This is a genomic window from Acidobacteriota bacterium (genome assembly GCA_040754075.1).
In the GTDB taxonomy this organism is placed as follows: domain Bacteria; phylum Acidobacteriota; class Blastocatellia; order UBA7656; family UBA7656; genus JBFMDH01.
The window spans coordinates 1-57,671 of sequence record JBFMDH010000013.1; the positions used below are offsets into that span (position 1 = coordinate 1).

Here is a 57,671-nt window from a genome sequence, read left to right on the forward strand (position 1 = left end):
CAAGCGAATTGGCAAAAGTGTTATGATGCATCGAGACCTTCCTCCGGTTCTGTGTGGTTTTGCAACTAACAGAGTAACCGAGGGAGGTCCTTTTTTTAATTGTCAACCGACTTTGTTACAGCCCTGTTATTTCCGAGGTTCGCTTTTTAAATTGGCTTAATTGATGGCAATTAAGCAACCCGCTCAGCTTGTTGTTGACTGATGGATTGTGCCTGTTTAACCGCTTCCTGATAGCTTGAAAGATAACTGGAAAAATCCTGTTCATTGGTGGGAAACATGCCATACCAGAAATAATCGAATCGGTCGGTTAAATAATTCATTGCCGGCAGCAGCGTAGAAAATCGCGCTACCTTCGTCAGATATTCATGATTGGTGGCATGGGCGTCCAATTCAATCAGGTTACGCTCGGAAAGCTCATATAACAACGCAATGTAAAGTTTACGGATGCCGGTGCGGAAATCTCCGGCTTTAGCGGCAGCAACAGCAGCATCAGCAAAATCTTTCGGCGTCATATGTTCATCAATCTCTTCACCAAGAACCGTCTTCTTTTTCGGTCTCTTTTTCGCCCACTTGAATTGCATCGCCATGCGAAACACGAAATATCCGACAACTCCTAATAAAACGATGAACAATCCGCGAATTGCCCACCCTCCTTGAGAACTTGCGCCAAACAACGCATTCCAGAGTTTCAACATGAGTTCGGAAAACATCTCCAATACGCGACGGCGAATCTCTTTGATTTTGGCAGTCAACCAGTTGTCTTTTTTTTCGCGGTATTTGTCATCGGCGAGAATTTTTTTGACCTGTGCATTCAACTCCTGCTTGTTGAGTTGCTCTTTTGAGATGTCTTCGGCTTCAATCAGGTGTTGATTGAGAGCTGATAATTTATTCTTCAAATTCTCCAAAATTTCATCGGTGTTATCGTTAGCCAGCCTGACCGATTCAAAAACCTTTAATTCATCATACAACCACTTATTATCAACATCGACCGTGCGATTATCTATGGTCACCTTTTCCCCGGCGGGGATTAAACTTTTGATGGCGCTGATGCCTTCCTCTGTATAAGCCTCATCCTTTTTAATCCGCTCCACCTGTTCGACGGCGCGATGAATCCGCGACTGGTAATTCAACAAAGTAGATTGGCAATAGCCTTCACCAGCCAGGAAAAATATGAACAAAATTGGCAGAATCGTTTTTTTCATCGAATCCCCGTTGCGTTTCCACAACGAATACAAAACCGCGCATTCGGTTCTAACGCCGAACCGCAATGATGACATATTTGATTTGTGACGCCAACATTTTCAATAGATGGCTTTTCCGGCGGGCGCGCAGATTCATTTGAATGGATTGGGGGTTCCGATTGCCCCCATCTTTCAGTGAATTGATTTGCAGCAGGTTGAGCCATTGGATTTGGGATTGATTGAACCACACAGTCAGGAACCGATACCGGTGGCGGTTGCGTTCGCGGGGGTTGCCATCCGGCAAGCCCCAACGGACTGGTTTGCACCGGAACGCGACCAAAATTGGTTTGATAAGGCATTTGATAGCCCATCACCGGCGCAGGTGCCATCTGCGGTTGCCAATAAAACCCGGGATTGACCTCTCTTGCCAGGAGTTCAATATCATACGCCTCTTTACGAACCCGGCTATCGAAATACAGCAGGGTGAACGCCACCATTTGAATCGGCAGCGATAATAAATTGATCAATTGACTGAATGAGGTATAGATCAAATTCCAGGTTGTACCTGCAATGAATTCGGCAGATAAAATATCGGCAAAATATAAAACCAACATTACCGGCAAAGTAATCGCGGTCAACAATGAAAGCGAGATAAAATAATTAAACAGTAAAATGGCTCCGACTTTATACCAGTTGCCTTTTCCGAGTTGCATGGCTCTCGATATAGCCTGTCCCGGCGATTGCCCTTCAATCATCACAATCTGCGGTAGAAATACCACTCGTGAAAGCACCACCAACATCGCGCCGATTCCCAAGCCAATCACCACCAAAGCCACGATTCCGGCAAATAACCCGGCAAGCCAGGCGGGAATCCCTGAAGATGCGGTTGCCAAAACCAGCACACTGACAACCAATACAACAACGATGGCAATGCCGTAAAAAATCATGCCGACAACCATGCCGATAACAATGACCAATAACGCCATCAAAAAAATATCGCCGAGTCGTTTGCGAACCGCTGAGAAACATTTTTTAAAGGTAATCGGTTCATTCAACATGATGTTGTCGCCAATGACTCGCGATAACCCTGAGATGGTTGCAAGGAACGCAAAAAGCCAGACCGGATAAAGCACCAACCCCAGAATCAGCATCAGAATTGCCAGCGGCGAAGGGTCTGGAGTTAAGACGCCGTCCTCACTGATTTGTCCGATCAAGAGTTTGGTGTACCCATAAAGCAACATGGTTTGCGCCAGGTATCCGGTTAGACTCGGCAACGCAACGATTGAAAGCAAGGGCGCAAAGTTGCGGCGATAAAGTCGCAAAGCGCGATCAATCACATCGCCGGTTGACATGGGTTCGAGAATGGTGAAATTTGCCATCAGTCGTTTCTATTCTTCGTTTCGTTTACCCATTAACCATAAAAGAAATTTTAATAAATAGAAACCGGGAATCCTTCATTCTTTGGGATTTGCTTTAATTTCCGGCGGTTTTTGCAACAGCAGAGGTAAGACGGGTTTCGTATGCTTCTCGCTCAAATAGCGTTCAAACATTCCGATTAATAAATTCACCCGCTCATCGGTTTCAGCAATAATGTTGGGAAATGACGAGACATTGTTCAGGGCGTGTTCCTGTAGGGCAGACATTTTTTCCATGATGTTGACCATCTTGGTCAATAAATCTTCGATATTCGCCATGCGTTCTTCGAGTTTGGCGATTCTTTCAACCTCACCCACTGCCCCTCGCTTGACGGCTTCCAACTCAGCCGCAAACTGTGCCTGTTGTTCGAGAATAAATTCCAAGGTTTTATTTTGTATTCCATTCGTCATAGGGATTCTCCGGGTGAACTGAAAGAACAGGGGCGAGTGTCGAGAGCCGTTCCAGCCCTCGACACTTTGATATTAACGAGAAACGGTTGCTGCCATCGCGCCGCGTCGTAAAACTTTGGTTGAGGTGAGGTGTTTCAACAATCCGGGTTTATCCAAAAAGTAACTTGGCGCAGCTTTGCTCCTGCTGAACAGCTTTTCCGCCTGATCATCCCAGTGTCCGCTTTCCTGGTGGTCGCTTTGACCGAGCGGAATAATCGCGTAGGATTTGGGCGGATTGCTCAGCACTACCACCTGCGTAGAAGTTTGCCCGGTATGCCCGACCATTTCGTTGCCTTTCTGTGAAAAGCTGATGGCACGCGGCGTTGCCATGCCGACGGCTTGCAAAGAACCGCCACCCACCGGGTAGGTTTTATTTCCCCCCTGACGCCCGACACGAAAATAACGACCATAGGAAACGCTGAGCGAGGCGAAGCTTGAATTTAACCACTCTGCCCCTTTAACCAGGGCATCAATAATTTGCTGGTTGGTTAACTCTTTCGGCGGATCAATCTCTCTTGCCAGTTTATCGCCAAGTCCGCGTTTAAAGGCATAGAAAGCCAGTGCGCCTTCCGAATCGGGGTCGCTACGGCGATTCCATTTTTGAATCAAGGCATAAACTTCACTGGCATTTTTCGGGATGCTTCTGCCTGCCCCACTCATTCGCTTCTCATCGAATTCTACTTCCCAGGCTTCTTTCATCTTCGCTTGCCAGAGTTCGGCATGGTAAACGCCCGGATAAAACGCCAGGTCAATGGCTTTCTCCAAATCCACCTGGTTCGCCTCATCCATCATTTGCGTAGCCATCTCGCCGCGCTGATGACGTGGAGCCGTGCGACTGGCGTTATAAAGATACGGTCTTTCGCTGTAGGTATCCGGCAACAATTCTTTCGGCGCATCTTTAATCATCGCAAACGGCGTGACATTGCAATTGTGCATATAACCGCTCGCAGGATTTTTTATCTGCACCAGGTCTTCGAGTTTATGAATCCCCTGCCATTCATTCGCCGAGGTGTTTCCCGGAATCGGTTTACTCGGATCAACGCCTTTCGGACGAATCGGCACGCGACCATTACGAACATAATAAATATCGCCTTGAACGGTGCCAATCATCACGTTCTGCTGCATGAGTTGGAATTGACTGATGGCTTTTTTCATCTCTTCGAGATTTTTTGCCTTGAGCATTTCATAAATCTGGTCTGACAAGCCGACCTCTTCGACGTAAGGAACGGCGAAGCTATAGGCTTTTCCGCCTTTGTGCGCAACGACCGGCCCGTGATGCGTATATTCGACTTCGACCTCTTTGACATCAAAACCTTTTTCAGTCTTCACGCCGATTTTCATCTTGCGCACCAGCATATCGCGCCACTTTCCATCATATTTATATTGTCGCGGATTTTGTGGATTGAGTTCTTCTTCGTAAACGTCCGACGTATCTGGTCCACCTGTGGTCATAGCAATCGAACAATAGCGGCTGTGTCCGAGACTGGGAATCGGCACGCCGAGAATCGACACCCCCGAAACACTGAAATCCCCCGCGTAAATCCGCACCTGATAAAAACGAAACTGTCCGTACCAGCTTAAGTGCGGGTCAATAATCGCCACCGGCGCGCCAAGCGTCGTGCGATTCGCCGCTATCAACATTTGATTGGAACCGCGATAGGCAGATGGGTCGGGTTGGATGCCTGCGCGTTGTAATTCCCCCGCGCATTCGCCGAGAGGCCAGCCGTAGATGATATAACGCGATAAGGAAATCACATCCCAGGGGCGAATCTCCTGTGCCCATCCGGGAACCTGTTCCGGATGTTCACGCATGAATTGTTTAATGCCTTCTTGATACGATTCAATCACGGCACGCATTTTCGGGCTAACCTGGTTATAACGCTCGCGACTGATTTCTTCGTGTCGCCACATCCGTTGCATCAAATCGTCCCGAAAATTTTCGGGTCCGAAAACTTCGGACATGGTGCCGTTGGCGCGACGATAATTTTTCAACAACTCTTCCAAACGGTCTTCCGCCTGGGCATAACCGATGGCATAAGCAGCGTCTTCAAGCGTGTTGGCAAACACATGCGGAATGCCGAAATCATCGCGATACAGCGTTGCCTGACCATTTGATTTAAAGATTTTTTGTTGAGCGGCTGAAAAATCAGCAAAAGGCACAAAAAAAGAAACTGAAATCAGTACCAGCAACAACCTCTTCATGGCATTCACTCCTTGATTTTTTATGATGGCAATGTCCGGGGAAAAGGAAGATTGGTATTTTTGATTAATGGTTTTCAACCCTCAACATTTCGCCCAGGTTCAATTAGAAAGCGCACGGATAATAAGCCAACTCTTAAAGTATTGTCCATCGCATCCGTGACAATTCATTAAATCCGCCGCTTAATTATTGTTGAAATTCCGTTTGAAATAAAAACCACTTGTTCGCTCAAGGGAAAATGTATATTCTTCCTCAGGCACACCAAATTCCTAATCATTTAAAAGCGTGATATGAAGAAACGACCGGGCAATCTCATTACCAGACGACAAGCTTTATTTTCTCTATCGGCATTGACCGCGAGTGCCTTTATAAATCCGTCTATCCTGCTTGCTGATGTCGCGCCACATCCCAGACACACCTTTGCGGTGATTGGCGATTGGGGAAGCGGCGACAAGGAAGAATTTGAACTCGCAAAAAAGATGTTCGAGGTCTATCAGAAAACTCCTTATGAGTGTGTATTGACAGTTGGCGATAACATTTACCCGGACGGCAATCCCAATTTAATCACCAAAAAATTTGAGCAACCTTTTGCAGACTTATTAAGCGCCAGTGTTCCTTTTTATGCGGCATTAGGTAACCACGATGTTGAAAAAGGGCGTGAAGCACAGACCAATTATCCGCTTTTCAATATGGGCGGAAAAAATTATTACGTGATTAACAAATGCGACGGGCTGGTCGATTTTTTCATGCTTGATTCAACCACATTCGATGAACGGCAAAAAGATTGGTTAGAGAAAAATCTTTCCGAATCACAAGCCAAATGGAAGATGGCATTTTTCCATCATCCGCTCTATTCATCCGGTAAAAAACATGGTCCGCAGGAAGAACTGCGCAAGATTTTAGAACCCATCTTTGTTAAATATGGCGTCAAGGTCGTGTTTCAAGGTCACGATCATTTTTACGAGAGATTGAACATTCAAAATGGCATTCAGTATTTTGTAACCGGCGGCGGCGGAAAACTGCGCAAAGGTGGTCTGGATTTGAAAAGCGGAATGCGGGCTGCCAGTTTCGATTTGGATAACCATTTCATGTTTATCGAAATCAATGAGAAAGAATTTACTTTCAAAGCCATCAGCCGCACCGGCAGCATTGTTGATGAAGGGGTGGTTAAAAAAGTCCTCAATGCGCAGGCGCAAACCGCCGGGACATCACTTTAATTTTTCAACAGTATTTACAGCGTCTTGGGCTTTACGGGGTGAGAGATTTTCAAAAAATTACTCACCCGCAATCTGGGCTTTTCGTCGCAAATTCAAAATCGCGCGACTATCAATTATTTTCGCGCCTGCGGCAATCATCTCGTTAAACGCCTTTTCACTGTCACCCGGCTGAACCTCGACGGCGCGAACCGCATCTGTAAAGACATAGACTTCATACCCCAGTTTCAAGCCATCCAGCGCCGTGGCTTTCACGCAATAATCCGTGGCAAGCCCTGCAATATAAATTTTACGCGCGCCATTTGCTTTCAAATACTCATTCAATGAACGCTCCTGGCTATCGATTCCTTCAAAACTTGAATAGGCATCTTTCTCTTTCGCAGATGCTTTGCGAAAAATATTCCTGATGCGCTGTTGATTGAGTTCGGAATGAAAGGCTGCCCCAAAGGTGTTCTGCATACAATGCGGAGGCCAGGGTCCGCCCTGCTCCTGAAATGAAATATGCCCGGCGGGGTGCCAATCCTGTGTAGCCACAACCAGCGGAAAAATCTTTTGCAATTGATTGATCACTGGAATAATTTCATCGCCTCGATTTACTCCAAGCGCCCCGCCCGGACAAAAATCGTTTTGCAGATCTACGATTAAAAATGCTGCATCTGTTAAAGCTTCCATCATTAACCTCCTGTCCAAAACTTATGAGCTAATATTAGCGATTATTGAGGTCTTTCAAAATATCAAATGAAAAACCATCAATCAGTAACCTGAGTTTTTGAAATGAACCGGCTTCCGATTGATGGTTGAAAAGTTATATCAATTCTCTTCTAAAAACCCAAGAATAGCTTGATAACTGCTCTCCGGTTTATCGGTGACAAAGATATGGCTGGCATCAGGAATCATCACCAGCCTGGCATTGGGAATTAAATCGGCAAGCATTTGCCCATTTTCCGGCGGCACCAGTTCGTCGGTTTCACCATGAATGACCAGTGTCGGGACGTTAATCTGTGACAAACGCTCACGCGATTCCCAGGTAAAAATCGCGCCGATTTGCCCAAGGTAGCCTTCCAGAGTCGGGTTCCATTGCAACCGGATGGCGAGGTCTTCTTCAATGAGTTCACGCGGCGTCGATTTATCATAAATATATGGAGCCATCGCCCAGGCGGCTTCCGCAGGGGGCATCATTGCACGGGATTTCAAAATATCCAACACTTGAGGGGATGCGGGCTTGATCTGTCTTCCACCAAAATTGGTGCACCCTAAAACCAGTGATTGAACGCGCTCGGGATAATTTAAAGTAAATTCCTGAGCAATCATTCCGCCCATCGAGATTCCGAAAATTCTCGCGCATTCAATCTCAGCCGCATCCATCACTCTGGCGACGTCGTCTGCCATATGGGCAATTGAATAGGGAAACATCGGAACATCGCTTCGCCCGACGCCACGATTATCAATCAGAATCGTCCGGTATTTTTCTTTCATCACCGGCAAGGTGCGATGCCACATATCCAGAGTCGATGCCAATCCCATGATTAACACCAATGGCTCGCCTTCGCCGTGTTCTTCCCAGTAAATTTTTAGCCCTTGATTTTCAATGAATGGCACAATTGCTCCTTAACGTTTGATTTGCTCTCCCCACTTGGTTTCCTGACGGATTTTGGCTTTTAAAATTTTCCCATTCGGGTTGCGCGGCAAAGGCGTTTGGCTGATTGCCACAAATTGCGGGACTTTAAAATCGGCAATCAATTCGCGAGTGAATCCGACCAGTTCCCTCGCATCAACCGTCTGTCCGGGTTTCGGAAAGACCACTGCGCCAACCTTTTCACCCATCACATCGTCGGGAACGCCAAGCACTGCCACTTCAAAAACCGCAGGGTGAGCCGAGATGGCATTTTCGACCTCGACACAATAAACATTTTCACCGCCGCGACAAATCATGTCTTTTTTGCGATCCACGATTTGCACAAACCCATCGGCATCGATTTTCGATAAGTCACCGGAATGCAACCAGCCGTCAATGAACGTATTCGCCGTCGCTTCGGGTTTATTCCAATAGCCTTTCACCACATTCTGCCCGCGAATGAGCAATTCGCCGACGCCGGTTTCGCTATCGACTTCAAACAATTCCACATCAACCACTGGGGCGGCAAAGCCTACGGTTTCCGGGCGCAGCTTCGCATATTCGTGCGGCAGGAAAGTTGAAACCGAAGAGGTTTCCGTAAGTCCAAAACCATTACCTAAACGCGCATTCGGGTAGGCATTGAGCAGTTGCGAAACCAGTTCGGGGGCAATCGGCGCACCGCCATAGGTCACCCAGCGAACGTGCGAGACATCCAAAGTTTTAAATTGCGGTTGATTGATTGCCAGCCAGTGAATTGCCGGAACCGAGGTGACGATGTCGGTCTTTTCTTCAACAATCGCTTTTAGAAAGTCCTGCACATTAAACGCAGGCATGATCACCACCGCGCCGCGCCCTTCAATGGTCGGCAACAATTGGCTGTTGCAACCGGTGACGTGAAAGAGCGGAACCGAGATTAAATTTTTGAGCGACCCGTCGCGTTCCATTCCAAGGTTGATGCGAAAACAGGTTTCGACATTCGACAGGAAATTTTCATGCGTGGTCATCGCGCCTTTGGGAAAACCGGTGGTGCCACTGGTATAAAAAATCGCCGATACTTCATCACGGGTTATGTCTTCAACGACGAACGGGTCACCGGTTGGTAACGATGCGCCCGGTTGAAACATATATTTCGAGCCGGAATCATTGACGACATATTCAACTTCGGATTCACTGAAGCGCGTATTGACCGGCACGGCTATCGCGCCGCACATCTGTACACCGTAAAATGCCAGGCACCAATCGACGCCATTCTGTAAACGAACCGCAACCCGGTCGCCACGTTCAATACCAAGTTTTTTCAAGCCACCGGCAACGCGCGCGGCTTCGTCCCAAAACTCACGATAGGTCAATCGTCTGCCGCCGAGTTCGATTAACGCTTCGTTACCGGGCATCTCATCAACCGAGGCGCGAAGCATCTCAACAATCGAATTTTTTAAATCCGTATAACGAGCAATTCCCTGCTCATCACGTTCTACGCCTGCTCTATCAAATGGATAATTCATAGCTGCCTTTCTGGAATTCAGAATGCCGGAAACGATGAACGATGAACGATGAACAGATATTAAATCTTTTTGTTCATCCTTCATCATTCATACTTCATACTTTCTTCAATCTGACTCCCGACTCCTGAATTCTTCAAATTTAATACGTCCCTTGCACTTCAAAAATTTTTCGCGGGTTATCGACCAGCATGGTGTGAATCTGTTCGGCAGTCACGCCCTGTTCTTTAAGCGCCGGAATGACATCGTTATGAATGTGCAGGAAATGCCATTTCGGGAGAATGACCGGCAGCGCCTCTTCCGGCAGCCAGTCATTAAAACAGGCGGCGTCCTGTGAAAGTACCATTTTATCGGCAAACCCGCGTTTGCAAAGTTCGGCTACGGTGGTCACACGATCTTCAAATGGCAACAGCGTATCGATGCCAAACCTGTCCATACCGATGTAAGAACCCGATGCCATCAACTTTTCGAGATAATCTAAATCCGTGGTGTCGCCCGAATGACCGATGATGACGCGGGACAGGTTTACACCTTCTTCTTCAAAGATGCGCTGTTGTTCAAGCCCGCGTTCAGTATGCGCGTGGGTATGCGTAGAAATCGGCACGCCGGTTTTGCGATGGGCTTGGGCGACAGCGCGCAACACACGTTCTACGCCTTCGGTGACGCCTTGCCGGTCGGTAGCGCATTTCAAAATCGCGGCTTTGACACTGGTTCCGGCGATGCCTTCTTCGATGTCGCGCACGAACATATCAACCATCAGTTCCGGACCTTCGAGAATCGTGCCGGGTCCACGAAAATGAAAATACATCGGGATGTCGTTGTAGGTGTAAACGCCTGTAGCGACGATGATATTGATGTCGGTTTCCTCGGCGATGCGTTGAATGCGCGGTATGTAGCGACCAAGACCGATAACCGTGAGATCAACCACCGAATCGACGCCTCGCGCTTTGAGTTCATTCATTCGCGCGATGGCATCACTGACGCGCTTTTCTTCATCGCCCCAGATTTCCGGGTAGTTTTGATTGATTTCCGACGAGAGCACGAAGATATGTTCGTGCATCAACGTCTGCCCAAGATTGTCAGTACCAATCGCGCCTTTAACGGTATTAATTTGTGGCATAGACCCTTCCCATCTTAGTTAATTTATTTCCTTCTTATTTTTTTCATATCCAATTTTAATTTGTTCAAAGTTATTCTCAACTTCACGATGGTAATAAATAAAATCAAGAATTTCATTTACTTCATCTTTTCTTACAATATTTAACCGTTTTGCAAGAACATAAACTGCACCGGAAAACCTAAAAATGCGATGCCGTATGTCTTTATATTCAGGATTGAAGAGATCATCTTTATAATTGGCGGGAAGATTTTGTTCCGCTATTTTTAGAAACTCCTGGTCTTCCCGAATAATATTTATAATCTCATTTTCCAGTTCTGCACTTTCAAATCTTTCAATTCTCCTAAAGATATAAAATGCATTATCCATTCTGTCCAAATCGTTAATTATTCGCTTAATACCTGGAATCGCTGCTTTTTTACAACCAAATAGAGCACTTATGACAAATAAGTTGACTTCACGAACATTCGTTTTAGAAATGGATTCCAAAGTACTCGCTCGTTTTATTAAATCCTCCGTTTCCATTGCCCGGTCGAAAATTTCTTTAGCTCCAACCACCTCCAAAATATTCTTTCTTAGAAATTCATTAACCTTCCCCTCTACTGAATCTGCAAACGATTTTACTGAAATTAAATTCGCCATTGAATGCTCGATATTTAAAAAGAAATAAGCATCATCATTTTCAAACCAAATCACAGGTAGGTAGTAATGATTAACCTTTTCAAATGGTTCCCACTCTTTAACATTCGGGTTGGTATTTTCTAAAATTGAAGATTCCTGATTAAATTTTGTTTGTAAAGGCTTCTCCGTTAAAAAGAGAACCATCTTTTTCCCTAATACAAGGTTCAATCCCGAAACATTATCACCGAAATCTTTAATTATTCTCAGGTTCATATCTTTGAAAGGTTTTAATTCAGGGAAAAATAATTCCTCCCCAGGTTTCAAATCTCCTTTAAGAGATTCAATGACCGTTACCCTGCCATCTATGTCTGTCCCTTCGGTCACAATAACAATATGTGTTGAAAACCATGCATAGCTATACGGGTCAAAAGGTGCAGGGGTACTGGCGTTTACAATAAATGGGATAAATAGGAAAAAAGTCAGAGAAACAAATTTTACTACTCTCAAGAATTTCTCCTTCCCTAAAATTTTTTATACATTCAACGCAGTCAAACAATCATGGTTCCATCATCGACGACAATGCCTTGACTGGTGATTTATGGGAAAAATCTTTTCGCCAATGCTTCAACCTATTGCCAGAGGCTTTGCACCAAGTCTCGCATTACTACGGTCAACCCTCGCCATTCTTTTTCTGAAAACTGGTTTACTGCCTGTATGATTCGTGTATGAATCTTCAGTTCATTTGGTTGACGAAGGCGAATGATTAAAATGCCAAAGTGTGATTCTTCCCGACGATGAAGAAAACCCTTATCTGTGGTGATTAGTAATCGCTCTTCGGCTTGAACCTTTTCCCATAAAAGGTTGTCTTCCATTCCCTCTTCTTGTGTGCCACGAATATCGAGTACATCGTGACCAAGGTTTTGCAACTCGGTAACCGTGCTTTTCGGAATGTTTTCATCCACGAAAATTTTCATGCATTATGCAACCCCTTCAAGTGGCGTTACCTGTTCTTCAGCCAGCGCGGCTGCATACTCTAAACAAGCCAGGATGTCTGCACGCTCGATTGAAGGGTAAGCTTTGAGCAAATCATCAATTGTATCGCCATTCGCCATCATTCCGATGATTTGATAAACCGGAATGCGTGTGCCTTTTATGCAAGCCTGTCCGTGACAAACTTTAGGATTGATTGAAATTCTTTCGTGCATAATTTAGGACTCCTATTTCTTTTGAGTCATTATCGCGCTCTATCAATTTCTAAACAATCGTGGTTCCGCCATCGACGACGATGCCTTGCCCGGTGATGTAATTTGAAGCGTCGGCGGCGAGGAACACGGCTACGCCTTTGAGTTCGCCGGGGCTGCCGATGCGTCCCATCGGCGAGGAACTCTTTATCGCTTCGGTGGCATTCTCGATAATTTTGTCAGCCATTCGCGAAGAGAAAAAGCCCGGACAGATGGCATTCACGCGAATGTTATGTTGCGCCCATTCGGCGGCAAGCGCCCGCGTCAGTGATAACAATCCGCCTTTTGCCGCATTGTATGCGGAGGTCTGTTGAATATCGGGCGTCGAAGCGATGATTCCGGCAATCGATGCGACATTAATAATCCGCCCATATTTGCGTTTAATCATCTCGCGTCCGGCAGCCTGTGAAAACAGAAACGCGCCGGTCAAATCAATGTCAATTACCATCTTCCATTTTTCAACCGGCAAATCTTCGGCGGCTTGCCCCCACGCAACGCCCGCGTTATTTACCAGAATATCGACCTGCCCGAAAGTCTCTACAGTCTTACTGACTGCCGCTTGCACGTCTTCGGGATTCGAGACATCGCAAATCACCCCTTCGCATTTCACGCCGTGGGCTTTGAAGGCTTCAACAGTCGGCGTCAACCATTGTTCGCGACGAGCGACCAACATCAATGATGCGCCGGCTTCGGCTAAGCCTTCTGCCATCTCAGCGCCAAGCCCGCGCGACCCGCCGGTAACCAGTGCGACTTTTCCGCTCAAATCAAATAACTCTTTCAGCTTTTTCATGATGATTCCTTGTGGTGTTGGATTTTAAATAAAAATTGCCGAGTAAATTTACAGCAAAGTTTTTCAACGCGCCAAGCGCAGGGCGACTTTATCAAATTAAAGCCAAATGCAATTTCGCTTACGATGTCATAAAAATAAATTAATTGACCGTGTTAGTTTCCTATGTTATCAAGGTAAGGAATTATTTGGGCAATGCTCGGCAATCGTATGCAATTTCAATCAAACAAATTGAAAAACAACCGAATGAATATCGCTTTGTCCGCAAACAGCCTCTTCTCTAAAGCCATAATCAACAACATCGCCGTCATTATTATTATCGCCATTATTAGCATTATTGTACGCACCTGACGGCACGCGAAAACGCAAACATAAGTTTTAGCGAAAGCCGTCATCCACAAAAAAAGGATGACGGCTTTTGAATTTTACGAGGAGAAAATGACAGCTTTACACAAACAATATCCACTCTCACTGGTCAAAGCGGCACTGCACGACAGAACGGTCGCAAAATCAGAACCGGTTGAAATGCGCGGCGCGAAAATTTTATGTGAAGCCTTGCTGCGCGAAGGCGTTGATACAATTTTCGGTTATCCGGGCGGCGCAGTCCTGCACATCTACGACGAGCTGTTTAATTATCAAGACCGTTTGCATCACGTTCTGGTGCGCCACGAACAGGGCGCTGTGCATATGGCAGAAGGTTATGCGAAAGCCACAGGAAAAGTCGGCGTCGCGCTCGTCACCTCCGGTCCCGGCGCAACCAATGCCGTAACCGGAATCGCTGACGCCATGCTCGACTCCGTGCCGCTTGTGGTTATCTCCGGCAACGTGCCAAGTAAACTCATCGGTTCGGATGCCTTTCAGGAAGTCGATACCGTAGGCATCACACGTCAATGTACAAAATATAATTATCTGGTTACCGATGTTCGCGATTTGGCTGGGGTCATCAAAGAGGCATTTCACGTCGCCAGCAGCGGGCGTCCAGGTCCCGTCTTGATTGATATTCCCAAAGACATTTCGGGCGAAAAGACTTTGTTTGAATACCCCGAAGAATTACACCTGACGAGTTATCATTCACAGCATTTCGGTGATGCGGCGCTGGTGAAAGCAGCGGTCGAAATGATGTGCGAAGCCCGACAACCGATTTTGTATGTCGGGGGTGGCGTGGTGCATTCGGCGGGAGTGGATGAACTGCTGGAACTCGCAGAAAAATTATCCCTGCCGGTTACGCCAACGCTTATGGGACTCGGTTGTTTCCCGTCGGGTCATCCGCTTTGTCTGGGAATGCTCGGCATGCATGGAACTTACTGGGCGAATATGGCGATTTCCGATGCCGATTTAATTGTCGCTATCGGGGTTCGCTTCGATGACCGCGTCACCGGCGCATTAAACAAATTCGCACCCGACGCAAAAATCGTCCACGTCGATATAGACCCGACTTCAATCAACAAAAACCGCCGCGTCGAAGTCGGCATCGAAGGCGATGCCAAAACCGTGATGCAACAGATGCTCGATATGCTTTCAGATGAAGCAGGCGAAACGAGCAACTCCCGTCTTGAAAATTGGTGGGCGCAAATCAATGGATGGAAAAATCATGCGCCACTCACCTATGTGAAATCCGAATCCGTCATCAAGCCGCAACAACTCATTGAAGAACTTTACCGATTGACCGATGGGGATGCCATCGTTGCAACCGATGTCGGACAGCACCAGATGTGGGTGGCGCAATACTATCCGTTCAACAGTTCGCGCCAATGGTTGACTTCGGGCGGACTCGGCACTATGGGCTTTGGACTTCCGGCAGCCATCGGCGCACAGGTCGCTTTTCCTGACCGCCAGGTTATCGCCTTTGTCGGTGACGGCGGATTTCAAATGACCGCGCAGGAACTTGCGGCGGCTGTGCAATATCAAGCCAATGTCAAAGTCGTGGTGATGAATAACGGCTATCTGGGAATGGTTCGCCAATGGCAGGAGATGTTTTACAACCGTCAATATTCGCACGTCGGCATGCAATGCCAACCGGATTTCGTGGCGCTTGCCAAAGCCTATGGCGCGACCGGTCTCAGAGCCAATTCACCCGATGAATTGCGAAGTGTCCTGCAAGAAGGACTCAGCACACCCGGCGTAGTGGTAATCGATGTTGTAGTGTCCGAAGAAGAAAACGTTTTTCCGATGGTTCCCGCGGGAGCCGGACTGAAAGAAATGGTTCTGGGTTAATCAATATGACTAAAAGGAGCGGTATGTCTTTCGATAAAACCAAATGGGTCTGGATGAATGGTGAAATGGTTGAATGGCACCAAGCCAATTTCCACGTTTCATCACACGCTTTACATTACGGCACCGGCGTATTTGAAGGAATGCGCTGTTATGAAACCGATGAGGGCGCAGCGGTCTTCCGCATGGATGCGCATCTTGATCGACTTTATACCTCGGCGAGCGTGTATGGTTTAGACCTTCCGTATTCACAAGTTGAATTGGCGAATGCTGTTTGTGAAGTCATTGAACGCAACGGCTTCAACAGTTGTTATATTCGCCCCATCTGTTTTTTTGGCAGCAATGTGCTCGGCTTGGTGCCAAGAAATTGCCCGGTTGAAGTGGTGGTTTTCGCCTGGGAATGGGCACCGCTGCTTGGTCAGGAATCGCTGGAAAAAGGGGTTCGCATCACGGTTTCGCCGTGGACGAAATTTCATTCGCGAATGATGCCAACCACTGCAAAAGCCAGCGGTCAATATCTGAACTCGATACTTGCAGTGCGCGATGCGCAGGCGCGAGGTTTTGATGAAGCGATTTTGCTTGATGAAAAAGGCAACCTCGCAGAAGGTCCCGGCGAAAACCTGTTTATTGTTAGTGACAATAAAATTTTTACCAACGATGAAAGCTCATCCATTTTAATGGGCATCACTCGCGATGCGGCTATCGAACTGGCAGAAGATTTAGGCTACAGGGTCAAGGTTTGTAAATTGACTTTGAACGATCTGATGGCTGCCGATGAAGCGTTTTTTACGGGAACGGCTGCCGAAATTACGCCGATTCGCGAAGTTGATTTTAACCCGATAGGCGATGGCACACGCGGCAAGGTGACTCACGAGTTGCAACAGGCATTTTTTGCTGCGGTACAGGGAAAATCCGCCGCCCACAGAAAATGGCTTCATTTTGTTGCGCGTCCGAATCAGCCATTTCTTTCAGAGCCTTTAACGTCAGAAGCTTTTGTGAGCGTCGGAGATTGAACAAGAGGGGTAAATTATGGAGTTCATGCAACTGGAAATGTTTGTGACTGTGGTTGAAGAAGCGAGTGTTCGCAAGGCTGCCGAACGTGTCCACCGCACCCAACCTGCGGTCAGTATCGCGCTTCGTAAACTCGAAGATGAGGTCGGCTCACCTTTATTTGACCGAACCAATCGTCAGGATACCAAGCTCACACCGACCGGTGAACTGCTTTATGAATACGCCATGCGATTATTGACGATTCGTCGTGAAGCGTTCAGTTCAATTGAAGATTTGAACAGTTTGCGTTCCGGGAAACTGAGAATCGGCGCCAATGAAAGCATCAGTTTTTATCTGCTGCCCAATCTCACTTCCCAATTCCAGCAAAATTACCCGAATGTAAAACTCGAAATCCGTTGCGAAAATTCCAATTCTCTCCTGAACGATTTGCACCAGCGCAAACTGGATGTTGCCTTACTCTCCCATCTTCCTGATGGCGAGGCGTTCGATGCGTTGCCGTTGATGCGTGATGAACTGGTGTTAATCACCAGTCCACACCATCGACTCGCCAAGAAAGAGTTTGTCTCGATAAAAGAACTCGCCAATGAATCGTTTATTGCCGAAGATGTTTTTTCTCCGTGGAGGAAAAAATTTTTAGATGCTTTTGAAAATTCAAACACCGAACTCAACATCATCGTCGATAATGCGCCGATTGAAACGATTAAAAAAATGGTGCAGATGAATCTCGGCATCGGATTCGTTCCCCTGATGTGTGTTGGTGAAGAAATCATCAGCGGAAAACTCGCCCTGCTGCGTTTGAAAGATTTCCAACAGGAACGCACCATCTGGGCAGTTCAACGCAAATTTGCGCCCCATTCTTACGCCGCTAAAGCTTTTATGCGCGTCGTCCAAACTTTGAGCGACGATTCGTTAGAAAAAGCTGAAATGTCCCAACAAAAATTAAAATCACTGAAAAGTAATACAAAATAATTGGAACTCTTATGATGACAGCCACAACTTTGAATTCACCTGAATCTGAACTAATCACCCTTGAAGACGTAGAGCGAGCCGCAGTACGCATCGCACCGTTCGTCCGCCACCCGGCAACCTGTCGCAATCAAACCCTGAGCGAACGATTAAATACCAATGTCTATTTAAAGCCTGAACTCTTTCAAAAGACCGGCGCTTTCAAACTGCGCGGCGCTTTCAATAAAGCGTTGACATTGAGCGAGGAACAAAAACAGACCGGGGTGGTCGCGGTAAGCGGCGGAAACCATGCACAAGCCGTCGCTTATGCGGCGAAAACTTTAGGTTTAAACGCCACGATTCTGATGCCGGAATTCACGCCAAGAAATTATCTGGATGCGACCGCGAATTATGGAGCTGAGATTGTCCTGACCAAATCATTGATGGAGGCTTTCAAACAGGTTCCGCTTTATGAAGCGCACGGCTTTGCATACATTCACCCCTACGATGACCCGTATGTCATCGCCGGGCAAGGCACCATCGGGCTGGAAATATTCGCTGATGTCCCGCAAGTCACCGATGTGGTTTTAAGCGTCGGTGGCGGCGGACTCGCAGGTGGTGTAGCAACGGCTTTAAAGGCGCTGAAACCCGAGGTGCGCGTCTGGGGCGTAGAAACCGAAGGTACACACAGCATGGCAAGCGCGCTTGCCGCCAACCGGGTTGTTGAACTTCCGGCTATCACTTCGATTGCCAAAACCCTCGGCGCTCCGGCGGTCACGGAAAGGACGTTGGCATTGGCTAAAAAATATCTTGAATCCGTCACCGTGGTTAAAGACGAAGAAGCGGTTTCCGAATTGAAGTTTTTATTGGAGCGCGTCAAATTGCTTACCGAACCCGCAGCGTCATGCACACTTGCCGCCGCCGAACACTTGCGGTCAAATTTTTCCCAGGACAGTCACGTCGTTTTGATTTTGTGTGGCGGGAATTTCGGCGTTGAAGATTTGTTCAGGTATTACCAGCAACACTCAATATTGAATGAACAGGTCGAATTCGCTGCTTAAAACTTTTCACTGAACTCTGAAAATACTATTGACCTTTTTACAATTCGGCAAAAAATAGCGGTATGAAACCAAAGCTATTTATCGTCGGCTTTGTGCTTTTATCAATCGCGTCGATTTCTTTGGCGGGTTATCTATATTCAAAACGCATAGACACCCCGAAGGAAAGGGAAAAATACGCAGTCGAAAAAGGCGAAGAAGCGTTCCAACACTATTTCAAATCCGATTACCAGACCGCAAAACAATCCATTCAAAATCATATTGCCTTGCTTGATAAATTGAGCCGTGAATCCAATGACCCGATTCGCAATCCACATGCGGCAGACGCAGCTTTTTTCTGCATTCGATTAGCCAAACTCGAAGAGAAATTTAACGGTCAGGAGAAGGCGAAGTATATGAACGAAGGCGTAGAGCGTTGCAACCGCATCGGAAAAATGGTTTGTAACGAGGAATATTTACGCCAGCAAGTAGATTCTATGGATTTAATTGCGCTTCGTAATGTCGAACGAAAAGCCGAATCACCGGGCAATTGATTTCAATCCTGTAATTTTTTTTTCAACATCTCTCGTTCGCTTTGAAGGCGTTCGGATATTTGTACATCGAAATGAATTTGCCGGTAGAGCGCCAGTAATTCTTCTGGAAGACGCTGCAAATTCGCCCCTGCTCTTTTACGGATAACCTGCAACCTCGCGAATTGCAATTCTCTGGCAGTGGTAAAATCAGTCAAATTTCGGTGCTCGTCAGTTGCGATGCGTGATTCCGTCGCTTTGCCATTATGCATCACCGGAACAATTAATGATTGCCAATGTTTTCCATCCTCAATCGCCGGTTGTTCATCGGCAAAGGTAATCAAATCGGAAATGTACTTTTCATTTTCATCGAGCAATCGCCAAACCTGTTTGGCTCCGGGGTAGGTCGCTTTTTCAGGGCTGAGTTTAATTTTCAAACTAATTTTGCCATTCGCTTCCAGTTCAACCAGTTTATAAATACCGCCCAGCGCCGGTTGATCGAATGAGGTTGCCAGATAAGTTCCGACGCCGAAGGCATCAATGGTTGCGCCCTTTGAAATTAAATCCGCAATGATGTCTTCATTCAAATCGCCGCTCGCGAGAATTTTGGTATTCGACATTCCGGCATCATTCAAAATTTTTCTTGCCCGAATGCTGAGGTCGAGTAAATCGCCGCTATCCAGACGAATCGCAGGAATTTTTTCATTGAAATCACGAGTCAATCTTTCAACCGCGTCAAGCGTATCGTAAGTATCAACCAATATGGTCGCGCTTTCAGGAAATGCCTTTAAAAAAGCGTGAAATGCGGCATCTTCTTTTTCAAACGACATGACAAATGAATGCGCGAGAGTGCCAAAAATCGGGATGCCGAAATGAAACCCGGCTTCAACATTCGAGGTGCCGATGGCTCCTGCGATATAAGCGGCGCGAGCGGCATACATTCCCGCTTCGGTTCCGTGCGCCCGCCGGGTGCCAAATTCGATAATCCCGCTTTTCCCTGCGACGGTCACCAGGCGCGCGGTTTTGCTGGCAATCATGGTCTGAAAATTCAATGTGGATAATAAAAAGGTTTCGACCAGTTGGGCTTCAATGATCGGCGCTTCAACTCTGAGCATTGGCTCATTGGCAAAAAAAGCTGTCCCTTCCGGGAGCGCCCAGACGTTTCCCGAAAATCTGAAGGTCTTTAAATATTCAAAAAATTCCCGGCTGATATTTTTGAATGCAGGTTGTGAACGAAGGTATTCAATCTGTTCGTCGGTAAATTTTAAAGATTCCAGATAATCCAGTGCTTGATCAAGCCCTGCGGCAATCAGATAGGAGCGGTTTTTTAGGGAACGAACAAACATTTCAAAAGTCGCCCGTTCATCGACCATCCCATTTTCAAAATAAGCGGCTGCCATCGTGAGTTGGTATAAATCTGTAGATAACCCGATTGCGCGTTCCATTTTAATTTAATGCTCCCTCCCCGATTGAACAGGATAATTTCATTCAGGATAGTAATCCCTAAGTGAAACCGCAAACCTGATTCCGAAAACTCCGTTTTTATTGGTAAAATCGCTGACTTATGAAAGAATCCAATAACTTAATCGGTATTATTTCCGAATCGCGAATTCGTGTGCGTTATGCTGAAACCGATCAGATGGGCGTTGCCTATCATGGCAATTACCTGGTCTGGTTTGAGGTCGGGCGCAGCCAGTATTGTAATGATTGCGGGTTTTCTTACCGGCAGATGGAAGAAGAGTTGCAACTCTATATGATTGTTGCCGAGGCTTATTGTCGATATAAAAATGCTGCGCGCTACGAAGACGAATTAACTGTTAAAACGACCTTGAAAGCGATAACCCGACGCACAGTGCGATTCGCTTATGAAATCCATCGGGATGACGGCGTGCATATCGCCAGCGGGGAAACTTTACATATTTTGATAAACAAGGATAGTCGCCCATCGAGTATGCCGGAAAAGTTTCTAAACCTGTTGCGTGGCGATGCCAGGATGAATAAAAGTTTTCATGGATAAATTCGTTTTACACAACCAGCAGATTGTTGAAGCGCAGAAAGCCAAAGTTGATGCCACTCTGGCAGGGTTGCTTTACGGCTGGGGAGTGTTTACCACCATGAAAGTTATTGATGGTCGGATTTTCGCCTTTGACAGACATCTTGAGCGATTAATCAAACACGCTGACAAAGCCCGTGTATCTTTTGCTGCGCATAAAAAATCTTTACTGGAAAATATCGCCAGCCTGATTTCGGCAAATCAAATCAGCAATGGGCGATTGCGGCTTACGGTTTTAAAAAGTGATGCCGGCATCTGGAGAACCGAGCCTAAGAACGAAGCCGAAGTTCTGGTATTTACCGCCAGCGAACCCAATCAACGGTCAAGAGAATTGAATTTAACCAACTCACCTTACCGATTGCTTTCGACGAATCCGATGGTCAATATCAAACGCACGGCGATGCTCGAACAATTGCTGGCTTTGGAAGAGGCTCGTCATCGAAATTTTGACGATGCAGTTTTATTGAATGAACGGGGAGAGATGATATCAACTACATCGGGGAATATTTTCTGGGCACAGGATACTGAACTTTATACTCCGTCTCTGGCGACCGGGTGCATCGCCGGAATAACCAGAGCCTTGGTTATCGAGGTTGCCAAACGAATAAACATTCATGTCAGTGAAGGCAGCTACCCGATAACCCGTTTGCTCGACGCCAGTGAAGTTTTTATCACCTCAACCACCAGAGGAATCACTCAGGTCAAATCTTTTGATATAAAAATTTTCGATAACCGATTCGCTGTAGTCGCTAAAAATATCAATCGTCAATATGAAAAATTATTCAGCGATGCTAAGCTGATTTCATAAGTATTTCCTAATCATTTTCAACTAATGGAGTTTTAGATTGTGGCAATCAACGACCCGGAAGCAATCAGACGAATTTTAGAAACCACCAGAACCATTGCGGTCATCGGGCTTTCATCCGACCCCAGACGACCGAGTTATGATGTGTCGCGGTTTATGCAATCCAAAGGCTATCGCATTATTCCGGTCAACCCATTTGAAACCCAGGTCTTGAATGAAAAAGCCTATGCCACCCTAGTTGATGTTCCCTATGAAATTGATTTGGTGAATATATTTCGTCGCAGCCAGGAAGCCGGGCAATTCGTTGACCAGGCGATTACCCTTGGCATTAAAGCCGTGTGGATGCAGGATGGCGTGATTGACACCGCAGCCGCAAAACGGGCAGTGGATGAAGGGCTTGATGTCGTAATGGACGACTGTATCCTCAGACAATACATTCGACGAATGCGGTAGTTGGTTTACTTGATTCCAACCTTCACCGCAAGCGTTCAGCGCGGACATTGAAAATGACTACAAATATTTCATCGCCTCTTAAAAACTGAGTCCAGATGCGGTAATTCCCTTCCCTTGGAAACAACGCTTCAAAGGTAACATTGGGACCCCCGAAAAATAATTTTTCGTTGGTGATTTCCGTATCGAATGGGTCGGGCGGAAGTTCGACCGGGTGGGAATGAACGTAATCGGTTTGGTCATCACTTAAAATCAACGTATGCCCCCAGGCACCGAGATAAGGTGAGAGGTCGTGAATCGGTTCTCCGGTTTTGGCATCGGTCAGGTGGTATTTTAATGTGGTCTGGCGTCCGGCAATGATTTTCCCTTCTTCGATTTTGATTTCAACCTGCAACGGATTTAATTCACGGTGTTGCAATTTTGCGAAGTCTACACCGATATTTTCGGCATTTTCAGCCAGAATTTTCTCACCGCTAAAAATTTTTGATAAGCTGTGGTCAACCTTTATTTCTGTTTTGGCTCCGAACAAATCCGCCTGGTAACCGGCTGTCGCGATATTTTTTTGCAGCACCTGTGGGCTTCCTTCAAGCGGATAAAAGTCACTGTAGATTTTATAGCGTCCGGGTTTTGGCAACTGCGTTTCAATGGTAAAGCTGCCATCTTTATTAAAAGCCGGGTGAATATGTTGAAATTGTGAGAGGTCTTGACTGACAACGAATACATGAAAGAGTTTTTCATGAAGCAAGGCAAACTCTTGAACCTGTTTTCCGCTTTTCGGATTGATTACGGTGAAGCGCAATTTCAATTTCTCACCGGGTTTGGGTTGGAGCGGATTCGCCTCCATCTGCAAAATAAAATCGTCTACCACGTCCGGGTAGATTGATACCAACGGCATGGCACATTTCGGGCATTTACCTTTGGTTTTGGTACGAACCTCCGGGTGCATCGTACACATAAATTCAGCGTCTTCGTCGACTTTACCTTGCGATTTTTCTTCAGATTTCTGCTCGCTTTTTTGATTGAAGTTGGCACGAACCAAAGCTGATTTTGAGACTAATAAAAACAGAGTGAAGAGAGCAAAGATGATAATAGACAAGCGTTTCATAATTCCCCCAAACCGTTAAAATGCCGAAGCCTATTTTATCCAAGCTTCGGCATTTTTTTCTATAAAGAAATCATTCCAAGATTAATCCAGCCAGTGATTGACTTAAATTTGATTCTGCTGAGTAAGCGATTATTGACCGCGATTCCCCCATCAAATCGTCTTTAAGCCACTCATCTCTAATAACTCAGCGTATAAGACCGCGACTCCAAGTCCTCGTTTACAATTTTAATCGTGTTATCGCCAGCCTTTATTCCCATGTTCTTGGCTTTGCCTTTTAATTTGATGGAGGTGTCACCGGAAGCTCTGATGAAACTGCTCTGGTCAACATCGTTAATGATGACTTTCGGAGACCTTCCAAAATTGCTTCCGGTAATGATTAAAACTTTCGGCGTCTGGAAAACTGCTGAACTGATTACCGGGCCCAGGCTTCGATCAATCTGGAAAGCTCCACGTCCATAAGTCGCCACCTGAATCAACCCGCTTTTTTGCGATGAAAAGGCGGTCACAATCGCCGGAGGCATTCCCTTGTTGTAGTAATCCCAATTCGTGCCACCGTTCCCTGAGCGGAACACGCCAATATCGGTTCCTAGAAAATAAATATTGGGGTTCAAGGGGTCAAAAATAAATGCGCTTGCCGGAATATCCGGGAGATTGCCGCTAATATCCGTCCAGGTCTGCCCGATATTGGTGGTTTTAAAAATATGACCGCTGCCATAACCGGAAAGCGATAAATAGGCAATCTCGGAATTTGCCGGATCAACATAGACAGTGGAAATCGAACGATTGGGTAAACCGGCGGTCACCTCGCTCCACGTCAGTCCGGCATCGGTTGAAACCATCGCTCGCCCCTGACGCGACCCCGTATAAATAATATTTTTATTCGCGGGACCAACCCCGATGGCTGTCAGCACGTCGATTCCGGCTGAGGTATTCCCTTTGGTTAAATCCAAATCACCCGCAGGGGCAATCCAGTTGTTACCATCGTCTTCGCTGATAAACAACCGCCACGTCCCGAAATATAATGTTTGATCAAGATTATTGCCGGTAAATGGCGGGTAAAACGCTACTCGCGGGCTGGATGAACTCTCACCAAAGGTCGAATCGAACCCGACCTGATAATCAAATGAGGCGGTGTTATTCGAGAAGCGATAAATATTGTTTCGCACATAGGTGGTGAAAACCACTGACGGGTCTAAAGGGTTGATGACGACGCGCCCGCCATCCCCTGAAAAAAATTCCTGCCATTGATTGCCATTCTGAGTTCGGCGTTGTGTGCCATTGTCCTGCGTTCCACCATAGGTAACGGCGGGATTGGTGGGATGTGTGGCAAGGCTCGTAAACATGGTTAAATTCAAGGTTGAATTCAAACTCGAAAAGCTATCGCCGCCGTTGCTTGATTTAAAAATTCCGCCGTCATTGCCAATCAATAATTCGCGCGAGTTCAACTCTGAAAACCAGAGCGCGTGTTGGTCAGGGTGGGCATTGGAAGAGTTTGGGAAGTACCCCCAGGTTGAACCGGTAAACCGGAAATTTTTGGTTTTATTCGTCCAGCTTAATCCGCCATCTACACTTTTGAAGACATCACGCGAGCCGATATAAATGGTGTTGGCATCAGATGGGTCAACGTGCAGATAGGTGTTATAACCGAATTGGGCAGGGTCGATGCCCTCATTTCCAAAAGTCAATACTCTTTCCCCAAAGGTATTGCCGCCATTGGTGCTGATATAGAGATTAAATCTTGCAGCCGTGCCACTGACGCCGCCTGAATAAACATAGAGGTTTTGCGGGGCTGCCGGAGTGACGGCTATCCGCACATCTGCGGTTCGATTGAGGTCATAAGGGGTTGTGAAAATCCTCGTCCAGCTTAATCCGCCATCAGTTGAGCGGTAGAGTCCCGCAGGAGTGTTTGCCGGTGAATCAACGCGAGCCACACCCAGATAAAGGGTTCGCGAATTTGAAACATCCAACACCAAATCTCTCGGCAATCCGGTTAAGGTCTTTGTCCAGCTAATGCCACCATCGGTTGATAAATAAAAACCGCTCGAAAATCGTTGACTCTCATTCAATCTCGCATATTGCGCCAGGTAAATCCGATTAGCATCGTTCGGGTCAACGGCTAAATCCGCTGCCTGCCCTTTGGTTGGCAACGTACCGTCTGAATTAACCCGAACCCAACTTCGTCCGGCGTCCGTAGATTTCAGTACCCCTGTTCCAAAATAGGCGCTCTTATAATCGCCTAACCCTGCGTAAACCACACTTGGATTGCTCTTTGCAAAAGCGATGGCGCTCACAGCTAAATCAACTTGATTATCGGTTACCGGTTCAAAATTGACGCCGCCATCGCCGGAACGGAAAATGCCGCCGGTGGCGCTCCCTATCAAAATAATATTTGGGTTATGGGGTGAAACGGCAATAGCGTTGATGCGACCGCTGGTCAACCCCCAATTATTCATGAAAGCCGAACGGGTTGGTGAAGGACCAATGGATTCCCAGATGGTCGCTGATAGGTTTTCCAATCCATCACTCTCATCAAATCTTGCGGGGCGCGAAAGAAAAGCCCGACGGCGTGCCTCATCTGGAATATCTTCAAAAGGATAAGCGCGTTGAAAATAAAACCAATCCAATCGCTCATCAATTTTATCCTCGTCGGAATGGAATGCTTCCAACTCTTCCACCATTGGAATCACCAGTGGATTAGCGTTTCGGTGGATTTCCGTAAACCTCGGAGAGAGCAAACCGGAAAATAGAATAACCAGACACAAACCGCTTAATACATTTCTTTTCATTTCACGACACCCATTTTTTTTTTGACAGGGAGATGATGAGATTTTTCAGGAGGTCTAATTCTGCCGCAAAATTCGTTCAGGGAGAAGTAAAATTTGCTACTCCCTGAACGGACATTGAAGCGCCACTAATCGGCGGCGACCTCTTCTTGTTTGCTCGACTCAGCCATCCACTTTTCCAATTTTTCCATATCCTTGCCAATCGTCCGTGAGGCAAGAAATAAAACGATAGCCAGGAGCACTCCCAGAATCGGCACCACATACATAGCCATATGCAGCCCCGCGCCTCTGAATGGCTCAAGCGCCTGTTGGGTAAACTCGGTTATGCCAGCCGCTGCGGCTGCCTGCCTGGTGAAATAATCGCTCAGAAATCCGGTTCCCACGGGACCAAATGAAGCGCCGAGAACATACATGGCGAAAAAGTAAATCGCCATTGCGGTTCCGCGAAGCGATGGTTCGATGACATCTTGAATCGCCGAATAAACCGTCGAGTAATAGACATACATGGTTGCGATGCCTATAGAAGCCAAAATCATAAACCCAACCCACTCGCCAGCAGGTCGCGCGATACTGAAATACATAAATGGAATGGTTATCACTAACGCCACCGCAGCGACCACCATTCGTCCGTTTTTTTGTTTACGCACCGCCGCATCGCCCAAGACCCCGCCAACCAATAAACCGGGAATTCCCGCAATGCCATTGACCACCATTGCAATCAATCCGGCATTTTTGATATTCATTGAGTGATAGCGCATCAAAAACGGTGTCAAAAAAGAGCCGATGGCGTACATATTAAAGTTGTGCAAAGCGCCCGACAGAATCAACCACCACATGGTCGGAATCGAAAGCACCAATAAAAACGGAGACCCTTCTCGCTTTTTTTGTCCGACGCGATGGATTTCCGTCGCCCCTCGTTGCGGTTCACGCATAAAATAAGCCGCAACCGCACAAATAATCCCCGGAATTCCGGCAATATAAAAAGCGGCTCGCCATCCGTAGGATTGCGCAATCAAGCCGCTGACGGCATAGCTCAGGGCGATACCAATCGGCAACCCCAACATAAAAACCGAAAGCGCTTTGGCGCGTTTGGTGGCGGGAAATAAATCGCCCAGTAACGAGGTAGCGGCAGGCGCACAGGTCGCTTCACCGATGCCAACTCCCAAACGCATCATAAACATTTGCGAAAAATTCTTTGCCATCCCGGAAGTAACGGTCAACAAACTCCAGATGAAAACCCCAAAAGAGAGGATTCTGGTTCTCGCATATTTGTCAGCCAATCTGCCAAGCGGCAATCCGACAAATGCATAAATAAGCGTGAATGAGGTGCCCAGCGTGCCAAGCACTGTGTCATTCAATCCCCATTCTTTTCTGATCATTTCACCGACCGCGCCGAGAATTTGCCGGTCAAAAAAATTCATGGTGTTGATGGCAAACACCAAGCCTAAAACCCATCCCGCTTTACTTTTATTGCTCATGAAATTCCTCTTTGAATAATGATTTCGGCAATCCCACCCCATAACCAATCGTGGTCAACGCATATAAAACCAATCGGACAATTTCAGCTATGCTCGATTTTTTTTGTTGAGAGCTTACTAAATGTTTCTTTTACTTGTGACGGATGAAAGGATGATTACCAAAAATCGAAAGTTACCTTCCGATGAAATTGGCTTTGCGTTTTTCAAGAAATGCCTGAACGCCTTCTTTAAAATCCTGAGAGCGAAAACAATCGGCTTGATTCACTGCTTCGTTATCCAACGCCTCGGCAAGCGTGTGATTCATCGCATAATTCAATTCCTGTTTGATTTTTGCCAGTGCAACCGACGGAGCCGCCGCCAAACGAGTCGCCAGTTCATTGACGGTACGATCCAATTCAGACAGTGGGACGACACGGTTGATCAAACCCAGGTTGAGCGCGTCCTCAGCTGACAGCAACTCACCGGTTGCAATTAACTCGAAAGCTTTGGCGTACCCAACGGTTCGCGGTAAGAAAAAACTTCCGCCACCGTCTGGCGCAAGTCCGATTTTCACAAACACCTGTCCGAATCTGGCTTCATCAGAGGCGATGATGAGGTCGCAGGCAAGCGCATAATTGCAGCCGACACCGGCAGCCGCGCCATGCACTCTGGCAATAATCGGTTTATTCAATTCGCGCATGGCGACTACCGTCGGGTTGGTATTTTCTCTTAAAAGTTTGGTGACATCGATTTCCCTTAAATTGAAATTTTCGGATGATTGTAAATCCGCTCCGGCGCAAAAGCTGTCGCCGGAGCCGGTCAGGATGATGACTTTCGATTCATCTTCAGCCGATTCCTGGATTGCTTGACGCAAAAGCGCAAGCGTTTCATTATCGGCAGCATTGCGGCGTTCCGGGCGATTAAAGGTGATGCGTTTAATGCCGTTTTCAAGAGAAACCAATAGCTTCGATTCTGTTGTCATAATTATTTTCAATCCTGATTATTATTTGAATGCGCGTTATTCTCTATGAAAGCGCGCGGTTTTGCAATGCGGATAAAATTCGATTCCCGGATTTTCAAAGTTTTGAAATTTATTAAGCGGCACATTGCTTGACACTCGTCATCAGGGCTTCGTACCATGCTCGGCTAACTCACATAAACTTTTTATCACTTTTAAGTCAAAGCACTTTAAGGAGGTCATTCGCTTGCAACCACAACCAAAGCCGACACAGCCCGATATTCGCGCCATTGCCCGTTTAATCAAACCGAGCGGCAATCTTGTACAAGGGCAAAATGAAATCCCCATCCACCCCGATTTGCGCGAGGCGTTAACTCAAGTCGTTGCCGAAGGGCTGAATCATTATAGTTTCTTTGAGGGAGTCGCAGAGTTACGACAAGCCGTTGCCGAAAAAATAAAACTTTTTAACGGCATTACCGTAAACCCCGAAGCTCAACCGTTGGAATTGATGATAACTCCCGGTGGAACCGGCGGCATAGTCACCGTTTCCCATACCTACCTTCGACAAGCCTCGGCGGTGGTCTTTGAACCTTATTACCCTTATCACAAAAAAACTCTGGCGACCTGCGATGCCAAAACCGATGTCATCAAACTCAAGGGGGATAATCTGGTTCTCGATTTGGATGAACTTCGCAAGGTGTGCGCGGAAGGCGTCAACCGCAGCGAATATCCGATTAAAGCTATCATCGTTTGCTCGCCTGCAAATCCCACTGGACGGGTACTGACTCGCGATGAATTGACCGGAATATTAAAAATTGCCGAAGAGTTTAATCTGTTCATCATTGCTGATGAAGTTTACGAACACTTCACCTTAACGTCGGAAGACCATATTTCCATCGCCTCGCTGCCGGGCGGGTTTGAACGGACAATTACCGTCAATTCATTCTCGAAATCCTGGGCGATTTCCGGTTGGCGCATCGGCTATATGTACGGGCCCGGACATTTGATTGGCAAAATCGGGCTGTTAGGAAACCTCTACTACGTTTGCACACCCACGCCCTTACAACACGCCTTATCGAGAGTGTTGATGGCAGACCCATCGTTTTATGGCAAGTTGCGATTAGATTTTGGTCGCAAGCGGAAAATTTTATGCGACGCTTTGGAAAGCGTCGGTTTTCAAGTTTATAACTCGCGTTCAGCATTTTATCTCTGGGCAAAAATCCCTCCGCGGTTTAATAACTCGGTAGAATTAAATGAATTTTTGATAAAGGAAGCGGGAGTTGCCGCAGTTCCCGGAAGCGCCTTTATGGATAACCTGGAAGAAGATGTTTATATGCGCTGGTGTTTTGCCAGGGAAGATGCCATGTTGGAAGAAGCCTCGGCAAAAATTAAAAAAGTTCTCGGTTAAGTTGTTCGACTTGTTCAACCGAATCCCTTACGTGTATTGTTTTTTCTCAAAGTTTTTCCGGCATCCCCCGTTTTTTGTGAGGTAACAGTATGAGAATAAGACCGAGTGAAAGACAGGAAATCAACGAAATTTGTCGTGAAGAATTGGAAATCGCGTCCCAACGAATCAGTGAACGATTAGGACAATTTGAAGCGCGTCCGGCTTCAAATAGCGATGACAAACTGGAAACCGTTCGTAAATTTTATGAAGACCTGGCGGACAAAAACTGGACAATGGCAGACGAAGACGCCTTAAAAAATCTCTCGGACATGAGAGAAGATGAAATCAAACATTTAATGCGCGTCGGATTTCGTAAAGCACTTTTATTCCCTATTCCAAATTTTGCCTATTTAATCAGCGCCGCAACCGAAGAAAAAGTAGCGGATTATGGCACCGGCTCATTGGTCAACCTTGATGCGGTTTCGGCTGCTGAACGTGAACATCTGGCATTCGTCCTTGAAAAAGAGTTGGCGGAAGCGGTGCAGGATATTGCGATGAATTTGCAACTAAACACCTCTAAAGCCGAATTGGTTCGCAAGCAATTGCAATTAACCCAGGGCAACATCATTGGTCGGTTGACCCCGCTGGCATAGTTTTTGGCAATGGTTTTTGTTGTTAATTTCAACCTTTAGGAGAGTGAAATGGCAGAAAACGATTACAGTTCAATCTGGACATTGAATTCGGCAGCCGTAAAAGAAGCCGTCGAGATGATGAAGTATCTCTTGATTGTGATGGTAGCGACCGCGATATTTATTTATGTTGTCGGATTTGTTGCCAACCTCTAAACCTCTTTTGATTTTCTATTCGCGAGTAGTTTCATTGAAGCGATAATGAAATTACTCGCGCCCTGTTTTTCTAATTGTGGAAGAAGCAACCGCCGATAACCAACCTGTCAAACCGGATTCCTTCAACTACTTTAATTATTTCACCGAGATTGAAGAAGAGTTCGTCCGTCGGCGCGGGAAACCGATGTTTATTTCTCCGCTGGACTGGGCGCTGATCGAAAGTTGGAAGAATGCGCAGATTCCTCTGCATATCGTCATTCGCGCCATTAATGAATCATTCGATGCTTATGAAGCCAAGGGGCGAAAATATCGAAAGGTGAATTCAATCTTCTATTGCGAACAAATGGTCGAATCGCTATTTGCCGACTATCGACTCACTCAAGTAGGCGCGGTTCAACCGCCTGAGATTAAATTAAAGCAAGCGGATTCCCAGAATCCATCGGCATTTTCCAAATCCACCATCGTCGAATTTCTCTTGCGTTCGCAACGCGAATTGGCAATAGCAGAAAAACAAGCACAAGAATCTCAGCGAAAAAACACCATTGAAGCGATTCGTCGTTCTCGTTCGCGATTGAATGAATTAATCCATGAATTGGATAATGCCCATTCATTCAATGAAGAAGCTATTGAACATGATTTAGACGCCATCGACCGATTGCTTTTAAAGTCTATCTCCGACGATTTATCTGTTGAAGAATCGCAACGCCTCAGACAGGATGCGGAAAATCAACTCGCCATCTATAAAAAGAAAATGGATAAAAAAATATTTCAACGAACTGTAGATAATTTTATCGCCAGACGAATGCGCGAAATGAACCTGATTCCTCGATTGAGCCTGTTTTATATTTAAGTATGCAAATTTCGCCGGGCGATATATTGGAAGTCACCACAGAACGCCTCACTTATGGCGGTGAGGCAATTGCCCGTTACCAGGGGTTGGCGATTTTTATTCCATTCGCGGCTCCGCAGGAACGATTGCTGATTCAAATCACCGAAAAGAAAAAAAATTATGCGCGAGCCAGAATCAAAAAGGTGCTTTCGCCTTCGCCTGCCAGAATAGAACCCTTTTGTCAGTATTTCGGTCGATGTGGAGGTTGTCAGTTTCAACACGTAGATTACCAAACCCAGTTGAATGAGAAAGTCGGGTTTATTCGCGATGCGCTTAAACGGATTGGCGGGATAAACTGGCAAAAGGAAATTCCAATTCGCTCTGCCAAAGAATATGGTTATCGTTTAAGAGCACAAATCAAGGTCGATTATGATGACAATGATCATCTGGTAATTGGATTTCATCAGGCAAATTCCCATCAACTTTGTGATATAGAGAGTTGCCCGGTTTTATTGCCTCAACTCAATGATCTGTTGGCTCGCACTCGCAGTGCGTTAAAGGGTCAATCTGAAATCCTCACGTCCGAGGTGGATTTGGCAACCGATGGATTAAAGGCGCGAACCGAACCGCAATTTTTTGATTTTCACACCGACGACCTCGAAATTGAAATCGGCGAAACCAAATACCGGTTTTCACCTTCGGTCTTTTTTCAAGGCAATTTCCTGCTCCTCGAAGAATTTGTCAACGCAGTAACCCAATCGGAATCCGGGGATTTTGCCCTGGACCTATATTCCGGGGTTGGGTTGTTTTCGTTGCCGCTTGCCCAAAAATTCAAAACCGTTGTTGGCGTTGAATCTAACCTTGATGCGTATGATTATGCAGCGCAAAACGCTTTGCTCAACCACCGGACAAACGTGAATTTTTACAATCAGAAAGCGAATGATTGGTTAGATGGGTTTTTCGATAAAGGGAATCTACCCACACCTGATTTAGTCGTATTAGACCCGCCACGCGCAGGTGCGATTGATTGCCTCGATCAACTTATTCGATTGAATGCTCCTAAAATCACTTATGTTTCCTGTGACCCGACGACTTTAGCTCGCGATTTAAAATCACTTTTATCAAACCATTATCAATTGGAACAGATTGTTGCCTTGGATTTATTTCCACAAACCTTTCATATCGAAACCATCGCTTTTTTAGAAAGGGTGGCTTAATCAAACTGCAATACTGAGGAAGAAAATTGTTTTCAGCATGAGCAAACATCAGGAGGAAGAAGATGGAAAATGACGGATTCAATGAAGTGGTATTACAAACCTTGAAAGAAAGGTTGACGAAAATTTTGCCGAATCAAATTCGGGCATGTCTGGATGAGTTAAGTGAAGACCAAATCTGGTGGCGACCAAATGAATCAAGTAACTCGATTGGCAATCTCATCCTTCATGTTTCAGGGTCTTTAAAACACTATCTCGCCCATCAAATCGGCGGGATCGAATACTCGCGCAACCGTTCGGCTGAATTTGCAGAGCGAAGCAATCTCCCGAAAGCTGAGCTATTGAATATCTTCAATCAAATGATTACGGAGGTTTCGCAGACCATCGACTCATTTGCGGCTTCCAGATTTTTAGAAGAATCTTCCGAACCACATTACAACCCAACGCTTTTCCACGCATTTTTGAATGCGACAATCCATCTGGCGGTTCATACCGGACAAATTGTCTTTATCGCAAAAATGTTGAAGGAGGGAGCTGTGGAAGAAATCTGGATTAAGTCATTTCGGAATTAGCTCTGAAAACTTTTCTCATTGCCGGGCTATAACAATTCACGAAGTTTTTTGGCGGCGCGATAATGAATGGCGTTGGCTTCGGAAGGAATTTCACCCGGACGAAATAGTCCGTCAACCCAGCGCAGATATTCACCAATAGTGCGTTTGCCTTTAACAATGATTTTTACTCCTTTTCGACTTTGAGATGCCGAAAAATGATAGACAAATTTATCGGAAACGAGATAAACCCCCTCTTCCCACAGGTTTTTCTTAATTTCTTTTCCGTCTATTCCGAGCAAAAGCCCTTGGGATATGATTTGTTCAAACTGGGAATTGGTTTCAGACATAGCTTATTTTTACCCGAACATTGGGTCTCTCGCAATTTAGTTTATGATTAAACTCACGACCTGCTTGTTCGCTTTCGATCAGTGAGGTAATATGATTTACCATTTTTGTTTTCAATCCATTCATATGGGCGAAATCTAAAATAATCTGAAAATGACAGGCAAAAGAAACGGGTGAAAGATGGGGATAACCCTAATCTCCTATTTCACTTTATAAAAGAGAAACAAGCTATGATGAGAAAACCGACAAAGATAATAAGCCGAGTAGAAGGTGACGTACGGATTGTGAAAATTACCGGAAGGCTGGACCCGGGTGATGGACATGATTTATTGAGTGATCACATTCAAAAATATATTGAAGAAGGTGAAAATAATTTTCTAGTCGATCTCAGAGCAGTAACTTATATCAGCAGTACAGGTATCGGCAGTTTAATCAAATGTTATCGGGCAGTATTAAAGCAAAAAGGCCATGTTAAACTACTATCCCCTTCACAATCCGTAAGAAATATTCTTGCGATTTCCAAATTAGATGGGGTGTTTGAAATATTTTCGGACGATAATGAAGCCCTTGAGAGTTTCAATGCTGCAAATGATGAAGAATCCAAAGCTAAGACCAAATCAAAAAAATAAGCCGGGGATTAATTTCCCGGCTTTTTATCTTTGGGTCTGGGTTCCGGTTCACTTTTTGGCCCTTTCGGTTTGACGGGCGGCGGTCCCGGCGGGTCTTTCTTCTTATCATCTTTTTTCTGTTCAGTGAAAATGCCAACCCCACCCTGGGCTGCCTTGATTTCCGGAGTAATCATGCCAGTGGTTGAAATAAAGATGGCGATTAAAAATGTGATGAATAATTTTTTCATAACTACCTCTGCCAACTCAACCAGTCCGGTGAAACCTTATAAGCATATCATTCCCTTCCCGGTTGTAAACTCATTCCTTAATTGAATACCGAATTCGGGTAGCATTCAAAAGCAGCCTCTCCCTTTTTGGCAAACCGCATTCCATACCCCTTCAACTTTATTAAATCATCGAATAACTGTACTTAGGTTAAATTCGTATATCCGAGAACACTTTTTTTGCAACCTAATGGTTATTTGACTACACGTTTTAGTGCACTGGAGTCTATTAGATAGGCAGACATAGATGGTTCAGATACACGATACCAATTTTATGCGGGCAGGCTAAACGACAATGTAAAGAAGGTCTAAACAGTGCCCCAGATTAACGACTACGGCGTTTGTTTATCGCCTCCTTCAATTTTTTACCGACCGAAAACCTCACGGTTTTACTTGCCGGAACCTTGATGAGTTTATTGGTAAATGGATTATGTGCCCTGCGGGCTTTTCGTTGCGAGACGGCAAAGGTGCCAAATCCAACTAAGGTTATTTTTTGACCTTTTCGCAAGCTATCGGTTATAGCGCCTTTGAATGCGTTAATGGCTCTTTCCGCTTCAGCTTTGGTTATCGAAGCCGCCATCGCTACCTTTTCAATTAAATCCCCTTGATTCATACATTCTCCTAAATGTTGTATGTTGGATGAATTCTTAACACGATATATTGCGCATTGGGCGGCGAGTTTATAACAACTATAATTTGAAAGTCAACCGGAAGTAAAAATAAAAAACCCTGAAACTGGCTCACAGAGCCGGATTCAAGGTTCATCGTGTAAGCTATACGTTTGTTTGCTTAACTACATCTCGATAATCACCTTCATCACATCGGCTTGAGACGCCGCCTGAAATGCCTCAATTCCTGCATCCATAGGAAATTTTTTTGAAATTAACGACTTGAAATCAACCCTAAAATCCGTCATCACTTCAATGGCTTTCTGAAACCGCCCGCATCGCGAGCCGATTATTTTGATTTCATTCACCACGACAGCAGACATATCAATGGTGGTCTTTTGATGATGCGTTGATTTTAAAACAATCGTTCCTTTAGGCTTCACGATTTGTATGGCAAAAGGCAAACCTGTTGCTGAACCGGTGGCTTCCACGACCACGTCAAAGGATTCTCCTAAGTTGACTTTCAATAATTCGCCAACGTTATCTTTGCTTTCCTCGTAAATGAAATATTGTGTCGCGTAGTTTTTAAGAAGCGATAGTTTATTCAGGTGCTTTCCAATTACGGTCAACTCACAACCCGTAAAAAAAAGGGCGCGCGCAATTAACTGGGCGAGTTTCCCATCGCCGATGATAGCTACCTTGGTTTCGGGATTGATTTCAACCTGTTCAGTAATCTGGCAAGCCGCGGCAAAAGGTTCAACGAAGACCGCTTCTTCGTTGCTAATTGATTCGGGAACCATCAAGAGGTTTTGAACCGGCAGCGAAAGGTATTCGGCAAATGCTCCGTTTCTATTTTTAATCCCTAAAACCGTTCGGTCAGCACAATGCCTGCTGTCATGTGCCAGGCAAAGTTCACATTTGCCGCAACCGGCATTGATTTCTCCAACGACTCGTTTACCTACGAACTCCGTTTCCGGCGATTCAACCACGCAGCCGACGAATTCATGTCCCAAGATGCCTTGAAACCCCGCGTATCCTTTCACAATTTCCAAATCGGTATTACAAATCCCCGCACAGATCACCTTCACCAACGCTTCATCAGGGTATCTGCTGATCGGCGCATCTTTGATAAGCCGTAATTTCCCGTCAAAATTTAAAGCTTTCATTGGTGTTTTTAACGAACGAATTTAATCGATTGGGTGACACGATTGCCGCCAACCGGACTTTCAATGCGCAAGACGACGGTTTTATTTGGCTTGATTACTTTATGAATCTTTTTACGTGTACCGAAAATTTGCGCGAAGGTGTTATCGCCCTGTCGCGCGCCATCTACGATATGAGTGGTCATGGGAATATCTTCACCGTTTTTGGTCACAATCATTAAAGAATTGTTTTCGATAAACCCAGCGCCGGTTACTTTGACCGATTCGGCACCATTGGGAGCTACGGTATATTGAGCACTGATGATTGTCGGAAAGCCCAGGCGAATTTGTAAATTTCCGCCGGTGCCCTTTGCTGCCACTTCAATTAAATAGGTGGTTCCGGCATTTGCCGAAAACACCAGAACGGAACGATTCGATTCGGTGATCAAGTTGCCAAAATCATCGCTGCAAGCAATTTGATTTAATGCTCCACAATTTCCTGTATAAACGCTTACAACCGTATCAAAATCGCTGCCAATCGTATCAATGCCGTAAGTCGTATTAACCGCTGGCGTCAAGCTATACCAGACCGTTTGATTATTAGCGCTACCTGAACACGATACCGGGTCATCAATAGCAGAAGTTGCCGGGCGAATATCCAGATTTTCTTTAAAGGGAAGAATATTTATGACTCTTGGTACAGCACAAATATCTCCCGGCAAACCTTCTCCTCCACCACCGCCGCCTCCGCCGGGTGACGCATAGTTCACATTACTGTAGAAAATTTCCTGTTTTTGATTGCGGGTGTCAGTCCACAACAGATGTGCCTTTTTATTCTGAGCGGAAATTGCCAGATAATCACCTATGCCAATCTCATTGCCAAATCCGCCTAAGACAGTAGCTTGGACACGAGGATTTGAGTTTTCCGAGCTGATGCGAATATTGGGTTCAAATGTAGCGCCGCCATTGGTCGAACGCGCCAGATAAGCATTCATTGAAGGTTGGGCATCGCGTCGATCATAAAAGGCGACGTAAATATCCCCGTTCGATTGATCTACTTTTAAACTTGGAAAAAATTGGTCGGCATTTGTCGCATCGTCGTTAATTTTAACGGGTAAACTGATGTCCGGGCGAAAACCATTGGGGGGCGTCAGGCGAATCAAAAAAATATCCGCATCACTGCGATTCGTGGTCTCAGCCCAAGAGATATAAATCATTCCCCGATTTGCGCCATTGCTTCGATCAACATCGATTGACGGAAAGCTGTTGATTCGCGAAACCCCGATAACATTTATCGCAGGATTTGGGCTATCCAACGAACCGGTAAAATTATGGATGTTCAGGTCGGTTGAGGGTGCCGCAACCGGTGGTAAAAAGGTTTCTCCGCCATCGGTTGAAGCATTGAACAGTAAGACCTTGGGGCTGCCGATACCTTCCCAAACGGCATAAAACTCGCCGTTGGGTCCGGTTGCCAAAGAGACGCCGCGCATATCGCCAAAATGGCTAATGGTTTTTTCGGTTGAAAAGGTCAGTGCATCTGGGCGACGGTAAGCCGATTTTATAGAGGCTCTCGGAAAACCCTGGGCATCGCGGTCGGTCAACGTCCAAGCCACATAAATCGTGTTTTTAAAATTGCTGGTTGCCGAAGTATCAATCGTTATCCAGCATTTATCTGCCTGTTTTGGGGTAGTGCCGCTTCCAACATCAAAAGTAACCGGGATGGGGTTGGTGAAATTCCGTCCGTTATCCGTTGAAGTGTAAATATAAATGCCGCTATCAAAACTTGTGATGTCAAACAACAAGACGCACAAATGAAATGTCCCATTCGTATCAACCGCCAAAACCGGGTCAGAAGCTTTTTCCCAGGTTTTCTGCGGGGTTTCCAGATTTAATAAATTACTGCCCCAGGTTTGTCCGCCATCGCTTGAAAAGTAATATTTAACCTGAGTTGAGCCGGAACCGCTCGACCCGCCCACGATAACTTTCGATGCGCCAACCAGAATTTGTTCATTCAACGGGCTGACCACGATGCTGGTTTCATCATGCGGGTCGGCATTTGCTGATGGACTGACGAGTATATTATTGGAAATAACCGGACTGGTTTGCGCCAGCGAGCTTTTAAAACCGGTTACTGGGATAAAATTTAATGCAATAAATACACTAACGAAGATAATGGCAATTTTTTTATTCAACCTGAACAACTCCGCTTAAAAATAACCTTGTGGTATAAGGAGAATTTGTTGACCTTGAATTTTTTCATACCCAATCATACTGCGCAAGACGCCTTTAATCTATCCTTATCATAAATCCGCTATTAACTTAAAAAACTATTGAAGCCTTTATTTTTTCAAAGAATAATGGATTGAATGAAAACCGTTTGGGTTTTGAAGGAGGCATATGATTGGAAGAATTCTCATTACACTTTGCGCCTTCACGGTGGTTGCCGTCGGGATGGTTTTTCTCCTTCAAGAGCAGGATAAAGCGAAACATCGCGCAATTAAAATTTCCAATGACGATTCTTTAAATACCGTAAATTCACCGACCAACCCTAAAATTGCAACGGGTAACACAGCTATCCCGTGGCAGACTAACCTCGATAAAGCTCTCGCCCTGGCAAAAGCCAATAACACCCAGGTGGTTGTCGATGTCTATACGGACTGGTGCGGTTGGTGCAAGCGCATGGATAAAGACATTTACACCCATCCACAGATTATTTCTCTCAGCAGTCGTTATGTTTTTCTAAAATTGAATGCGGAGGATTCGGGTCAGGGTTCAACTTTTGCACGAAAAAATAATGTCGAAGGCTATCCCACTACGGTAATCATTGATGGGAATGGGCGTTATTTGCGCTCAGTTCCGGGATACCCGCCATCGGTGCAAGCCTTTGCTTCATTTATTGAACGAGGTTAGAAACCTATCTTAACCTGTTCAAGACTTTCCAAAGCAAATCCCGCAAAGCTATACTGCAAGACTCAAAATTTTTATAAAATTCGACTATTCAGTCAGACGCAACGGCATCACCACGTTGATTTTTTAATGATTTATTCATAACTGAGGAGATTTTATTTGGATAAGAAGCACTATCATTTAATTGGCATATGTGGAACTGCAATGGCTTCACTTGCCGGAATGTTGAAAGGACAGGGGCACCGGGTGACCGGCTCTGACGAAAATGTTTATCCGCCAATGTCAATCGAACTCGAACGCCTGGGCATTTCAATCAATAAAGGCTATCGACCGGAAAATGTTTTCGCTAAACCCGATGTCGTGGTGGTCGGAAACGCCATCAGTCGCGGCAACCCTGAGTTGGAATATGTGTTGAATGAAAAAATGTATTACACCTCGATGGCATCGGTCGTAAAAGAAAATTTCATTCGGGGAAAGCATTCAATTGTGGTTGCCGGAACCCACGGCAAAACCACCACAACTTCTATCGCTGCCTGGGCATTGGAAAAAGCCGGGGTCAACCCATCGTTTTTGATTGGTGGGGTTGCCGAAAACTTCAATGCATCGTTTCGCGTAACCGAAGGGAAATATTTTGTTATCGAAGGTGATGAATACGACACTGCTTATTTCGATAAAGGTCCGAAATTCATGCATTACCTGCCCGATACGGTCATCCTCAACAATGTTGAATACGACCATGCGGATATTTACAGAGACCTTGAAGCCATCAAATTTGCATTCAGTCGATTGGTAAATTTAATTCCGCAAAATGGCAATCTTTTCGCCGGATGGGATTCGCCCGTGGTTCGCGAATTAAAAAAATTCGTCCATTGTTCACTTCACACCTATGGCACCTGCGAGGACAGCGAATGGCGCGCTCAGGACTTTGATTTCACAGGCGAGATGACCCGATTTAAGGTCAGTTATAAGGGGTCGCTTTTCGAGCAATACGCCACGCCGCTTGTCGGTCTATTTAATATCAGAAATTGCCTGGCAGTCATTGCCATGTGTGAGGTGCTGGGATTTGATAGAAAATTAATTAAGGAATCAATGGCGGAATTTAAAAGCGTCAAACGGCGAATGCAGGTACGTGGAATCGCCAGAGGCGTAACCGTAATTGACGATTTCGCGCACCACCCGACGGCGGTTCGCGAAACCCTTCAAGCCGCCAGGCAGAAATACGCCGGCCATCGCATCATTGCGGTTTTTGAACCGCGCTCTTACACCGCCCAACGCAAAGAATTTCAAAATGATTTTACCGCCGGTTTATCAACAGCCGATAAGATTGTTATATCGGGACTTTTTCACCCCGAACGTTATGATAAAAATACTGCCATTTCACCCGCTGAGATGATTAACGAATTGCGGGCGCAAAATAAACAAGCCGATTTCATCGAATCGGTGGATGACATTGTTGCGAAATTGGTTTCACAACTTCTTGACGGTGACGTTGTGGTCGTCATGTCCAATGGCTCGTTTGGTGGCATCCACGAGAAATTGTTGAATGCACTCAATGCAAATAACCCAAAATGAAAACACGCGCTTTCAAGAGCAGGCTGCGGAGTTTGTCATCAAACTCGGTTCGGCTTTACATAATTATGGAACCTCATCTGAACGCCTCGAATCCGCTCTGAGAAAATTGATGGCGCGGCTGAATCTTGAAGGCGATATTTTTGCCTCGCCAACCGGGCTGTTTATTTCCATCGGCGTAACTGAACACCAGCAAACCCACATCATTCGGGTTGACCCGGGTGAAGTCCATCTTGAAAAACTCGCTTTACTCGATGAACTCAGTCAACAGGTCATCAATGACCGGATTCATATCACCGAAGGAGTTAAACGGATTGATGAAATTGTCAATGCGCCTTCACGGTACGGCACGGTTTTAACGATTTTATCCTACAGTATTGCTTCGGCGATGGTTTGCCGTTTTTTGGATGGCGGCTGGCGTGAAATTTTAATTTCGGGATTTATCGGAACCTTGATTGGGCTTACCGGCTTTTTTGTAGGCAAACGTCACCAGACTTCATTTCTGTTTGAGCCGATTGCCGCAGCAATTTCATCGGCGCTGGCAATTATCATCGCCCAGAAAATAATGGTGATTTCGGTTTATGAAGTGACGCTTTCAGGATTGATCGCTGCGGTTCCGGGAATGACCATGACGCTGGCGATGAAGGAACTCGCAACCCGAAATCTGGTAGCCGGAACGGTGCGCGTCGCCTGGGCAGGATTGCTATTTTTAGAGGTCGCTTTCGGTTTTGCAGTGGGCACACAGGTCAATAAATTATTCGCCATGCCGCTTCCCGAAATTGATCCTGCCGGGCTTCCAAATTGGACGGAATGGCTTGCTTTATTGATTGCTCCTTTTGCGCTTTCGGTGCGGTTTCAGGCGCGCCCAAAAGATTTCGGCTGGATTATGATTGGATGTATCATCAGTTTCGGCGGAGCGCGATTGGGCGCATCGTATTTCGCCTGGGAATACAGCGGTTTTATCGGGGCATTTTTTGCTTGTGCTGTCAGCAATCTGATTGCCCGATTTAAAAATTTCCCAGCGGCAATCGTGCTTTCTCCCGCGCTGCTGTTATTAGTGCCCGGGAGTATCGGTTTTGTCAGTGTTTCAAACTTTCTCGAAAAAAATATTTTAAGTGGCGTGGCAGCGGCATTCTCAATGGTGATGGTAGCCATGTCAATCGTCATCGGCTTGCTGTTAGCCAATGCCATTGTTCCGGCAAGGAAAAATATTTGATCGCAGAGACAGCGTGATTCCAATTTTCAAATTGCCGTCGTCTTTGTGATTAATTGAGCGTAGAATTTTTCGGGTCGTTAAAAATTAAACGTTGATGTCATCCCCTCACCATCTGCCATTAGCTACTAGGAGGAAATCATCATGATTCAGACCAGGTTCGTTTTTGTAACAATCCTTTTACTTTGTTTTTTTATGCAAACTCAGGCGCAACTGCGAGGACAGGAATGGAACAGCACAAGTTATGGAAGAGGCACGCTGAAAATTTCCGGGCAACGCGATGAATTTTTCAATCGCGCGCGCCTGAATTTATTGAGAAACGGTGAAGCCGAAATCCAGATATTCGGTGAAAAAACCTATACTTTTTATGGTCGCTGGAGCCGAAATCGAACCTCAACTATCGACTTGAATATCGAAGAGGCATTTGGTCGCGCCGAACCCGCCAGAGGCACTTTGCGATTTCGAGCGAATGGTGAATTGGAGCGATTCGATTTTACCGGGTCGGGGATTCGTCCAACCTATTCCCTGACCTTTGAATCGAGAAGCGGAACCGGTGGCAGTCAGGGTGCCAATTTCATCGGTATTTATCGGAGTGTCGTTCAGGTGAGAGAAGGTCGCGAGGATTATACGATGGTTCGGATTTTACGAATCAAAGAGGATAAATCGGTGGAACTGGTATCCCGTTATAAAGGGAGCGAGCCGCAGGTAAATCGCAACTCTATACGTCGTTTTGGTGATTTATTACAAGAGATACGCAACCGAAAAACCATTCTGCATACCGGCACGTGGAGCATCGTTGGCAGGCGGCTCGAAATCAATTTAACTACGCTTGATGGCGGACGCGAAGCGACCCGCATGCAATTTGAACTTGCCGGTCAGGATTTAACGACGATTTACTGGGACAAACAGACCTACGGAACCGAGGGGTTTAATTTTAAACGCTCGGAAACCACCGATGAAGATGACGGAACGCAGCCTGATAACTATCCGCCTGCCGGAGACCTTCTCATTGGAAAATATTCAGTAACGATTCAAAGTTATGATGGCAGGGCAACCATCGAACGAACCCTGGATTTACAGGCTGCCGGACAAGCAACCTTGACGACGAGATGGAGAGGCGCAGGGCGTCCGCGCTTTAGCAATCGCGATGTCGATGAATTGGGTCGCATCATCGTTGAACTCGAAGAAGGCGCTAATGAAGTGGTTCATTCAGGAACCTGGCGACGTTCGGGTAATGAATTGACGATTAATTTTGATCGTTTGAACAACTCCAGGGATTCCGGTTCGATTGTCTTTACGATTCGTAGCGACGGGTTTCAGGCGATTCGATTTGATGAAAATCAATATGGAACCCGCGAATTCTTTTTAACCCGCGTCGCTTACGCCGTAACGCCCGACCCATACGGACAGGGCGCGACTCCGCAATATCTTGTCGGGAGATATTCCACCAATTTACGTGTACCCGAAACCACCGGTGACATCGAACGGGTGCTGGAACTTTCGCCAAACGGTTCGGCTACGTTTACAACCGAATGGCTCGGCGGCGGACAACCGCAATTCGGATTCCGGGCGACTCGCGAGTTGGGTAACTTATTAAAATCCATCGAAAGAACCCGGCAACCGGTTAGCCAATATGGCAGATGGTCATTCATTAATAATTCCATTGTGGTGCGATTAACCAGCACCGCTGCTTCAAACACTAATATTGGCAACCGCGTTGATGTTCGAGAAACCACCGTCGTTTTCAGAGTGCGGGATAACGTTCTGGAAGCCGAAAACTACGACCAGGAAATTTATGGGTCAAGAGCTTTCAGCCTCTACAGTCGCCGAAGATAAATACACAAAAAAACTTACCAATAAAAAGGGAGCTTGAAATCAGCTCTCTTTTTTTTTACAAATTCCCTTCCGACAAATGATAAGGAAAACTCATGAAGCTCTTTTTAGGTTTAGATATTTCGACAACCGGTGCCAAAGCCTTAATCATTGATGAAACCGGAAACGTCATCAGCGAATCAACCACTTCATTAACCCTAGCCAATCTTCGACCGCTGTGGTCGGAACAAAATCCCGAAGATTGGTGGAACGCCATTTCCGAAAGCATAAAGACCTGCCTGGCACAGAAAAATATTTTAGGAGAACAGATTGTTTCAATCGGTTTAACCGGGCAGATGCATGGATTGGTGTTGCTGGATGAAAAAGGTGAAGTGTTAAGACCGGCTATTTTATGGAACGATCAACGATGCAGCGATGAATGTGAGGAAATTCGCCAAAGACTCGGACGGGAAACTTTAATCCAAACCACCGGCAACGAGGCGTTGACCGGTTTTACCGCTCCCAAAATTTTATGGGTGCAAAACCATGAACCGGAAATTTATCGGCGAGTGAAACAAATCCTGTTACCCAAAGATTATGTTCGTTACCGATTGACCGGGAAATTCGCGATGGATAAAGCCGACGGTTCAGGCACCATCCTGTTTGATTTAAAAAATCGCAACTGGTCAGAAGCGGTTTTAAAAACCTTGAATATTCCAAGTGAATGGTTGCCTCCAACCTTTGAAGGTCACGAAATCACCGGCGAGGTTTCAGTCGATGGCGCAATCGCAACCGGATTGAATGCCGGGACTCCGGTTGTAGCCGGAGGCGGCGATCAAGCCGCCCAGGCTGTTGGCGTGGGAGCCGTACAAAGTGGCATCGTTGCCTTGACATTGGGAACCTCTGGAGTGGTGTTTGCTTCGACCGATGCGCCATTTATTGAACCCGAGGGTCGCCTCCATGCGTTTTGCCATGCCTTGCCCAACCGCTGGCATTTTATGGGGGTGATGCTCAGCGCCGCCGGCAGTTTCCAATGGTTTAAAGATACCTTGGCATCTGAAGTTTCATTTTCCGAATTGACTGAAAGAGCATCCGAGATTCCTGCGGGAAGTGACGGCTTAATTTTCCTGCCTTATTTAACCGGCGAACGAACGCCGCACCCAGACCCCTTCGCCAGAGGCGCATGGATTGGACTCACGATTCGCCATCACCGCGCTCACTTAACGCGAGCCGTGATGGAAGGCGTAGGTTTCGGGTTGCTGGATAGTTTTTCATTGATTAAAAATGCCGGATTGGAATCCATCGAACAGGTTCGCGTTTCGGGCGGTGGCGCAAAAAGTCAACTTTGGCAGCAGATACTTGCGGACCTATTTGGCGTTGAACTCGTCAAGGTCAATACCACGGAGGGCGCAGCCTATGGCGCGGCGTTACTGGCGGGTGTCGGTTCAGGTTTCTGGGCTGATATTCAAATCGCCTGTAGTGAAACCATTAAAATCATTGGGAAAACCGAACCCAATCGTAAAAATGAAACGGTGTACCGTGAACTGTATGGGTTATACAAAAATCTCTATCCGATTTTAAAACCGACATTCGATGGTTTGTCTCTGCTTACCCACTAACATAAAAAGGCGAAGGTTATTGAAATAACCCTTCGCCTCAAAAACTTAAAACCGCCTCTATTCATTAACAACTTTGGCATCGGAGACGACGGTTAAATTCGCTTTGGCGCGTGGTTCAATTCGTCCATGTAACACATTTTTTATTCTTTCGGGCAAAAAGAAAGAGGCGACTCGCGAAAGATTGGAAACCAGTTCTTTGACATCGTGTGTGCCACGCCAATGTTCCATAATAATATTGCGGTCAGCGCGATTCAATAATCGTAATACGGCTATTCCAATCAGATAAGAATCATCGACCAATCCGATAAAGGGAATAAAATCGGGAATGACATCAATCGGCGCTATGACATAAACAATGGTTCCCGCAACGATGGCTTTATCTGCGGAAGAGACCCTGGGGTCTCTCAATAACTTCAATAACAGTTTTAATAAATTAGGAATAAAAAGTAGCAATTCTTTCATCCGTTTTTTCATTTTTCGGCGTTCGGTCATCTAAATCTCCCTCATCCAGGTTAAAATTGTTGGCGGCTTCATTCTATGAAGCCGTTACATTTGCGTCAATTTGAAACCGTAAAAGTGGAAAAAGTTGTAAGTAAAAATAAAAATGGTGCGGTCAAAAACCGCACCTCAATTGTTGTAGTTCTCAAACGTTGATGGGAATTGATTAAAACTCGTCTGACTGGAAAGCGGTTTCAAATTGCATTTCATCCTTTTCGGTATCACTCTGTCCATTCACCCGATAAACCACTTTCGCGGTTTTTAATTTCTTGATTTCATTTGTCACCCGGGCATTTTTAATTGCTTCAAAATTACAGTTTTCCAGTTGTTTAAAGGCTTTCTGCAATTCGCGCTTGATAATCGGACTCATCACATAAACAAACTGGTAATCGGGTTTTGCCATCACCTCAGTTGCTTTAACTTCGATGGGCAGAGTTAAGACTGGCGTTGGCACTTGCGGCGCTTTGGCAATCGTTACGGTTTCAGCCATTCTTCTATGAACGCTTCTTCTAGGTAAAGGGCTTGCAGGAACCTTAACCGTGCGAGTGGTCGGCACGGCGGCGGCTTCATCAGTATTTTCCTGCGGTTTGGGTTTTTCAACCGGGTCAGCTATCTGATTGCCCTTCTCTTTTTCATTATCCTTTGGTCTGGGTTTCGGCATCGCTGGGTCAGCAATTTCATCAAAGGGCACAACTTTTTTCTGGGTGGCATTGCAGGCAATTTGCGGACGACAGTTGTTTTCATTCATCTGCCGGTCGATTGCCGGGGAGAATAACTGCTCGCCAATAAGACTTAAATTTGACATCAAGGCGGGATTGTAAAAACATCCGATGGTTCCGGTAATCCGCATCCAGGATGAAACCACGGTTCCCACACCCAGATTATACCCGGCTAGCCTTAAAGAGATGGGCAATGCCACACAGCTTAACATCAATATCATCAAGACAGGGGTCTTCTTTTTTAATAAATACTTCATGTTGTTCTCCTTTATTGACCCAGAAATCGGCTGTTAAAGATTGATACCTCAAAAAACGACCTATTTCAACCAAAGTTCCTTTTTTATCAATTAAAATCTATCGTTTTCTATCACTTAATTACGCCGTGTAAGTGTAGACAGAATGCAAAAAGTTGCAGAGAAAAATCCTCTGTCGTAAAAAAAATGCGACAGAGGATTTTATTTAAAAAAGATTTCGTTGGTTTGGGGATTCCGATTGCGATTTATACGGAAATCCGAAGTGCTCATAAACCGCCTTTGTCGCCACCCGTCCGCGCGGCGTTCGATCAAGAAAACCTTTCTGAATCAAATACGGTTCATAGATTTCCTCAATTGCATCCTTCTCTTCGTTGATTGCCGCAGATAACGTTCCTAACCCCACAGGCCCGCCATTGAATTTTTCTATGATGGTTCTAAGCAATTTACAATCGACCTCATCGAGTCCATAAATATCGACTTCCATCTGATCCAATGCAAGCGCCGCAACCTGCGCCGTAATAATTCCCTCAAATTTTACTTCAGCAATATCACGGACTCGGCGTAATAATCGATTGGCAATTCGCGGTGTACCTCTTGACCGTTTGGCAATCTCAACGGCACCTTCCGATTCAATGTGAACCTCCAACACCTCAGCCGAACGGGTGACAATCTCAACAATATCTTCGTCTGAATAAAAATTCAGATGCAGCGGAATCCCGAACCTGGCGCGCAGTGGTGCGGTCAATAATCCTGCTCGCGTGGTCGCCCCAACCAGGGTAAATTTAGGCAAATCAATTTTAATTGAGCGGGCAGACGGACCTTGTCCAATAATGATGTCGAGTTGGTAATCTTCCATCGCCGGATAAAGTATCTCTTCAATCGCCGGATTGAGCCGGTGAATCTCATCAATAAACAGGACATCGTTATCCGCTAGATTGGTTAAAATCGCCGCCAGATCACCGGCTTTTTCGATAACCGGCCCGGAGGTGCTTTTAATGTCGCTGCCCATCTCATTGGCAACGATATTGGCAAGCGTGGTTTTTCCGATTCCCGGTGCTCCATAAAGCAAAACGTGGTCGAGTGCCTGAGCGCGTTTGCGCGCGGCTTGAATAAAAATCCCTAAATTTTCTTTGGCTTTTTTCTGACCGATATATTCTCGCAGCCATTTCGGTCTGAGGCTTAATTCAATTTGCTGCTCGTCGCCACCATCCGAAAATCCTGAAACCAACCTTCCTTCGTTCAAGGTGTTCTCTTCTGTCATTATTTTTCTCCTAGATTCATTTATTGGGTTCGGAGTTTTCTATTGAACTTTATCACATCTTGTCGAAAGTAAAAATTATGTTAGAGTTCAAAAGAATGGCAATTACAAGGTACTGGCGTTCACGCTGGTGGGCGGAGACCCTCAAACCAAAAGCCCAACAAATTGCGGCACACCCGCGTGCCGAGGGGTTTGTTTTCTTCCTTGAACTTGCCGGCATCACCCTGTTTCCAATTCCCGTTGCGCTCATTCTGGTCGCCCTGGTGACCGCGGCTCCCCGCAAATGGTTTCGCTTTGCATTGAGTGCCAGCGTCGGCTCAATCATCGGTTCCATCATTCTCTATTTAATTGGCAGTCTATTTTTTCAATCCATCGGCGAAAAGCTGATTCATTTGTATGGCGCTTCTGAAAAATGGATGAGCCTAACCGATAAGTTTGATGGACATTTCGGTATCACTTTTATTTTGGTAGCCGGGATGACTACCGGATTTATGCGTATCGCCTGTATTGCCGCAGGGTTTTCGGGATTAAATCCAATTCTCTTTATTATGTTGCTCGCCATCAGTCGCTCGGTTCGTTTCGTTGCCGAATGCGGCTCGATTAAATATGTCGGTGATCGCGTGCAAACCTTTCCCAAACACTACTACAAATATGGCGTCATTGGCGTTGGGGTTTTGGTGCTGGTCACCCTCGCGATTCTCACCTTTATAAATTAATTTGCGGTCAAGCGATCAAATGAAATCCATCAATCATCAAAAAGCCGGTTTGGTAATTTCAGTTTCAAGGTGGAGCAGTAATGATTAATCGAGAAAACCGGAACGACTATTTATACGCAACTCGTGAAAACTCTTATGAACAACTTAATCTTTCTTCAAACCTTTCAATTCAGGAAAGAATAAAAAGTATTGGGCTAGACAAAATCACTTTTTACCTCGATCAATTTTTTCGCATACCGGGAACCAATATTCGATTCGGCTTAGACCCAATCATCGGATTTTTCTTCCCAATGGCAGGCGACACAGTGACGACATTGATGTCGATTTATATTGTGCTTCGTTCGATTCAATTCGGGTTGCCTAAAATCGTCATCGGGCGAATGATGTTCAACGTCGCATTGGATTATCTGGTTGGCAGTATTTCGATTTTTGGCGATCTTTTCGACTTTGGGTTCAAAGCCAATAGTAAAAACTTAAAACTGCTTGAACGCTTCGCCAAACCTGATGCGCGCGCCAACTGGACGGATTGGCTCTGGATGTTTATGCTCATTGGTCTTTTGGTAAGCGCGATTGCTTTCTGGTTGTGGTTCATCTTCTGGTTATTTCAATCTGTCAATAATTCTCTATACGGTTAATCTATGTGCGACACCTTAGTAGCTCTGCAAAACCACACGAACGATCATTCGGTATGGTTTGCCAAAAACAGTGACCGCGAACCCGGCGAAGCCCAAGCCATTGAACATCATCCGCAAACCAATCATGCGTCAACGCGAAAACTGCAATGCACTTATATTGAAATTCCCGCGGCTGAAAAAACCAACGAAGTTTTAATCTCTCGTCCGGTGTGGATGTGGGGCGCAGAATTTGGCGCTAATGAATACGGCGTCACCATCGGCAATGAAGCGGTGTGGACGAAAATCCCTACGGAAAAAATCGGTTTAACCGGAATGGATTTGTTGCGGCTGGCAATTGAGCGAACCGTTACGGCGCGCGAGGCATTGGAACTGATTACAGACTTCATTCAACGTTACAATCAAGGTGGGGCATGTGGCTTTCGCAATAAAAATTTTCGCTATCACAATTCATTCATCATTGCCGACCCGCAAGAGGCTTGGGTGCTGGAAACCGCCGGGAAATTTTGGGCAGCCGAAAAAGTCAAAGGAATTCGCACGATTTCCAATTGCCTGTCTATCGGCAAAGCATTTGATTTAATTGCCGATGGCGCGTTTTCTTATGCAAAACAGAAAGGCTGGTGTAAATCGACAGCCGATTTCGATTTTGCCAAATGTTTCGGCGACCCGATATATCGAAAACTATCCGGCGGGGTCGAACGAAGCAGTTGTACTTTTCGCAACCTGTCATCAGTTAATGGATTGCTGAGGCGCGAAGATTTTTTCGCAACCCTTCGCAATCATAATGGTCGCGCGCCGCAAAATGGCTGGCGAATGCGTATGCCTTGCGCTCACGCTTCGATACAACCGACTCGCCGCGCCGGACAAACCACGAGTTCAATCGTCAGTTGTCTGAACCCTTCTCAAAACCTACATTGGCTCACCGGAACATCATCTCCCTGTCTATCGGTTTTTAAACCAATGCGACTCAGACAAGGAATCATTCAAACCGGTAAACCGCCGCAAATTTCTTATGACACCGATAGCCTCTTCTGGCGACACGAACGGTTGCACCGTCTGGTTTTACGAGATTACGAAAATTTAAAACCGGTCTTCGATGACGCAAGATTGGCTCTGGAAGCCAGTTTCACGACATTACCCGCTCAAGCGTTTACGCCGGAAATATGCGCCAAAACCTGGCAACAGCATTTTGATAATCTTAATGATTGGATAAATCAAATTGAAAAGGCAGGAATAAAAAAGCAACGGCTTTCAATGTTTCAAAGATATTGGGCGCAACAGGAAAAATTGGACGGGATGCCTGCAACTTAACCCCACCCATCAAAATTCAAACGCAATAGGTGCGAGTATTTTTATACTTCAACCACTACCGGAAGAATCATGGGTCGCCGCCCGGTCTTCTTTTGGATAAATCGTTTCAAGGCAATGCGGGTTTTTTCTTTGATAATCGCCGGGTCTATGCGTTCTTCGTGACTTGCCGCCGTTACGGTCTCAACAATCAAATCTTTCAATTCCTCTAATAAGCTTTCCTCTTCAGCGGCATCAATGAACCCCCGCGTAACGATTTCGGGTTCAGATTCCATTTCGCTGGTCGAGGGGTTAATCGCGACAACCGGCACGACAATGCCGTCATAAGAAAGATGCCTGCGGTCGCGTACCACCAAATCATCCACTTCGCCGTATGATTCATCAATCAGCGTCCGACCGACAGGTTCTTGCGCGACAACCTTGGCGCTGGTTTCGTCAAGCGCCAACACATCTCCGTTTTCGATGATAATGATATTGCGCGGTTCAACGATTCCCAGTGTTTCAGCCCATTCTTTATGGCGATAAAGTTGACGATATTCGCCATGAATCGGAATTAAAAATTTCGGGCGGACGGCTGCAATCAAAATCTGCAAGTCTTCCTGACTGCCATGTCCTGAACAATGTACGCGGGCTTGCGAACTATCAATGACCTTTGCCCCGCGTTTATAACAATGTGAAATCAACCGCGAAATCGCCGCTTCGTTTCCGGGAATAATTCGCGAAGACAAAATCACCATATCATCCGGTTTGACCGCGATGTTTTTATGTTGGTCGGTTGCCATGCGCATCATTGCCGACATCGGATCAGCCTGACAACCGGCGGTTAATAACACAACCTGATCGTCATCCATTTGTCGCGCTTCGGCAGGTGAAATGAAAATGCCATCGGGAACATCCAATTGCCTGTAGCTGTCGGCAGTATCTACGTTCCGCAACATGCTTCGCCCCAGCAAACAAACCTGGCGTCCGGATTCCTGCGCTAAATCGAGAATAATTTGAATGCGATGAACCGATGTAGTGAAACAACTGACAATGATTCGTTTATCGGTTTCCGCAAAAATATTTTCCAGAGCCGGAATCACCGCTCGTTCCGATTGCGTTCTTCCGGGGCGTTCGGCATTGGTTGAATCGGCAAACAGCGCCAGCACACCGTTATCGCCATAGGTGGTGAGCCTTTTCAAATCGATGGTTTCACCGACGACCGGGGTATCATCAACTTTGAAATCACCTGAATGAATAATTACGCCTACCGGTGTAGTAATGGCAACCGCTGTGCAAGACGTCAGGCTGTGGGATACGTGAATCCATTCGATTTCAAAATTGCCAATCGAAATTTTTTCGCGGGGTTCGACTGCATGAACCGTGGTGTCATTAATCAACCCGTGTTCCACCAGTTTGTTTTCAAGCAAAGCCAGGGTAAAGTGTGTGCCATAAACCGGCACATCAATTTCTTTAAGTAAAAACGGAACCGCGCCGATATGGTCTTCGTGACCGTGGGTCAGGATAATCGCGGAAATTTCTTCGAGATAATTATCAATAAAGGTGAAGTCGGGAATGATGATGTCAACACCGGGAAGGTCTTCGTTTGGAAACGACATGCCGGCATCAATGATGATGATTTCGCTGTCGTAACGAACCGCCATCATGTTCATTCCAAAATGCCCTACCCCGCCAAGCGGAATGATTTCTAATTTACTGTCGCTCATAGGATTTTCGTTTTAATTATTGTGGAAAGGCTTTCCTAATCTTCTTTTATAACTCCGGGTTCTCAATACAGAGTCCAAGTATAGCAATCCTTATGAAGGGTTCCTAATCATTGTGGTGAATAATGCCTGGTACAGTCTCTCAAAATCTTTCAGCGATAAAGTTTCGGCTCGACGTTGCGGTTCAATGTCGGCTTCCTTTAAGGCGCTGAGAATTTCCGAATGAAAATGTAAAGTGGAAGCCGCCGACTTTAAATTATTCAAAATGGTTTTTCGCCGGTGAGCGAATGCCGCGCGAATCAGAGCAAAAAACCTGGCATTATCCTGAACCTCAACCGGAGGTTGTTTGCGAATCTTTAAGTGTAAGAGCGCCGACCAGACACCGGGAACCGGACGAAAGGATTGCGGAGATACCCGAAATAATTTTGTCGCCTCTGCATGATATTCGACAAAAACCGTAAGATAACCGTATTCCTTATTCCCCGGAGTCGCGGTGATACGGTCAACCACCTCTTCCTGTAACATCAAAGTCAAATCCGAAATTTCATTGCCGAGATTCAGCAATCGTTCGAGAATCGGTGTCGAGATGTAATAGGGCAAATTCGCAACCACCCGAACTCCAGGAAAATCTTTCTCATCCGCATTCAGTTTTTTCCATTCGTCAATCGCCTCTGAAATTAACTGCTGCCAGGCGATTTTCAAAGCATCGGCTGCCACCAATTTGAATCGTTCACCCCGGAATTGGGATTGCAGGATTTGAATGAAGCGTTGGTCGATTTCTACAGCTACGAGGTAGCCACAGGTTTTTAAAAGCAACCCGGTAATCGCGCCTTCTCCGGGGCCGATTTCGATAATAATATCGCGACGGGTCGCACCAACCTGTTCAACGATTCGTTGAGAGATACCGGCATCAACGAGAAAATTTTGCCCTAAACTTTTCTTCGCTTTAATCAACTATTTTTTCGACTCACTTCTTGAGATGAAATACGTTTTATTTAATTCGTAGGCTTCGTGCTCGCATATGCCGATGTGAACTGCAATTCCCGCATCCCGCAACTGCTGAATTCCCTTTCCTGAAACCCGTGCATCATTGTCAATGATGGCAATGAAGGCGCGAGCGATACCGGCGTTAATCAAAGCATCGGTGCAGGGCGGCGTTCGTCCCCAGTGGCAACAAGGTTCAAGGCTGCAATAGAGCGTCGCGCCTTTGGCAAGACTTCCGGCGTTATCGATGGCTACGATTTCGGCATGTTTTAAATTGGAGAATAAATGAAAACCTTCGCCAACAATTTCATCGCCGTTCACCAGCACTGCACCAACCATCGGGTTGGGAAACGCCAAACCTTCACCTTGTCGCGCCAGTTCAAGCGCTCGATTCATAAAAAATATATCTTTATCTGAAATAATATTTATATCTGTCATTTGAGAAATTTAAGTTTTGTATCGGACTTTTAAAGGTATTTCATAGCCTTGCAAAATCAGATTTTCGATTTTCAATGTCGCCGCCGCATGAAATTCCAACCCGTCATTTTCGCCTCGTTCAAGTTTTGCATATCCGGCAGCGGCAATCATTGCGGCATTATCAGTGGTTAAAATCGGGCTGGGATAATAGACCGGAATTTCCCGGACGGCTTTTTTGATTGCCGCTCTTAACGCGCTATTACAAGCCACTCCCCCAGCCATAATGACGGATTTCGGTTGGTGGCGACGAACGGCTTCCACAACTCTTGAAATCAAGGAGCGAACCACTTTGTCCTGAAAACTCGCGATTAAATCGAGCATTTGCGGGGTTACTTCATCAATTGATTGAACCGGCTTGATGGCATTTTCTTTTACATAACGAAGCACGGCGGTTTTTAATCCGCTGAAACTGAAATCAAGATGCGCAGTATGAAATCGCGGCAATGAGAAAACCAGTTCTGCGGCTTCAGGATTGCCGGATTTTGCCAGACGGTCAATCACCGGACCTCCCGGATAACCGAGTCCCAACAACTTCGCCACCTTATCATAAGCTTCGCCTGCTGCATCATCTCGGGTTCGACCGAGAACCGCGTATTGACCTTCACCTGGAATGTAGAAAAGCGTGGTGTGCCCGCCTGAGACAATCAGGGCAATTGCCGGATATGCGATTTTCGGGTTTTCAAAAATAACCGAATAGATATGGCCTTCGATGTGGTTGACCCCGACAATCGGCTTTTTCGCGACATACGCCAGCGATTTTGCATAACTGACGCCAACCAGTAAGGAACCGATTAAACCGGGCCCGCGGGTAACCGCGATACCATCAATTTCGCTTAACGAGACCTGCGATTCCCGAAGCGCTTCGGAAACCACATGCGAGATATTTTTCAGATGTTCGCGGGATGCCAATTCGGGAACCACCCCTCCAAATGGCGCATGAGTTTTAATCTGGGATGCGATGATATTCGATTTAATCGTTGTCCGGTTCTCGACGATTGCCGCGGCAGTTTCATCACAAGAACTCTCTATACCAAGAACTAACATTACCCTGTCATTGTACACACTGGGGCACTATCAGCAAAGAATGTTGACAACTTCCATCAACGTGTTATGGTTGAGTTCCTCATATTCAATTTAGCTGTTGGTGTCATTGTCAGGATAAATTTGGCTTTGCACTTCTACTTGTTTTATTTAAGGGGTGAACGACAATGAATACCAAAGAAGCAGACCTGAATGACATTCTCGCAAGGCTTGCCCGTTCAACCGCTATGTCGGAAGGTAAACAACGGGAAGCTTTAAAAGTAATCACCGAAACCGCTGCCAAAGCTCTGGAAGTTGATCGGGTCAATGTCTGGCTTTTTGATTCGTCCCGCACCAAAATTTCCTGTATCGAAGCCTATCAGGCAAGCAATCATCAACATACCCTCGGAGAGAAATTGCTGGCAAAAGATTACCCTATCTATTTTGAGGCGCTCAGGAATCTCCGTGTGATTAATGTGATTGATGCATTTAAAGATGACCGTACCAGGGAATTGAAAGAGACCTACCTGAAACAACATCAGGTTACTACGATGCTGGATGCGCCGATTTATATTGCGGGGGAAATGACCGGCGTGGTTTGCCATGAACACATTGGAAGAACCAGAGATTGGACCAGAGAAGAGATGAGTTTTGCCGGTTCGATTGCCGATTTGGTCTCCTTAACTCTCGAAACCGACAGGCGCATCCAGGCTGAACAACAGGCGCTGGTATTACAAGCCAAAATGCTGGAATCCCATCGCCTCGAAAGCCTGGGGTTATTAGCCAGCGGCGTCGCCCACGATTTCAATAACCTCTTACTCACCATCTCGACCAATGCAGAATTGATCAAACGAAATCTCTTCGATGCGGTTAAAATTCAATCCTATATTGCCGATATTGCGCTGGCATCCGAACGCGCTTCGGAATTATGTAATCAGTTATTGACCTTTTCAGGAAAAGCCGAAATCCATTTGGGGTCAGTTAATTTAACCGAGGTGGTTTTTGAAACCATTCGTTTGTTAAAAGTTTCGATTCCGAAAAACATCAAAATAGAAACGAGATTGGACAGACAGATTCCGGTCGTGAACGCCGATGCCATTCAAATTCGCCAGATAGTCTTAAATCTTTTAACCAATGCTTCGGAAGCGATAGGAGAAAACCCTGGAACCATCCGTATTCAAACCGGAACTGCATACTTTGATAAAGAGATTTTGGATGACGCCTATCACAATGGAAAAATTGACAGCGGGAAATATGTTTTTTTGGAGGTAGCTGATTCCGGTTGTGGAATGAACAGCGAAACCCAAAAGCTGATGTTGGAACCCTTCTTTACGACAAAACCAACGGGACGCGGTCTGGGGATGGCAGTTACGCTCGGCATTATTCGCAAACATAACGGTGCCATTAAAATTTCAAGTGATGTCGGAAAGGGTGCAACCATTCGCGTGCTTCTGCCCTTGAGTTAGACTTCGATTTCCTTCATGGTTAGACTTCCAGAGGAGGAAATCGTGAATCCAGAAGCAATGATTAAAACTATTGATAATCAAGAAATCTTATCCCGCATCGAAACGGCGTTAAACCATTCAACCGATGTTGCCCGCCAATTCATTAATCAAAAATTGAATGTCCAATATAAAAGCGATTGGGACCCGGTGACCGAGGCTGACCACGAAGTCAATGCCATCCTGAAGGAAATACTTTTAAAGGATAATGAAGGCTGGTTATCGGAAGAGACCACAGACGATTTATCCCGCTTAGAAAAAGAACAGGTTTGGATTGTCGACCCGATTGATGGGACGCGGGAATTTGTCGAAGGCATTCCCGAATGGGCAATCTCTGTCGCCTACGTCGTCAATGGCGTACCGGTTGCCGGAGGCATCAGTAATCCTGCCAGTGCAGAAATGATTATTGGGTCAAAAGCTACAGGAGTTTTTTATAACGGAAACCCGGCATCCATCAGCAACAGGCAGTCACTGGATGGAGCAATTATTCTCGGCAGTCGCAGCGAAGCCAAACGCGGCGAATGGGATCGCTTTGAAAATGCTATTTTCCAAGTCCGTCATGTCGGTTCAGTGGCGTATAAACTCGGACTGGTTGCCGCCGGTATCGGTGATGCAACCTGGACTCTGGTTCCCAAACACGAATGGGATGTCGCAGCCGGCGTTGCGCTGATTCGCGCGGCAGGCGGATTTGTTCGCGGGCTACAAAGCGAAAATATTGTTTTTAATTCAGTGAGTCCAAAACTCACGGGCTTGATTGCCGGCCCGGTGACTCTGAAAAAAGCGATTGAAGAAACCCTGGGGTTGGAATAAAGCGATTATTCGAGAATGAAAGCGGATGAGCCGGAATTAAAATTTTTCCGACTTTTTCAGACACTCAGCTATCTTACAAACGAATACAACATCCAACACCAATTGATGTAAAAGTTGTTTGCTTGTAAAGCAGTACGTTTGTCCTCCAGTGAACGAATTGCGAATCGTTCAC

55 protein-coding genes are annotated in these 57,671 nt (G+C 46.0%); 26 read left to right on the top strand and 29 right to left on the bottom strand.

What is annotated here, in order from left to right; all coding sequences use genetic code 11:
* Positions 1-170: 170 nt before the first annotated feature.
* The 4 genes from AB1757_15140 to AB1757_15155 all read right to left on the bottom strand — a co-directional run bounded on the left by AB1757_15140 (position 171) and on the right by AB1757_15155 (position 5,248).
* On the bottom strand, positions 171-1,202 hold the full coding sequence (locus tag AB1757_15140) for a DUF4129 domain-containing protein (protein MEW6128372.1): 1,032 nt from the start codon (positions 1,200-1,202) through the stop codon (positions 171-173).
* Positions 1,199-2,560, bottom strand: a complete 1,362-nt coding sequence (locus AB1757_15145; protein MEW6128373.1) for a zinc-ribbon domain-containing protein — start codon at positions 2,558-2,560, stop codon at positions 1,199-1,201. Before AB1757_15145 ends, AB1757_15140 begins: the two co-directional genes overlap by 4 nt.
* Before the next feature lie 75 nt (positions 2,561-2,635).
* Complete coding sequence (locus AB1757_15150; protein ID MEW6128374.1) at positions 2,636-3,007, bottom strand: hypothetical protein; 372 nt, start codon at positions 3,005-3,007, stop codon at positions 2,636-2,638.
* A gap of 72 nt (positions 3,008-3,079) precedes the next feature.
* Positions 3,080-5,248, bottom strand: a complete 2,169-nt coding sequence (locus tag AB1757_15155) for a penicillin acylase family protein (GenBank protein MEW6128375.1) — start codon at positions 5,246-5,248, stop codon at positions 3,080-3,082.
* A 288-nt stretch (positions 5,249-5,536) separates the two neighbouring features.
* On the opposite strand from AB1757_15155, the gene AB1757_15160 reads away from it, so the two are divergent.
* The gene (locus AB1757_15160) at positions 5,537-6,463 is read left to right on the top strand and encodes a metallophosphoesterase (GenBank protein MEW6128376.1); all 927 of its coding nucleotides are present in this window, start codon (positions 5,537-5,539) and stop codon (positions 6,461-6,463) included.
* A 57-nt stretch (positions 6,464-6,520) separates the two neighbouring features.
* On the opposite strand, the gene pncA is transcribed toward AB1757_15160, so the two are convergent.
* The 8 genes from pncA to AB1757_15200 form a co-directional block, all read right to left on the bottom strand.
* Complete coding sequence (pncA, locus tag AB1757_15165; protein ID MEW6128377.1) at positions 6,521-7,135, bottom strand: bifunctional nicotinamidase/pyrazinamidase; 615 nt, start codon at positions 7,133-7,135, stop codon at positions 6,521-6,523.
* Between the two features lie 135 nt (positions 7,136-7,270).
* On the bottom strand, positions 7,271-8,059 hold the full coding sequence (locus AB1757_15170) for an alpha/beta fold hydrolase (protein ID MEW6128378.1): 789 nt from the start codon (positions 8,057-8,059) through the stop codon (positions 7,271-7,273).
* A 9-nt stretch (positions 8,060-8,068) separates the two neighbouring features.
* On the bottom strand, positions 8,069-9,664 hold the full coding sequence (locus AB1757_15175) for an AMP-binding protein (protein ID MEW6128379.1): 1,596 nt from the start codon (positions 9,662-9,664) through the stop codon (positions 8,069-8,071).
* 52 nt (positions 9,665-9,716) lie between these two features.
* Entirely contained in the window at positions 9,717-10,694 is a 978-nt protein-coding gene (locus AB1757_15180; protein MEW6128380.1) for a phosphotriesterase-related protein, read from the bottom strand.
* Between the two features lie 18 nt (positions 10,695-10,712).
* The gene (locus AB1757_15185) at positions 10,713-11,819 is read right to left on the bottom strand and encodes a hypothetical protein (GenBank protein MEW6128381.1); all 1,107 of its coding nucleotides are present in this window, start codon (positions 11,817-11,819) and stop codon (positions 10,713-10,715) included.
* Positions 11,820-11,941: 122 nt separating this feature from the next.
* Positions 11,942-12,286 (bottom strand): DUF5615 family PIN-like protein, encoded by a 345-nt coding sequence (locus tag AB1757_15190; GenBank protein ID MEW6128382.1) that lies wholly within the window; start codon positions 12,284-12,286, stop codon positions 11,942-11,944.
* Positions 12,287-12,289: 3 nt separating this feature from the next.
* A complete protein-coding gene (locus AB1757_15195) occupies positions 12,290-12,517 on the bottom strand; it encodes a DUF433 domain-containing protein (protein MEW6128383.1) in 228 nt (75 codons plus the stop codon).
* 49 nt (positions 12,518-12,566) lie between these two features.
* Positions 12,567-13,343, bottom strand: coding sequence for an SDR family oxidoreductase (locus AB1757_15200; protein MEW6128384.1), 777 nt, complete (start codon positions 13,341-13,343; stop codon positions 12,567-12,569).
* 522 nt (positions 13,344-13,865) lie between these two features.
* On the opposite strand from AB1757_15200, the gene ilvB reads away from it, so the two are divergent.
* From ilvB to AB1757_15225, 5 genes are all read left to right on the top strand, one after another.
* Positions 13,866-15,554 carry a biosynthetic-type acetolactate synthase large subunit gene (gene ilvB / locus AB1757_15205; protein ID MEW6128385.1) on the top strand — a complete coding sequence of 563 codons (1,689 nt, stop codon included), beginning with the start codon at positions 13,866-13,868 and terminating at the stop codon, positions 15,552-15,554.
* A 23-nt stretch (positions 15,555-15,577) separates the two neighbouring features.
* Positions 15,578-16,564 (top strand): branched-chain amino acid transaminase, encoded by a 987-nt coding sequence (locus tag AB1757_15210; protein ID MEW6128386.1) that lies wholly within the window; start codon positions 15,578-15,580, stop codon positions 16,562-16,564.
* 16 nt (positions 16,565-16,580) lie between these two features.
* Positions 16,581-17,531: a LysR family transcriptional regulator gene (locus AB1757_15215; protein ID MEW6128387.1), complete on the top strand. Its 951-nt coding sequence runs from the start codon at positions 16,581-16,583 to the stop codon at positions 17,529-17,531.
* A gap of 11 nt (positions 17,532-17,542) precedes the next feature.
* Complete coding sequence (locus AB1757_15220) at positions 17,543-18,568, top strand: threonine/serine dehydratase (GenBank protein MEW6128388.1); 1,026 nt, start codon at positions 17,543-17,545, stop codon at positions 18,566-18,568.
* Between the two features lie 62 nt (positions 18,569-18,630).
* Entirely contained in the window at positions 18,631-19,098 is a 468-nt protein-coding gene (locus AB1757_15225) for a hypothetical protein (protein MEW6128389.1), read from the top strand.
* Between the two features lie 2 nt (positions 19,099-19,100).
* Here AB1757_15225 and AB1757_15230 read toward each other — a convergent pair whose 3' ends face one another.
* Positions 19,101-20,519 carry a nicotinate phosphoribosyltransferase gene (locus AB1757_15230; GenBank protein MEW6128390.1) on the bottom strand — a complete coding sequence of 473 codons (1,419 nt, stop codon included), beginning with the start codon at positions 20,517-20,519 and terminating at the stop codon, positions 19,101-19,103.
* Between the two features lie 119 nt (positions 20,520-20,638).
* Here AB1757_15230 and AB1757_15235 point away from each other — a divergent pair, with 119 nt between their 5' ends.
* Genes AB1757_15235 through AB1757_15245 form a run of 3 tightly spaced genes read left to right on the top strand, consistent with a single transcriptional unit; the run spans position 20,639 to position 22,385 of the window.
* Positions 20,639-21,091, top strand: coding sequence for a thioesterase family protein (locus AB1757_15235; GenBank protein ID MEW6128391.1), 453 nt, complete (start codon positions 20,639-20,641; stop codon positions 21,089-21,091).
* Positions 21,084-21,935, top strand: coding sequence for an aminotransferase class IV (locus AB1757_15240; GenBank protein ID MEW6128392.1), 852 nt, complete (start codon positions 21,084-21,086; stop codon positions 21,933-21,935). Before AB1757_15235 ends, AB1757_15240 begins: the two co-directional genes overlap by 8 nt.
* A 39-nt stretch (positions 21,936-21,974) precedes the next feature.
* Positions 21,975-22,385: a CoA-binding protein gene (locus AB1757_15245; GenBank protein MEW6128393.1), complete on the top strand. Its 411-nt coding sequence runs from the start codon at positions 21,975-21,977 to the stop codon at positions 22,383-22,385.
* 22 nt (positions 22,386-22,407) lie between these two features.
* Here the strand turns inward: AB1757_15245 and AB1757_15250 are convergent, their stop codons facing one another.
* The 4 genes from AB1757_15250 to AB1757_15265 form a co-directional block, all read right to left on the bottom strand.
* Positions 22,408-23,487 (bottom strand): heavy metal-binding domain-containing protein, encoded by a 1,080-nt coding sequence (locus tag AB1757_15250; GenBank protein MEW6128394.1) that lies wholly within the window; start codon positions 23,485-23,487, stop codon positions 22,408-22,410.
* A 176-nt stretch (positions 23,488-23,663) separates the two neighbouring features.
* Positions 23,664-26,273 carry a hypothetical protein gene (locus tag AB1757_15255; GenBank protein ID MEW6128395.1) on the bottom strand — a complete coding sequence of 870 codons (2,610 nt, stop codon included), beginning with the start codon at positions 26,271-26,273 and terminating at the stop codon, positions 23,664-23,666.
* 125 nt (positions 26,274-26,398) lie between these two features.
* Positions 26,399-27,748, bottom strand: coding sequence for an MFS transporter (locus tag AB1757_15260; GenBank protein ID MEW6128396.1), 1,350 nt, complete (start codon positions 27,746-27,748; stop codon positions 26,399-26,401).
* Between the two features lie 172 nt (positions 27,749-27,920).
* Positions 27,921-28,709: an enoyl-CoA hydratase gene (locus AB1757_15265; GenBank protein MEW6128397.1), complete on the bottom strand. Its 789-nt coding sequence runs from the start codon at positions 28,707-28,709 to the stop codon at positions 27,921-27,923.
* A 223-nt stretch (positions 28,710-28,932) separates the two neighbouring features.
* Here AB1757_15265 and AB1757_15270 point away from each other — a divergent pair, with 223 nt between their 5' ends.
* From AB1757_15270 to AB1757_15295, 6 genes are all read left to right on the top strand, one after another.
* The gene (locus tag AB1757_15270; protein MEW6128398.1) at positions 28,933-30,093 is read left to right on the top strand and encodes a pyridoxal phosphate-dependent aminotransferase; all 1,161 of its coding nucleotides are present in this window, start codon (positions 28,933-28,935) and stop codon (positions 30,091-30,093) included.
* Between the two features lie 89 nt (positions 30,094-30,182).
* Positions 30,183-30,725 carry a hypothetical protein gene (locus tag AB1757_15275; GenBank protein MEW6128399.1) on the top strand — a complete coding sequence of 181 codons (543 nt, stop codon included), beginning with the start codon at positions 30,183-30,185 and terminating at the stop codon, positions 30,723-30,725.
* 48 nt (positions 30,726-30,773) lie between these two features.
* Positions 30,774-30,917: a hypothetical protein gene (locus AB1757_15280; GenBank protein ID MEW6128400.1), complete on the top strand. Its 144-nt coding sequence runs from the start codon at positions 30,774-30,776 to the stop codon at positions 30,915-30,917.
* Positions 30,918-30,993: 76 nt separating this feature from the next.
* Complete coding sequence (locus tag AB1757_15285) at positions 30,994-31,767, top strand: hypothetical protein (GenBank protein MEW6128401.1); 774 nt, start codon at positions 30,994-30,996, stop codon at positions 31,765-31,767.
* 2 nt (positions 31,768-31,769) lie between these two features.
* Entirely contained in the window at positions 31,770-32,963 is a 1,194-nt protein-coding gene (locus tag AB1757_15290; protein MEW6128402.1) for a class I SAM-dependent RNA methyltransferase, read from the top strand.
* Positions 32,964-33,025: 62 nt separating this feature from the next.
* The gene (locus AB1757_15295; protein MEW6128403.1) at positions 33,026-33,532 is read left to right on the top strand and encodes a DUF1572 family protein; all 507 of its coding nucleotides are present in this window, start codon (positions 33,026-33,028) and stop codon (positions 33,530-33,532) included.
* Positions 33,533-33,558: 26 nt separating this feature from the next.
* On the opposite strand, the gene AB1757_15300 is transcribed toward AB1757_15295, so the two are convergent.
* Positions 33,559-33,858: a hypothetical protein gene (locus tag AB1757_15300; GenBank protein MEW6128404.1), complete on the bottom strand. Its 300-nt coding sequence runs from the start codon at positions 33,856-33,858 to the stop codon at positions 33,559-33,561.
* Positions 33,859-34,086: 228 nt separating this feature from the next.
* On the opposite strand from AB1757_15300, the gene AB1757_15305 reads away from it, so the two are divergent.
* Positions 34,087-34,485 (top strand): STAS domain-containing protein, encoded by a 399-nt coding sequence (locus AB1757_15305; GenBank protein ID MEW6128405.1) that lies wholly within the window; start codon positions 34,087-34,089, stop codon positions 34,483-34,485.
* A gap of 8 nt (positions 34,486-34,493) precedes the next feature.
* Here the strand turns inward: AB1757_15305 and AB1757_15310 are convergent, their stop codons facing one another.
* The 4 genes from AB1757_15310 to AB1757_15325 form a co-directional block, all read right to left on the bottom strand.
* Positions 34,494-34,712, bottom strand: coding sequence for a hypothetical protein (locus tag AB1757_15310; protein MEW6128406.1), 219 nt, complete (start codon positions 34,710-34,712; stop codon positions 34,494-34,496).
* A gap of 361 nt (positions 34,713-35,073) precedes the next feature.
* Positions 35,074-35,361 carry an HU family DNA-binding protein gene (locus tag AB1757_15315; GenBank protein MEW6128407.1) on the bottom strand — a complete coding sequence of 96 codons (288 nt, stop codon included), beginning with the start codon at positions 35,359-35,361 and terminating at the stop codon, positions 35,074-35,076.
* Positions 35,362-35,541: 180 nt separating this feature from the next.
* The gene (locus AB1757_15320) at positions 35,542-36,522 is read right to left on the bottom strand and encodes an alcohol dehydrogenase catalytic domain-containing protein (protein MEW6128408.1); all 981 of its coding nucleotides are present in this window, start codon (positions 36,520-36,522) and stop codon (positions 35,542-35,544) included.
* A gap of 8 nt (positions 36,523-36,530) precedes the next feature.
* Entirely contained in the window at positions 36,531-38,690 is a 2,160-nt protein-coding gene (locus AB1757_15325; protein MEW6128409.1) for a sialidase family protein, read from the bottom strand.
* Positions 38,691-38,895: 205 nt separating this feature from the next.
* Here AB1757_15325 and AB1757_15330 point away from each other — a divergent pair, with 205 nt between their 5' ends.
* The 5 genes from AB1757_15330 (at position 38,896) to xylB (ending at position 45,618) form a co-directional block, all read left to right on the top strand.
* Entirely contained in the window at positions 38,896-39,408 is a 513-nt protein-coding gene (locus AB1757_15330) for a thioredoxin family protein (protein MEW6128410.1), read from the top strand.
* A gap of 156 nt (positions 39,409-39,564) precedes the next feature.
* On the top strand, positions 39,565-40,977 hold the full coding sequence (gene mpl, locus AB1757_15335) for a UDP-N-acetylmuramate:L-alanyl-gamma-D-glutamyl-meso-diaminopimelate ligase (protein ID MEW6128411.1): 1,413 nt from the start codon (positions 39,565-39,567) through the stop codon (positions 40,975-40,977).
* Positions 40,958-42,190, top strand: coding sequence for a threonine/serine exporter family protein (locus tag AB1757_15340; protein MEW6128412.1), 1,233 nt, complete (start codon positions 40,958-40,960; stop codon positions 42,188-42,190). The genes mpl and AB1757_15340 overlap by 20 nt, the downstream gene beginning before the upstream one ends.
* Before the next feature lie 141 nt (positions 42,191-42,331).
* Positions 42,332-44,023 carry a hypothetical protein gene (locus tag AB1757_15345; protein ID MEW6128413.1) on the top strand — a complete coding sequence of 564 codons (1,692 nt, stop codon included), beginning with the start codon at positions 42,332-42,334 and terminating at the stop codon, positions 44,021-44,023.
* 92 nt (positions 44,024-44,115) lie between these two features.
* Complete coding sequence (xylB, locus tag AB1757_15350; GenBank protein ID MEW6128414.1) at positions 44,116-45,618, top strand: xylulokinase; 1,503 nt, start codon at positions 44,116-44,118, stop codon at positions 45,616-45,618.
* Between the two features lie 57 nt (positions 45,619-45,675).
* Here the strand turns inward: xylB and AB1757_15355 are convergent, their stop codons facing one another.
* The 3 genes from AB1757_15355 to ruvB form a co-directional block, all read right to left on the bottom strand.
* On the bottom strand, positions 45,676-46,110 hold the full coding sequence (locus tag AB1757_15355; protein MEW6128415.1) for a DUF1232 domain-containing protein: 435 nt from the start codon (positions 46,108-46,110) through the stop codon (positions 45,676-45,678).
* A gap of 172 nt (positions 46,111-46,282) precedes the next feature.
* Complete coding sequence (locus AB1757_15360) at positions 46,283-47,092, bottom strand: hypothetical protein (protein MEW6128416.1); 810 nt, start codon at positions 47,090-47,092, stop codon at positions 46,283-46,285.
* A gap of 202 nt (positions 47,093-47,294) precedes the next feature.
* Positions 47,295-48,350: a Holliday junction branch migration DNA helicase RuvB gene (ruvB, locus tag AB1757_15365; protein MEW6128417.1), complete on the bottom strand. Its 1,056-nt coding sequence runs from the start codon at positions 48,348-48,350 to the stop codon at positions 47,295-47,297.
* Positions 48,351-48,445: 95 nt separating this feature from the next.
* Here ruvB and AB1757_15370 point away from each other — a divergent pair, with 95 nt between their 5' ends.
* From AB1757_15370 to AB1757_15380, 3 genes are all read left to right on the top strand, one after another.
* On the top strand, positions 48,446-49,063 hold the full coding sequence (locus AB1757_15370) for a hypothetical protein (protein ID MEW6128418.1): 618 nt from the start codon (positions 48,446-48,448) through the stop codon (positions 49,061-49,063).
* Positions 49,064-49,143: 80 nt separating this feature from the next.
* On the top strand, positions 49,144-49,698 hold the full coding sequence (locus AB1757_15375; GenBank protein ID MEW6128419.1) for a DUF4112 domain-containing protein: 555 nt from the start codon (positions 49,144-49,146) through the stop codon (positions 49,696-49,698).
* A gap of 3 nt (positions 49,699-49,701) precedes the next feature.
* Positions 49,702-51,006 (top strand): C69 family dipeptidase, encoded by a 1,305-nt coding sequence (locus tag AB1757_15380; protein MEW6128420.1) that lies wholly within the window; start codon positions 49,702-49,704, stop codon positions 51,004-51,006.
* A gap of 41 nt (positions 51,007-51,047) precedes the next feature.
* On the opposite strand, the gene AB1757_15385 is transcribed toward AB1757_15380, so the two are convergent.
* From AB1757_15385 to tsaD, 4 genes are all read right to left on the bottom strand, one after another.
* Entirely contained in the window at positions 51,048-52,709 is a 1,662-nt protein-coding gene (locus AB1757_15385; GenBank protein ID MEW6128421.1) for a ribonuclease J, read from the bottom strand.
* Between the two features lie 90 nt (positions 52,710-52,799).
* On the bottom strand, positions 52,800-53,660 hold the full coding sequence (gene rsmA, locus AB1757_15390; GenBank protein MEW6128422.1) for a 16S rRNA (adenine(1518)-N(6)/adenine(1519)-N(6))-dimethyltransferase RsmA: 861 nt from the start codon (positions 53,658-53,660) through the stop codon (positions 52,800-52,802).
* Positions 53,661-54,128 carry a bifunctional diaminohydroxyphosphoribosylaminopyrimidine deaminase/5-amino-6-(5-phosphoribosylamino)uracil reductase RibD gene (ribD, locus tag AB1757_15395; GenBank protein ID MEW6128423.1) on the bottom strand — a complete coding sequence of 156 codons (468 nt, stop codon included), beginning with the start codon at positions 54,126-54,128 and terminating at the stop codon, positions 53,661-53,663. It abuts the gene before it with no gap.
* A gap of 9 nt (positions 54,129-54,137) precedes the next feature.
* On the bottom strand, positions 54,138-55,211 hold the full coding sequence (gene tsaD / locus AB1757_15400; protein MEW6128424.1) for a tRNA (adenosine(37)-N6)-threonylcarbamoyltransferase complex transferase subunit TsaD: 1,074 nt from the start codon (positions 55,209-55,211) through the stop codon (positions 54,138-54,140).
* Positions 55,212-55,375: 164 nt separating this feature from the next.
* On the opposite strand from tsaD, the gene AB1757_15405 reads away from it, so the two are divergent.
* Both AB1757_15405 and AB1757_15410 read left to right on the top strand, forming a co-directional pair.
* On the top strand, positions 55,376-56,653 hold the full coding sequence (locus AB1757_15405) for an ATP-binding protein (protein MEW6128425.1): 1,278 nt from the start codon (positions 55,376-55,378) through the stop codon (positions 56,651-56,653).
* Positions 56,654-56,695: 42 nt separating this feature from the next.
* On the top strand, positions 56,696-57,499 hold the full coding sequence (locus AB1757_15410) for a 3'(2'),5'-bisphosphate nucleotidase CysQ (protein ID MEW6128426.1): 804 nt from the start codon (positions 56,696-56,698) through the stop codon (positions 57,497-57,499).
* The last annotated feature ends 172 nt before the right edge of the window (positions 57,500-57,671 follow it).

Coding starts and splice junctions, on each gene's coding strand:
- AB1757_15140 (MEW6128372.1), bottom strand. CDS start 1,202: ATGAAAAAAACGATTCTGCCAATTTTGTTCATATTTTTCCTGGCTGGT.
- AB1757_15145 (MEW6128373.1), bottom strand. CDS start 2,560: ATGGCAAATTTCACCATTCTCGAACCCATGTCAACCGGCGATGTGATT.
- AB1757_15150 (MEW6128374.1), bottom strand. CDS start 3,007: ATGACGAATGGAATACAAAATAAAACCTTGGAATTTATTCTCGAACAA.
- AB1757_15155 (MEW6128375.1), bottom strand. CDS start 5,248: ATGAAGAGGTTGTTGCTGGTACTGATTTCAGTTTCTTTTTTTGTGCCT.
- AB1757_15160 (MEW6128376.1), top strand. CDS start 5,537: ATGAAGAAACGACCGGGCAATCTCATTACCAGACGACAAGCTTTATTT.
- pncA (MEW6128377.1), bottom strand. CDS start 7,135: ATGATGGAAGCTTTAACAGATGCAGCATTTTTAATCGTAGATCTGCAA.
- AB1757_15175 (MEW6128379.1), bottom strand. CDS start 9,664: ATGATGAAGGATGAACAAAAAGATTTAATATCTGTTCATCGTTCATCG.
- AB1757_15180 (MEW6128380.1), bottom strand. CDS start 10,694: ATGCCACAAATTAATACCGTTAAAGGCGCGATTGGTACTGACAATCTT.
- AB1757_15190 (MEW6128382.1), bottom strand. CDS start 12,286: ATGAAAATTTTCGTGGATGAAAACATTCCGAAAAGCACGGTTACCGAG.
- AB1757_15195 (MEW6128383.1), bottom strand. CDS start 12,517: ATGCACGAAAGAATTTCAATCAATCCTAAAGTTTGTCACGGACAGGCT.
- AB1757_15200 (MEW6128384.1), bottom strand. CDS start 13,343: ATGAAAAAGCTGAAAGAGTTATTTGATTTGAGCGGAAAAGTCGCACTG.
- ilvB (MEW6128385.1), top strand. CDS start 13,866: ATGCGCGGCGCGAAAATTTTATGTGAAGCCTTGCTGCGCGAAGGCGTT.
- AB1757_15210 (MEW6128386.1), top strand. CDS start 15,578: ATGTCTTTCGATAAAACCAAATGGGTCTGGATGAATGGTGAAATGGTT.
- AB1757_15215 (MEW6128387.1), top strand. CDS start 16,581: ATGGAGTTCATGCAACTGGAAATGTTTGTGACTGTGGTTGAAGAAGCG.
- AB1757_15220 (MEW6128388.1), top strand. CDS start 17,543: ATGATGACAGCCACAACTTTGAATTCACCTGAATCTGAACTAATCACC.
- AB1757_15225 (MEW6128389.1), top strand. CDS start 18,631: ATGAAACCAAAGCTATTTATCGTCGGCTTTGTGCTTTTATCAATCGCG.
- AB1757_15230 (MEW6128390.1), bottom strand. CDS start 20,519: ATGGAACGCGCAATCGGGTTATCTACAGATTTATACCAACTCACGATG.
- AB1757_15235 (MEW6128391.1), top strand. CDS start 20,639: ATGAAAGAATCCAATAACTTAATCGGTATTATTTCCGAATCGCGAATT.
- AB1757_15240 (MEW6128392.1), top strand. CDS start 21,084: ATGGATAAATTCGTTTTACACAACCAGCAGATTGTTGAAGCGCAGAAA.
- AB1757_15250 (MEW6128394.1), bottom strand. CDS start 23,487: ATGAAACGCTTGTCTATTATCATCTTTGCTCTCTTCACTCTGTTTTTA.
- AB1757_15255 (MEW6128395.1), bottom strand. CDS start 26,273: ATGAAAAGAAATGTATTAAGCGGTTTGTGTCTGGTTATTCTATTTTCC.
- AB1757_15260 (MEW6128396.1), bottom strand. CDS start 27,748: ATGAGCAATAAAAGTAAAGCGGGATGGGTTTTAGGCTTGGTGTTTGCC.
- AB1757_15265 (MEW6128397.1), bottom strand. CDS start 28,709: ATGACAACAGAATCGAAGCTATTGGTTTCTCTTGAAAACGGCATTAAA.
- AB1757_15275 (MEW6128399.1), top strand. CDS start 30,183: ATGAGAATAAGACCGAGTGAAAGACAGGAAATCAACGAAATTTGTCGT.
- AB1757_15280 (MEW6128400.1), top strand. CDS start 30,774: ATGGCAGAAAACGATTACAGTTCAATCTGGACATTGAATTCGGCAGCC.
- AB1757_15290 (MEW6128402.1), top strand. CDS start 31,770: ATGCAAATTTCGCCGGGCGATATATTGGAAGTCACCACAGAACGCCTC.
- AB1757_15295 (MEW6128403.1), top strand. CDS start 33,026: ATGGAAAATGACGGATTCAATGAAGTGGTATTACAAACCTTGAAAGAA.
- AB1757_15300 (MEW6128404.1), bottom strand. CDS start 33,858: ATGTCTGAAACCAATTCCCAGTTTGAACAAATCATATCCCAAGGGCTT.
- AB1757_15305 (MEW6128405.1), top strand. CDS start 34,087: ATGATGAGAAAACCGACAAAGATAATAAGCCGAGTAGAAGGTGACGTA.
- AB1757_15310 (MEW6128406.1), bottom strand. CDS start 34,712: ATGAAAAAATTATTCATCACATTTTTAATCGCCATCTTTATTTCAACC.
- AB1757_15315 (MEW6128407.1), bottom strand. CDS start 35,361: ATGAATCAAGGGGATTTAATTGAAAAGGTAGCGATGGCGGCTTCGATA.
- AB1757_15320 (MEW6128408.1), bottom strand. CDS start 36,522: ATGAAAGCTTTAAATTTTGACGGGAAATTACGGCTTATCAAAGATGCG.
- AB1757_15330 (MEW6128410.1), top strand. CDS start 38,896: ATGATTGGAAGAATTCTCATTACACTTTGCGCCTTCACGGTGGTTGCC.
- AB1757_15340 (MEW6128412.1), top strand. CDS start 40,958: ATGCAAATAACCCAAAATGAAAACACGCGCTTTCAAGAGCAGGCTGCG.
- AB1757_15345 (MEW6128413.1), top strand. CDS start 42,332: ATGATTCAGACCAGGTTCGTTTTTGTAACAATCCTTTTACTTTGTTTT.
- xylB (MEW6128414.1), top strand. CDS start 44,116: ATGAAGCTCTTTTTAGGTTTAGATATTTCGACAACCGGTGCCAAAGCC.
- AB1757_15355 (MEW6128415.1), bottom strand. CDS start 46,110: ATGACCGAACGCCGAAAAATGAAAAAACGGATGAAAGAATTGCTACTT.
- AB1757_15360 (MEW6128416.1), bottom strand. CDS start 47,092: ATGAAGTATTTATTAAAAAAGAAGACCCCTGTCTTGATGATATTGATG.
- ruvB (MEW6128417.1), bottom strand. CDS start 48,350: ATGACAGAAGAGAACACCTTGAACGAAGGAAGGTTGGTTTCAGGATTT.
- AB1757_15370 (MEW6128418.1), top strand. CDS start 48,446: ATGGCAATTACAAGGTACTGGCGTTCACGCTGGTGGGCGGAGACCCTC.
- AB1757_15375 (MEW6128419.1), top strand. CDS start 49,144: ATGATTAATCGAGAAAACCGGAACGACTATTTATACGCAACTCGTGAA.
- AB1757_15380 (MEW6128420.1), top strand. CDS start 49,702: ATGTGCGACACCTTAGTAGCTCTGCAAAACCACACGAACGATCATTCG.
- AB1757_15385 (MEW6128421.1), bottom strand. CDS start 52,709: ATGAGCGACAGTAAATTAGAAATCATTCCGCTTGGCGGGGTAGGGCAT.
- ribD (MEW6128423.1), bottom strand. CDS start 54,128: ATGACAGATATAAATATTATTTCAGATAAAGATATATTTTTTATGAAT.
- tsaD (MEW6128424.1), bottom strand. CDS start 55,211: ATGTTAGTTCTTGGTATAGAGAGTTCTTGTGATGAAACTGCCGCGGCA.
- AB1757_15405 (MEW6128425.1), top strand. CDS start 55,376: ATGAATACCAAAGAAGCAGACCTGAATGACATTCTCGCAAGGCTTGCC.